Origin of the sequence: Veillonella sp. CHU594 (assembly GCF_003992265.1) — a bacterium.
Classification (GTDB): domain Bacteria; phylum Bacillota; class Negativicutes; order Veillonellales; family Veillonellaceae; genus F0422.
In genome coordinates this window covers 57,672-115,342 of record NZ_RQVB01000008.1, presented here as the reverse complement: position 1 = coordinate 115,342, position 57,671 = coordinate 57,672, and the positions used below count along the sequence as shown (strand labels likewise).

42 protein-coding genes and 1 other RNA gene (2 of these 43 cut by a window edge) are annotated in these 57,671 nt (G+C 40.1%); 36 read left to right on the top strand and 7 right to left on the bottom strand.

Translation table 11 applies throughout. From position 1 onward, the window contains the following. From queF to addA, 3 genes are all read left to right on the top strand, one after another. Positions 1–9 carry the 3' end of a preQ(1) synthase gene (queF, locus tag EO111_RS06480; RefSeq protein WP_127011052.1) on the top strand. It extends 489 nt beyond the left edge of the window, so only the last 9 of its 498 coding nucleotides appear in the window; its start codon lies off the left edge, out of view; its stop codon occupies positions 7–9. Between the two features lie 116 nt (positions 10–125). Next, positions 126–3,515 carry a PD-(D/E)XK nuclease family protein gene (locus EO111_RS06475; protein ID WP_127011051.1) on the top strand — a complete coding sequence of 1,130 codons (3,390 nt, stop codon included), beginning with the start codon at positions 126–128 and terminating at the stop codon, positions 3,513–3,515. Continuing rightward, positions 3,502–7,434 carry a helicase-exonuclease AddAB subunit AddA gene (gene addA, locus EO111_RS06470; RefSeq protein ID WP_127011050.1) on the top strand — a complete coding sequence of 1,311 codons (3,933 nt, stop codon included), beginning with the start codon at positions 3,502–3,504 and terminating at the stop codon, positions 7,432–7,434. The genes EO111_RS06475 and addA overlap by 14 nt, the downstream gene beginning before the upstream one ends. Positions 7,435–7,635: 201 nt before the next feature. On the opposite strand, the gene EO111_RS06465 is transcribed toward addA, so the two are convergent. Then, positions 7,636–9,060 (bottom strand): sodium:alanine symporter family protein, encoded by a 1,425-nt coding sequence (locus EO111_RS06465; RefSeq protein ID WP_009353165.1) that lies wholly within the window; start codon positions 9,058–9,060, stop codon positions 7,636–7,638. A 270-nt stretch (positions 9,061–9,330) separates the two neighbouring features. Here EO111_RS06465 and potE point away from each other — a divergent pair, with 270 nt between their 5' ends. After that, a complete protein-coding gene (gene potE / locus EO111_RS06460; RefSeq protein WP_009353207.1) occupies positions 9,331–10,665 on the top strand; it encodes a putrescine-ornithine antiporter in 1,335 nt (444 codons plus the stop codon). A 201-nt stretch (positions 10,666–10,866) separates the two neighbouring features. Next, positions 10,867–12,600 (top strand): YadA-like family protein, encoded by a 1,734-nt coding sequence (locus tag EO111_RS06455; protein ID WP_127011049.1) that lies wholly within the window; start codon positions 10,867–10,869, stop codon positions 12,598–12,600. Positions 12,601–12,953: 353 nt separating this feature from the next. Here the strand turns inward: EO111_RS06455 and mscL are convergent, their stop codons facing one another. After that, complete coding sequence (gene mscL / locus EO111_RS06450; protein ID WP_009353215.1) at positions 12,954–13,400, bottom strand: large-conductance mechanosensitive channel protein MscL; 447 nt, start codon at positions 13,398–13,400, stop codon at positions 12,954–12,956. A 178-nt stretch (positions 13,401–13,578) separates the two neighbouring features. Further along, positions 13,579–14,334 (bottom strand): DeoR/GlpR family DNA-binding transcription regulator, encoded by a 756-nt coding sequence (locus EO111_RS06445; protein ID WP_009353154.1) that lies wholly within the window; start codon positions 14,332–14,334, stop codon positions 13,579–13,581. Between the two features lie 216 nt (positions 14,335–14,550). On the opposite strand from EO111_RS06445, the gene dapF reads away from it, so the two are divergent. Beyond that, positions 14,551–15,390 (top strand): diaminopimelate epimerase, encoded by an 840-nt coding sequence (gene dapF / locus EO111_RS06440; RefSeq protein WP_062403504.1) that lies wholly within the window; start codon positions 14,551–14,553, stop codon positions 15,388–15,390. Between the two features lie 86 nt (positions 15,391–15,476). On the opposite strand, the gene EO111_RS06435 is transcribed toward dapF, so the two are convergent. Continuing rightward, on the bottom strand, positions 15,477–16,634 hold the full coding sequence (locus tag EO111_RS06435) for an S-layer homology domain-containing protein (protein WP_062403507.1): 1,158 nt from the start codon (positions 16,632–16,634) through the stop codon (positions 15,477–15,479). Positions 16,635–17,158: 524 nt separating this feature from the next. Between EO111_RS06435 and EO111_RS06430 the strand changes: the two genes are divergently transcribed. The 23 genes from EO111_RS06430 (at position 17,159) to EO111_RS06320 (ending at position 45,420) form a co-directional block, all read left to right on the top strand. Further along, the gene (locus EO111_RS06430; protein WP_009353202.1) at positions 17,159–17,896 is read left to right on the top strand and encodes a (Fe-S)-binding protein; all 738 of its coding nucleotides are present in this window, start codon (positions 17,159–17,161) and stop codon (positions 17,894–17,896) included. A gap of 11 nt (positions 17,897–17,907) precedes the next feature. Then, positions 17,908–19,353, top strand: coding sequence for a LutB/LldF family L-lactate oxidation iron-sulfur protein (locus EO111_RS06425; protein ID WP_062403510.1), 1,446 nt, complete (start codon positions 17,908–17,910; stop codon positions 19,351–19,353). A 1-nt stretch (position 19,354) separates the two neighbouring features. Continuing rightward, a complete protein-coding gene (locus EO111_RS06420) occupies positions 19,355–20,065 on the top strand; it encodes a lactate utilization protein C (RefSeq protein ID WP_009353186.1) in 711 nt (236 codons plus the stop codon). A 304-nt stretch (positions 20,066–20,369) separates the two neighbouring features. After that, positions 20,370–21,248, top strand: a complete 879-nt coding sequence (locus tag EO111_RS06415) for a mechanosensitive ion channel family protein (protein ID WP_062403513.1) — start codon at positions 20,370–20,372, stop codon at positions 21,246–21,248. Positions 21,249–21,417: 169 nt separating this feature from the next. Further along, positions 21,418–21,969, top strand: coding sequence for a TIGR01440 family protein (locus EO111_RS06410; RefSeq protein WP_062403516.1), 552 nt, complete (start codon positions 21,418–21,420; stop codon positions 21,967–21,969). 16 nt (positions 21,970–21,985) lie between these two features. Then, positions 21,986–22,447 carry a DUF3290 family protein gene (locus EO111_RS06405; RefSeq protein ID WP_127011048.1) on the top strand — a complete coding sequence of 154 codons (462 nt, stop codon included), beginning with the start codon at positions 21,986–21,988 and terminating at the stop codon, positions 22,445–22,447. Position 22,448: 1 nt separating this feature from the next. Beyond that, positions 22,449–23,093 carry a DUF421 domain-containing protein gene (locus EO111_RS06400; RefSeq protein WP_126940842.1) on the top strand — a complete coding sequence of 215 codons (645 nt, stop codon included), beginning with the start codon at positions 22,449–22,451 and terminating at the stop codon, positions 23,091–23,093. Between the two features lie 272 nt (positions 23,094–23,365). After that, positions 23,366–24,931: a type I restriction-modification system subunit M gene (locus EO111_RS06395; protein ID WP_126940841.1), complete on the top strand. Its 1,566-nt coding sequence runs from the start codon at positions 23,366–23,368 to the stop codon at positions 24,929–24,931. Beyond that, positions 24,924–25,928 carry a RhuM family protein gene (gene rhuM / locus EO111_RS06390; RefSeq protein WP_126940840.1) on the top strand — a complete coding sequence of 335 codons (1,005 nt, stop codon included), beginning with the start codon at positions 24,924–24,926 and terminating at the stop codon, positions 25,926–25,928. Before EO111_RS06395 ends, rhuM begins: the two co-directional genes overlap by 8 nt. After that, complete coding sequence (locus EO111_RS06385; protein ID WP_127011047.1) at positions 25,929–27,818, top strand: restriction endonuclease subunit S; 1,890 nt, start codon at positions 25,929–25,931, stop codon at positions 27,816–27,818. A gap of 12 nt (positions 27,819–27,830) precedes the next feature. Next, a complete protein-coding gene (locus EO111_RS06380; protein ID WP_126940838.1) occupies positions 27,831–30,860 on the top strand; it encodes a type I restriction endonuclease subunit R in 3,030 nt (1,009 codons plus the stop codon). Positions 30,861–31,204: 344 nt separating this feature from the next. After that, positions 31,205–31,345: signal recognition particle sRNA large type (gene ffs / locus EO111_RS06375), an RNA gene on the top strand. Positions 31,346–31,400: 55 nt separating this feature from the next. Further along, positions 31,401–33,695 (top strand): DNA polymerase III subunit gamma/tau, encoded by a 2,295-nt coding sequence (gene dnaX / locus EO111_RS06370; protein ID WP_127011046.1) that lies wholly within the window; start codon positions 31,401–31,403, stop codon positions 33,693–33,695. Positions 33,696–33,710: 15 nt separating this feature from the next. Next, entirely contained in the window at positions 33,711–34,040 is a 330-nt protein-coding gene (locus EO111_RS06365; RefSeq protein ID WP_009353175.1) for a YbaB/EbfC family nucleoid-associated protein, read from the top strand. A 1-nt stretch (position 34,041) separates the two neighbouring features. After that, the gene (recR, locus tag EO111_RS06360; RefSeq protein ID WP_009353178.1) at positions 34,042–34,635 is read left to right on the top strand and encodes a recombination mediator RecR; all 594 of its coding nucleotides are present in this window, start codon (positions 34,042–34,044) and stop codon (positions 34,633–34,635) included. Positions 34,636–34,637: 2 nt separating this feature from the next. Next, positions 34,638–34,868 carry a hypothetical protein gene (locus tag EO111_RS06355; protein ID WP_009353191.1) on the top strand — a complete coding sequence of 77 codons (231 nt, stop codon included), beginning with the start codon at positions 34,638–34,640 and terminating at the stop codon, positions 34,866–34,868. 14 nt (positions 34,869–34,882) lie between these two features. Beyond that, positions 34,883–37,531 (top strand): 3'-5' exonuclease, encoded by a 2,649-nt coding sequence (locus EO111_RS06350; RefSeq protein WP_127011045.1) that lies wholly within the window; start codon positions 34,883–34,885, stop codon positions 37,529–37,531. A gap of 184 nt (positions 37,532–37,715) precedes the next feature. Further along, on the top strand, positions 37,716–39,014 hold the full coding sequence (locus tag EO111_RS06345) for an adenylosuccinate synthase (protein WP_127011044.1): 1,299 nt from the start codon (positions 37,716–37,718) through the stop codon (positions 39,012–39,014). Positions 39,015–39,098: 84 nt separating this feature from the next. After that, positions 39,099–41,285 carry an ornithine decarboxylase gene (gene speC / locus EO111_RS06340; protein ID WP_127011043.1) on the top strand — a complete coding sequence of 729 codons (2,187 nt, stop codon included), beginning with the start codon at positions 39,099–39,101 and terminating at the stop codon, positions 41,283–41,285. A 230-nt stretch (positions 41,286–41,515) separates the two neighbouring features. Beyond that, positions 41,516–42,466 carry a cation diffusion facilitator family transporter gene (locus tag EO111_RS06335; protein ID WP_009353188.1) on the top strand — a complete coding sequence of 317 codons (951 nt, stop codon included), beginning with the start codon at positions 41,516–41,518 and terminating at the stop codon, positions 42,464–42,466. A gap of 54 nt (positions 42,467–42,520) precedes the next feature. Further along, positions 42,521–43,090: a DedA family protein gene (locus tag EO111_RS06330; RefSeq protein WP_371413129.1), complete on the top strand. Its 570-nt coding sequence runs from the start codon at positions 42,521–42,523 to the stop codon at positions 43,088–43,090. Between the two features lie 10 nt (positions 43,091–43,100). After that, entirely contained in the window at positions 43,101–44,702 is a 1,602-nt protein-coding gene (locus tag EO111_RS06325; RefSeq protein ID WP_127011041.1) for a glycosyltransferase family 39 protein, read from the top strand. Positions 44,703–44,712: 10 nt separating this feature from the next. Beyond that, positions 44,713–45,420, top strand: a complete 708-nt coding sequence (locus EO111_RS06320) for a uracil-DNA glycosylase (protein WP_127011040.1) — start codon at positions 44,713–44,715, stop codon at positions 45,418–45,420. 193 nt (positions 45,421–45,613) lie between these two features. On the opposite strand, the gene bioF is transcribed toward EO111_RS06320, so the two are convergent. From bioF to EO111_RS06305, 3 genes are read right to left on the bottom strand one after another with little or no spacing between them, the layout of a single operon-like run. Then, positions 45,614–46,774 (bottom strand): 8-amino-7-oxononanoate synthase, encoded by a 1,161-nt coding sequence (gene bioF / locus EO111_RS06315; protein ID WP_127011039.1) that lies wholly within the window; start codon positions 46,772–46,774, stop codon positions 45,614–45,616. Next, a complete protein-coding gene (locus EO111_RS06310; RefSeq protein ID WP_127011038.1) occupies positions 46,767–47,522 on the bottom strand; it encodes a 6-carboxyhexanoate--CoA ligase in 756 nt (251 codons plus the stop codon). Before EO111_RS06310 ends, bioF begins: the two co-directional genes overlap by 8 nt. 6 nt (positions 47,523–47,528) lie before the next feature. Then, positions 47,529–48,023 carry a hypothetical protein gene (locus EO111_RS06305; protein WP_126940828.1) on the bottom strand — a complete coding sequence of 165 codons (495 nt, stop codon included), beginning with the start codon at positions 48,021–48,023 and terminating at the stop codon, positions 47,529–47,531. 427 nt (positions 48,024–48,450) lie between these two features. Between EO111_RS06305 and EO111_RS06300 the strand changes: the two genes are divergently transcribed. From EO111_RS06300 to EO111_RS06270, 7 genes are all read left to right on the top strand, one after another. Next, a complete protein-coding gene (locus tag EO111_RS06300; RefSeq protein ID WP_126940827.1) occupies positions 48,451–50,370 on the top strand; it encodes a ribonuclease J in 1,920 nt (639 codons plus the stop codon). Positions 50,371–50,475: 105 nt separating this feature from the next. Further along, positions 50,476–51,423, top strand: a complete 948-nt coding sequence (locus EO111_RS06295; RefSeq protein WP_126940826.1) for a YybS family protein — start codon at positions 50,476–50,478, stop codon at positions 51,421–51,423. A 16-nt stretch (positions 51,424–51,439) separates the two neighbouring features. Further along, the gene (locus tag EO111_RS06290; RefSeq protein WP_127011037.1) at positions 51,440–53,464 is read left to right on the top strand and encodes a DHH family phosphoesterase; all 2,025 of its coding nucleotides are present in this window, start codon (positions 51,440–51,442) and stop codon (positions 53,462–53,464) included. After that, positions 53,461–53,907 (top strand): 50S ribosomal protein L9, encoded by a 447-nt coding sequence (gene rplI, locus EO111_RS06285; RefSeq protein ID WP_009353218.1) that lies wholly within the window; start codon positions 53,461–53,463, stop codon positions 53,905–53,907. Before EO111_RS06290 ends, rplI begins: the two co-directional genes overlap by 4 nt. A gap of 65 nt (positions 53,908–53,972) precedes the next feature. Beyond that, positions 53,973–55,325 carry a replicative DNA helicase gene (gene dnaB / locus EO111_RS06280; protein WP_062403557.1) on the top strand — a complete coding sequence of 451 codons (1,353 nt, stop codon included), beginning with the start codon at positions 53,973–53,975 and terminating at the stop codon, positions 55,323–55,325. 18 nt (positions 55,326–55,343) lie between these two features. Continuing rightward, positions 55,344–56,477, top strand: coding sequence for a M48 family metalloprotease (locus EO111_RS06275; protein WP_127011036.1), 1,134 nt, complete (start codon positions 55,344–55,346; stop codon positions 56,475–56,477). Between the two features lie 405 nt (positions 56,478–56,882). Then, positions 56,883–57,671, top strand: the 5' portion of a protein-coding gene (locus EO111_RS06270) for an Ldh family oxidoreductase (protein ID WP_127011035.1). Its footprint extends 333 nt past the window's final position; the window shows 789 of its 1,122 coding nt (coding positions 1–789); it begins with the start codon at positions 56,883–56,885; its stop codon lies beyond the right edge, outside the window.

Genomic DNA, 57,671 nt, shown 5'->3' with positions numbered 1-57,671 from the left:
TATCGTTAATTACATATATACTATTGCCAGGTCAATCGGTTGAGGGACCTGGCAATTTTACTAAGTGCCCTAGACATGATAGGATAGAGATAGATACAACGTGTTGAAAGGAAAAGGAGTTGGACATGCAACCACAGTTATATATTGGCGGAGCGGGTACGGGAAAGACCACGGCTTGTTTCCAAGAGATAGAGCGAATTTTACAAGACCATCCAGACCACCAAATTATCGTCCTTGTGCCAGACCCTGCGACGTATATGATGGAACGCAAGCTAGCAGAGTTTCGTCAGGAAAAAGGGTTCACCACGGTGCGTGTGGTGGGCATGACACGGCTAGCCTATCAAGTGTATCAATCCTTAGGGAAAGTGAAAGAAGAAGGCCTGTCGGAAATTGGCAAAAAACTAGTCCTTCGGGTATTGTTAAAGCAATCCGCTGGAGAATTGGACTTGTTTAAACAAGCGGCGAAGCAACCTCATTTTGGAGATGTTATACAAGGGCTATTGACGGAGTGTAAAGCTTTTGGTGTAACGCCGGAGGATTTGTCAGGTGCTGTGAAACAAGTGGACTCCATGGTGTTGGGCCGTAAATTACAAGAATTATCCTTGTTGTTAGAACGCTATGATACAGCGATGGAAGAGTTAGGCGTCCAAGATTCTATGGAAACATTGATCGACCTATTGCCACAGTCGCCATTGATGAAACAGTGCCATGTCTTTGTGGACGGATTCCATTGGTTTACGCCCTTGCAGTATCGCTTGATTCAACGGTTGTTTTCCCTTAGTGAATCCTGTCATATGACAATCAGTTTGCCATCCTTGGAGGAAGAGGTGCACAGTCGCAAGGGATCTATGTATTTCCGTGTTTGGGAGACCTACCGAGATATGATGACTTGGTATCCAGAGGCAGTAGTGCATGATATGAACACCGTCTATCGAGGGACACCTGTGCTGCAACAATTGAACACACAATTTTTTAAAACACCTATGAAACCGAATACCACCGAAGATTCGTTGACCATGGTAAGTGCCTACAATCGAGAGCGGGAGACCGATGCAGTATGTCGTAAGATATTGGCATATCGTCAAGAAGAGGGGCATCGCTGGAAAGACTGTACAATTATATTGCGGGATATGGAGCTTTATGGTGATGTGCTGGAAAAGGCCTGTATGAACTATGGCATTCCTTTCTTCTCGGATCAACGGAAGATGATGACTAGCCATCCTTTGGCGGAGTTTTTGCAAGGTATCTTCCATGTACATCGCACCTTTTTTGATCATGATGCGGTATTCCGCTTACTGAAAACGGATTTTGCGCCTTTCACACGGGAAGAAGTAGACCGATTAGAAAACTATTGTTTAGAATATGGCATTCAAGGGGCGGCGTGGTTACGAGATGTGTGGACCTATGGTGGCGAGGACGATGAAGAGCGACGAGCTGTGATGCAGGCTTTACATATGCGCGTCCTGGAATATTTGCGTCCAATCTATGATTTCTGTAAACTGTCACATACGGGACAGGAATGGAGTGAGTTCCTATTCCAAACTATGCAAGATTGGCACATTCCAGAGCAATTGAAACATTGGTATGACGAAGCAGAGGACCGTGGGAATGTACAAGAAAGTGCTAGCCATGTACAGCTTTATAAACATGCTATTCAATTGCTAGAGGAATGTGCATCTGTGACGGGCACAGAGGAGTTGAACGCAGAGGAGATGGGTCTTATCATCGAAGAAGGACTCAGTGAAGTGACCTACTCTTTGGTGCCGCCATCGTTGGACCATGTGACGATTACCACCATCGACCGTAGCTATATGACAGATGCGAAGGAAGTCTATGTGCTAGGCCTCAATGAGGGCGTATTTCCTCGTAAAATGGGGGACGAAGGCATTCTGCGTGACCAAGAGCGGACGGCGTTGGCTAAGGTAGGTGTGCAACTAGCGGCGGGTGCCTTAGGGCAAATGTTCAATGAAAATTTCTTATTCTATTTAGCCTGCACTCGTGCTAGCCAAGGACTGCATCTGTCCTATGTCACATCCGATGAAGAAGGGTCTAAAATGGAACCATCTTTGGTAGTGCGCCGTTTACAGCAATATGGGTATGTGGAAACTTTCGAAGAAGCACCACTATCTATGCCAGAGGGACGAGAACAGGATTATCTGTGGCGACCATCCCAGAGTTTAGGCCTCTTTTCTAGTCGCATGAGTGCCCTTATGAAAGGAGATTCTATCTCCTCTACTTGGTGGAGTCTTTATAACTGGGGTATAGAAATGGGCTACAGAGGTGAAGTATTCTTCGCCACACGAGGTATGTTTGATTCTAATACAGTGCCACGCATTGAGCAGTCCATTGTGCGAGGGCTATTGCTACGCAGTGATGCCTTAACGGGGTCCGTCACACGATTAGAACGATACCATCGTTGTCCATACAGTTTCTATGCTCAATATGCGTTACGCTTAGCACCACGGAAGGTGAAATCCTTTGGAGCTCCTGAAATCGGGACCTTCCTTCACGATACGTTGCGCTATTTAGGGGAATATCTATTAGAACAGGGTCGACAATGGCGTGATTTAACAGAGGAAGAACAAGAATCTTTATGCCGTGAAGCGGCCGATGCGGTGATGGGTACAGAAGAGCGAGATGCGTACGAAGCGCAACTGTATACTCGATTAACATCTACCTTATCTGCTACGATAGCACGTCTCGTAGATTGGTCTAAGAAAAGCGAGTTTTCCACTACAGAAATAGAGCAAAGTTTTGGCATGGGCACATCTAACTGGCATCCAGTGCGCATCCCATTGGGCAAAAACTATGGCGAAAGTATCGTACTGCGCGGTCAAATAGACCGTGTCGATGAATATCGAGGACCTCTTGGTCATTATGCGGCAGTGATTGACTATAAATCAGGGGGCACTACGGTGCGAGCTGATGAAATTTACTATGGATTGAAATTACAATTAATGACCTATCTATTGGCATTGGAAAAGAATACACAAGATAGAATTGGCACAGCGGCTGCCCTCTATACCTATGTACGGAATCCGCAAGTGAAATTGTCTGAAGTAGTGAATCACAGACGGGCAGAGGAAGAAAAAGCTACTATCCAAGAGTTGAAAAATAGTGGATACTTTGTAGACGGGGATGTGTTACAATCCTTAGATGTAACGAGGGCTTATCAAAGCAATTCTCCATATGTACCGATTGTTCTGAAAAAGGACGGCACTCCAGATAGTCGCACATCCAAAAGTTTGAAGACGATGGAACAATTTGGCCTTATGAAGGAATACACAAAACAAATTATTTCCAACAGTGGTACACAGATGATGGATGGAGAGTTTCCTATTAGTCCGTACCAAAAGGATAAGCGACGGCCATGTGAATATTGTGAGTTCCAAGCCTTATGTCGCTTTGATGGAACGCGCAATAGATATCGCTATATTAAGACCATGACCGAAGAGGAAGCATTGGAGAAGATGGAAGCATTACAAACAGGAGGGGCTACCTATGAAATGGACTGATGCGCAACAGAGCGCTATTGATGCACCTAGACCAGGGCAGTTACCATCCCAAACTATTTTGGTGTCCGCTGCGGCGGGATCTGGTAAAACGGCAGTCCTCGTAGAGCGTATGATACAACGCCTGAAACGGCGAGAGCTAAGTATTCAAGAACTGATGGTGGTGACTTTCACAAAGGCGGCAGCAGCGGAGATGAAAGCTCGTATCGGCGTGAAACTAGCGGAAGAGTTTCAAGCTACAGGGGATACTTATTTAGAAGAACAATTGAATATGTTGCCGTCCGCACATATTTCCACCTTGCACTCCTTTTGCCAATGGGTTATCCGTAGTTATTTCTATAAACTAGATATAGACCCGTCTTTCACCATCGGCAATGAAGGGGAATTGGCGCTTATGCGCTACGATGTGCTAGATGCGATTTTGCTGCAGGTCTACGAACAGGGGCTATATAACATTTACGATGTGAGCGATATGTTTAGCACGGAACGTTCAGACCAGATCCTGCGGGAGACGGTATTTCAAATATACAACTTTGCCTTGGCTCAAAGTCAGCCTATGCGTTGGTTAGATCAGGTGTGTCATACCTATGAAAGTGCTTTACACCAAACCTTGTTAGAAACTACTTGGGGCACATTATTTTGGAAAGAACAACAACGACAAATTGAGTATCTTCTAGAGCGCTATGAAGAGGCACAGCGATTGGCGACGTTAGGCAATGGGTTTGATAAATGGATGGATAAGGTCAGCGAATTGCAAACGCTATTACAAGCTATGCAAAAAGCAGACACCTGGGATGCTATGCATGTGGGTGTAGTGGGCATTGGGGGATTTAGTTTCCCCGTACTCCGTGCCACGAAGGCTATGAATGAAAGCGATCCAGCTATCCTGAGTGAAATCAAGGCCATTTTGGCAGAAGGAAAAGAGATATTGCAAGCTATGCCGAAAGGTGTCTTTGCTATTACGGAAGCAGATTGGCGAGAGCAAATGGAGTACTTAGTGCCGTTGGTACGAGGTATCATCCAGCTGGTGAAACGATTCCATGAGGATTTTCAGCAGGCAAAACAAGAAGCGGGTATGATCGATTTCTCTGACTTGGAACATCTATGCTTAGCCTTATTAGTAGACCCAGAATTTACAGAAGAACTCAAGCCATCTGAGGTGGCACTGGAGTTACAGGATACATTCAAAGAAGTGATGGTCGATGAATACCAAGACACGAATGGCGTCCAAGAGGCTATCGTGAATTTAGTATCTCGTGGGGACAATCGTTTTTATGTGGGCGATGTGAAACAGTCGATTTATGGATTCCGTATGGCAGATCCGCAGCTATTTATGGAAAAGTACCATCGGTTTGATCACGATGTGAACAGTGTGGAACGGCGTATCGATTTGTCCCAAAATTTCCGTTCCCATGAAGCGATTCTAAATGTAACGAACTTTATATTTTCGCAAATTATGACCGATGAAGGGGCAGGGCTTACCTATGGTGAGGCAGAAGCTCTCCACACAGGTCGCATCGTAGAAGAGGCGCCACCAGAATGGGTAGGTGGTGATGTAGAAGTGCACGTTCTTTGCTGTGATGAAGACAAGGCACAGACAGACCCTGAAGACGGAGAAGACCTAGAGAACGATGAAAAAGAAATGCTCTTTGTGATCCGTAAAATCCAAGAGTTAAAGAACAATGGCGCCATGGTACAAGATAAAGACGGCACCTTCCGGCTCATGGAATGGCGAGACATTGTACTCTTGAAGCGATCTATCTCTGGGTCAGCGAGCCGAATGATCGACCTACTACGGCGAGAGGGCATCCCTGCCTATGCAGAGGAGAAATCCGGCTATTTCAGTGCCATGGAAGTGCAGTTTGTGCTGTCCTTGTTGCAAATCATCGATAATCCAGAGCAGGACTTGCCTATGGCCATCGTTTTGCAATCGCCTCTTATCGGGATGGATGCCAACGATTTAGGGCGTCTTCGTCTGTCCGTAGGGGAGAACAGCTTGTGGAGTGGGTTACGCCCATTTGTAGAAGCATCCCAGAATGCAGGTTGGATTCGCTTTGTGGACTCTATGGATACATGGCGGACCATGTCTCGCCGTCAAGGCATTACGGACTTAATTTGGCACATCTACGATACCTTGCATGTGGTAGAATACGTGAGCGCCATGCCAAATGGTTTGGTGCGCCGTGGCAATGTGCTGGCCTTGTATGAGCGTGCCAAACAATATGAAAATGGCAATTACCGTGGCTTATTCCGATTCTTACGCTTTATTGAAAGCTTACAGGCATCCGGAGAAGATTTGAGCGTTGCCAAAACAGTGAGCGAAGCGGACAACGTGGTGCGCATTATGACCATCCACAAAAGTAAGGGCTTAGAGTTCCCCGTGGTGTTTCTCATGGGCACTCAAAAGGGCTTTAACAAAATGGATTTGAACCGGTCCTTGCTATTGCACAAGGAATATGGAGTGGGTTTGAAAGGGTATTTCCCAGACTTGCGTGTGATGTATAATTCCTTACCTTGGATTTTCGTGCACCAAGCTTTGGAAGAAAATTTGAAAGCTGAAGAGGAGCGTATCCTTTATGTAGCATTAACTCGGCCTAAAGATAAACTGTATATTACAGGTTATATGAAGGGGTCTATCAATGGCTCTACGGATCGACCTGCGACGAAGAAAATGGGTGAATGGGTAGCGCCTGTCTTACAGTGGGGTGAAAGTGCTTTTACGAAAGAGCAGATTCTAGGGTGTAATTCCTATTTAGATTGGATCTTGCGAAGTTTAGCTCGCCACGTAGCAGGGGGTACGCAGTTGCGCCAATTTGCGGAGGTGGAAAGCCCGCAACTCCCAGATATACCGTACAAAGATTGTCCAGTGTCCTTCCACGTTCATGATGGAAATGATTACAGTGTTTCACAGGAAACACCGTCTGTAGAAGTAGATATTCTGGAACAAGTGCGAGCTCAATTACCAGTGGAAGCGCCACCATTGGACCCTGTCGTGATAGATCGGTTGACCTCTGTGTATGCTTATGAAAGTTCTACGGAACGGGCGGGGAAAATTTCTGTATCTGAAATTAAACGGCGCTTTGTGGAGCTGGAAGAATTGGCAAAACAGATGATTGAGCCGGACTATCGAACAGATCCACATAACAGCAATATAGAAGGAGAATCTGGGACACCAGATAGGTCTGAACTACTCATAGTAGACTCTAGTAAGGACTTAGATAGTTCCGTAGAAGATATGTTAATAGGCGATAGTATACCGGATGCATGCACTGATGATACTGAGCTAACTGGCGAGCAGGGCATGGAAAACGGTACTGAGAAAGCCAAAGAAAAGGGTGCAGAGGATATATCAGAAGAAGCCTCTGTAGACCTAGGGCCCTTCGACGTATCCTTATCTTCCATGAATGAGTCCACACCGATTTGCAGTGGCGCTCGTTGGGGTACCCTCATGCATGAGGTGATGCAGTGGTTGCCGTTGCAATCATATACACGACCATCTTTGCGACAAGCCTTGGATTCGCTAGCATTACAAGGATACTTGACTGATGAGGAACGTAAGGCGATTAGTGAAAAACGGATTTGTGATTTCTTTCAGTCTGATCTAGGGCAACGATTGCTAACAGCACAGCGAGTGGAACGAGAGTTGCCATTTAGTATGCTATTTCCGGCGAACCGTGTGTACCCAGAGATGCTAGACGGGGAAGATCTGTTCCTACAAGGTATCATCGATACAGCATTCCTAGAAGAGGGATCTTGGGTGCTAGTTGACTATAAAACAGACCATCTTGATGAAAAGGCTCTAGTAGAGCGCTATCGCATTCAGCTGATGCTGTATAAAGAAGCCTTAGAGCGATTGACACCATACCCTGTGAAAGAGGTATACATCTATTCCTTCCGACTAGAAAGAGCGATTCCAGTATAGTAGATAATTTAAAAAGATAATAACTCAATATATACAACAGAGGAAGGTTGATACCATGGTATCAACCTTCCTCTATGTTTTATATCTAATATAATGCGTTGTAGCGGGAGCCTTTACTGTCCCTTTCAAGAAATATTACAGAATCATATAATATATCGTCGAAACAGAAAAAGGGCCCCGAAGGACCCTTTTCGTAGGAGTTTATTCGTTTTCATGACCTTTGTGCCACCAAGTAATACCTTTTTGAGTTGGTAAAATAGCGCGGTCGAAGATTGGATCTTCAATACCTTTAGATTTTTGATTCATGTAATCTTTGAGTGCAATGGTTACTAATTTGCCTAAACGCAAGATAGAGGTAATATTGCAAAGCACTAAGAATGCCATAAACAAGTCAGCTAAGTTCCAAACAAGATTTAATTCAGCAATACAACCAACATAGACCATGATGATAACAAGAGCACGGAATAGGTTAATAGCGAATTTATTATTTTTTGTCATGTGCGCAATATTCACTTCGCCGTAGAAATAGTTGCCGATAATGGAACTGTAGGCAAACATGAATACAAATAATGCGATGACTGCAGGAGCCCAAGAGCCTAATTGGTGTCCAATACTGTGTTGAACAAGGGCAATACCTGTTAGATCTGTGTGCACATATTCGCCAGATACAAGAACGATGAATGCAGAGGCAGTACATACAAACATGGTATCAACGAATACCCCAAGGGACATGATTAAACCTTGTTTTACAGGGTGGTTTACATCAGCAGAAGCAGATGCATTTGGTACAGAACCTTCGCCGGCCTCGTTGGAGAACAAGCCGCGTTTGATACCTTGCATTACAGCAGCACCGATGAAGCCGCCTGTCGCAGAATCAATAGTAAAAGCCTGTGTAAAGATAGCGGAAATCACAGTTGGTAATACAGAAATATTAGAGATGACAATGTATAAGGCAATTAAGAAATATAAACCAGCCATAAAAGGCACTAAAAATTCAGCTGTTTGAGCGATACGTTTTGCACCACCGAAAATAACAAGAGCAGATAAAGCTGCTACGATAAGACCTGTTGTAGAGGCGTCGATATTCCATGGTTGCACAGCGATAGCAATGGTATTTGCTTGTACAGAGTTGTAGATTAAGCCGTATGTAACGCTGATTAAGATGGCAAATAAAATAGATAAGAACGGACTGTTCAAACCATGGCGAATGTAATAGGATGGACCGCCACGGAAGGAGCCATCAGGTAAGCGCTCTTTGTAGATTTGTCCCAATGTGTTTTCGATGAAGCTAGTAGCTGCGCCAAGTAGCGCGATAAACCACATCCAGAATACAGCCCCTGGACCACCTAAGGCAATAGCGATAGCGATACCAGCGATGTTACCAACACCCACGTGAGAGGCCACGCTAATACAGAATGCTTGGAATGGAGAAATGTGATGGTCACCTTTACTTTTTTCTCCTGCACCAGATTTTAAAATACGGAACATTTCTGGTAGTTGTCGTAATTGTACGAATCGTGTGGTTGCTGTAAACCAAACACCGGCAATGATGAGGAGAGCGATGATGATGTTATTCCAGAGGAATCCGTTTACATCGCCCAAGAGTTGAATGATTTGTTCTTGCATAAGGACATCCTTTCTTTTATATGGACATAGCATATTTTCTATAGTATATCATAGGAAGATAGGGAAATGATAGAAAGTTATAGGAATAGGAGAAAAATTGTAAAAAAATATCTATTCATACGGAGGAAAAGGTGTTACAATGAATCGATAAAAGAATGAAGTCGCTTAACTACATCCGAACCCATTCCGTACGGACTAGTTAGGCTAGCGGTTTTGATGACACGGATACTTGAAATGAACTCAAGTGATGTTTGGAAAGGGGATTGATACATGAAAACCACCGCTAAAAAAATGTCTGTATTCCAACTGACATCCATTGTGGCAGCCAATATGTTGGGTGCTGGAATTATTATGCTACCGTCTCAATTAGCACAGGTAGGCACCATTTCTATCCTATCTTGGATAATCACTGTACTAGGCTCCTTAACCTTAGCCTATATTTTTGCCCAATGTGGCTTATTTACGAAAAAGTCTGGTGGTCTAGGAGGCTATGTAGAATATGCCTTTGGTAGGACAGGACATTTTATGGCCAATTATTCTTATGCAGTATCTCTGGTGATTGCCAATGTAGCCATAGCTATATCTATCGTAGGGTATGGAGCTGTATTGTTTGATGTGCCGCTTTCACCATTAGAAGTAAGTTTAGCAACAATAGGATTGCTCATGGTGGCAGCTCTAGTCAATGTGCGTGGTAACAAGAGCACAGGACGGATTAGCAATATTACGATTTGGGGCACCATGTTGCCGGTCTTATTTATTGGCGTGTTTGGTTGGTTTTGGTTCGATCCAGAGATGTTTGTGTCTGTTTGGAATCCGCAAGAACTACCCGTATTTGATGCGGTCAGTCAGTCCATTTCCCTTACATTGTGGGGGTTTTTAGGCTTTGAATCGGCAGCAGCAAACGCAGATGCTGTGGAAAATCCTAAGAAAAATGTACCGATTGCGACATTTTTTGGCACTTTAGCCGTAGCTGTGGTATATATTGTATCGACAAATATTATGGCAGGGATCATTCCTAACATTGAGTTAGTGAACTCCACTGCTCCATTTGGCCTTGTTTTTGCCTATATGTTTGATGGTACAGCAGGTAAAATCGTAATGGCGCTTATGGCAGTATCCTGCTTTGGGGCCATTATGGGGTGGCAATTTACTTTGAGCCGTGTTTTTAAAAGCTGTGCAGAAGCAGGTTTCTTTCCTAAAGTATTTGCCCGGGTTAATCGCGTAGATTCTCCTGTACGGGGTATTTTTATTTTGTTGGCATTACAAGCTATTTTGGCTTTGATGACCACTGATGAAAGTTTAAATGAACAATTTGCACAACTTGTTAACCTAGCAGTTGTGACAAATGTATTTCCATATATTCTTTGTTGCGTGGCGGTGAACAAGATGCTATCTGTTGAAGGGGCTAGCGTCGGATTACGTCGTCTAATCTATGTGATGAGCGCCGTAGCTATTGCCTATGATAGTTATGCTATTTATGCATGTGGAGCAATTCCTGTACAAGGTGGGGCTTCCGTCATTTTATTTGGCTATGTAGCATACCAGGCAGCATTCCATTGGCGGCCTCGTCTAGTGAAAGCTATTGGTAAAAGCTCTGCTTATTAATAGCAACATACATAGTTTAAAAATGAAGATTTCATGAACTTTGATTTTCTTCATTTTTTCTTCATGAAGATTATTTACAATTGCACATATGATTAATTGTTACAGTATTAAATCTAAAACATTTAATACTGTAATTTTTAATTTAGGAATTATAAACAATTTTATTGATTATTTTATCGTGAAAAAGTAAAGGAAAAGAACATGTTAAAAACAACAGAAAAACAACAAACATTAAAAGCGGCAGTGTTGAGCGCTGTTATGGTTATGAGTGCTATTGGAATGAATGTAGCTGATGCTGCAGTGAATACGCCAGGTACAGGTGATGATAAAGGCATTGCGTATGGTGTTGGTGCCAATGCAAAAGGAATTCAGGCAATTGCTCTTGGTGTAAATGCCCAAAGTACAACTAATAATACAATTGCTATCGGTGAAAATGCCTATGCAGGGGACAAAGAGGGAGATGGTTCTGGTCAATCTGCCATCGCTATTGGTCGTGAAGCAAAAGCGTTAAAAAACCGAGGCGTAGCTATTGGTGATAGCTCTTCTGCAGACTGGTATGGTACAGCATTAGGTTCTCGCTCTGTAGCTGCGGCGAATAGCGTAGCTATCGGCGGTGGTAGCAATGGTTCTCACGCAGAAGCAAGTTTGAAAAACTCTGTAGCTTTAGGTACTTTTGCTAAAACAAAAGAAGGTGTTAACACAACGGAAGCTTCTGTTGAATCCAATGGAACAACATTAAAATTAACTGATTTTGCAGGTACTGTTACTAATGATGCTGGCAATAAAGTAAGTTATGTAGTTTCTGTTGGTGATGAAGGTAAAGAACGTCAAATTCAAAACGTAGCAGCAGGTCAAGTGACAGCTACATCTACAGATGCTGTTAATGGTAGCCAATTACATTCTGTAGCAGCAGCAGTGGCAAATATGGCTGGTTCTGTAAAAGACATCATTGGTGGTGATGCAACAGTAGATGAAACTGGTAAAATTACTGCTACTGATATTGGTGGAACAGGAAAAGCTACTCTTCATGAAGCTATTGAATCTGTAAAAAATACAGCCGATTCCTTGAAAACAGTATTAGGTGGCGAAACTGAAGTAGATAAAGATGGAGCTGTTACTGTTAAAGATCTTGGTGGTACAGGTAAAACAAATGTTAATGATGCCTTAAAAGCTGTAAAAACAGAAGTAAAAGCAGGTACCAATGTGACTGTTGCAGAATCAAAAGGTGCTAATGGTCAACCTGTATACACAGTAGCAGTAAAAGATGATCTTACATTAAATAGTGTAACAATAGGTACTACCAAAGTAGATGGAAGTGGAATCGCTGTTGACGGTAAGCAATTTGTCACAAAAGATGGAATCAATGCAAATAATACAAAGGTTACTAATGTAGCTAATGGAGACGTATCTGCAAATTCTAAAGATGCTATCAATGGTAGCCAGCTACATGAAGTAAAAGAAAGCATTGAATCTACTATTAATAAAAATTTAGAAGATATCAATACTAATATTACAAATGTCAATAACAAAGTTGATAACATTAACCAAAATATGGGTTCCATGGAAAGTCGTTTGAATTCTCGTATGGATAAAGCAGTAGCTGGTTCTGCAGCGTTAGCAGCATTACATCCATTAGAGTTTGATGGTAATGATACATGGAGTATCGCAGCTGGTTATGGTAACTACCATAGCGGTAATGCATTAGCTTTAGGTGCATTCTATCGTCCAAATGAAGATACTATGGTTAGCCTTGGCGGTACTGTAGGAAATGGTGAAAAATTATTTAATGTAGGGGTAAGCTTAAAAGTTGGTCAACGTGGACATATTCCTATGACTAAAGTAGCAATGGCAAAAGAAATTGATACATTAAAAGCTCAATTAGAAGCTCAAGATCAAAAAATTGCTATGCTTATGAATGCTATGGCTGCAAAATAATTAAATACATTTAAATAGTAAAAAAGAAAGTTGATATAAATTTATCGACTTTCTTTTTTTGTGAAAATTAATGTTGTATTTTGTTTTCTGATGAATCATAGAAAACCCTATATTCAAGGCTTTTGTGCCTTTGCGAAATGAATATTTTAAAACTTGATTTTAAATATCTAGTTATGCTATATTTGAAAAGCAATATACATAATAAAAGTATATGCTAGGTTTGTTGTGATCATGCATTATGCATTTCACATAATACTAATTATAGGTAAAGGACTGACACTAGTGTCAGTCCTTTCCTATTAGCATTATGTAACTCTAAAATTCAAAAATCTAAAAGCTAGTATGTATTGAATTTAACATTCTTTGATAGTTAATTCAGCTGTACAATGTGGACAGCGTGTTGCATCGTCAGCAATAGCTTCACGGCAATAGTCACATTTACGGATTTCCACCGGTGCTTCTGCAGGTGTAAATCGTTTAATTTGGCTGATGATAGCGAAAATACAAAAAGCAATGATAAGGAATTCAAAGACTGTATTTAAGAACATACCATAAGCCAAGACAGGGATACCAGCCGCTTTAGCTTCTGCTAAAGTCGCTGGAGCAGTACCAGTAGTTAAAGGGATGAATAGATTAGAAAAGTCCACTCCGCCTAATAATAATCCGATAGGAGGCATAACCACATCGTTTACTAAAGAAGTAACAATTTTACCGAAAGCGGCGCCAATGATAACGCCGACTGCTAAGTCTACTACATTGCCGCGCATGGCAAAGTCTTTAAAATCTTTCAAAAAGCTCATACTAATCTCCATTTCAAAATTCATACAATAAAAAGTATACCATACATTATAATAGAAATATATCGAAAAAGCTAGATGTAATCATGTACATGAAATAGTTGGATACACGACCTTGTATAGATTGTAAAAAAGCTGTCATACCGTTAGACGTTTAGGTCTAGGGATGACAGCTTTTGTATTAACGATGATGATCAACTTCTTGAATGTTTGCATAGTTCCGATATAATTCATTGGGTAATTTAGTAGTAATAATAGACGCCTTATCAATGGTGGCAAAAGTAACAGATGAAATGCGATCAAATTTAGATGGATCTGCTAAGACAAAGGCATTGTGACATTTATGTAATGCTTTTTCTTTCACAGCAGCATCGAGAGGATCTTCTGTGGTAAAGCCAGATTTATAACTTATACCATGAGCACCAAAGAAGCCTTGTGTAAAGTTATAGGAATCTAATTGATTAAGAGCTACACTACCGACAATAGATGATGAAATAGGATTTACAGTGCCACCTAATAAGATGACTTTCATATGCCGCGATGCTAAATGGGTAGCATGATGAATGCCATTAGTCACAAAGGTAGCATTGGTGTGCGGTACATAATGTAACACCATTTCAGTGGTACTACCAGCATCAATGAAGATAAAACCAGAGGAACTGATTAATTCAGAGGCAGCTAAGGCAATAGATTCTTTTGCATCGCGATACATAACGGATTTCGGGATTATATCTATATCCGTTGTGGTATGGTCAATGGTGAGGCTGGCAGCGCCACCGTGGACCTTTTGCAATAAACCTTTACTGTGGAGATAGGCTAAATCTCTGCGTATTGTAGGCGCTGAAGAAGATAAGGCTGTCACCAATTCGTGTACAGTGACCACCCGGTTTTGTTTCAAGCGTCGTAGAATCGCAGAATAACGTTCTTCAGGAAGCATAGTAAAATCACCTCCAATTTATGATTAACCTAATACTGCTTAGGAAAACGTACCTATTATTTTTCCTATATTCATGGTAATATAAATGGCAAATAAATTATAGTAGCCAATGATGGATTTCATCAAAATGTATAAAAGCAAAGGCTATATTTTGCGATAAATTAATAATCCGCTCTGTGCGGACAGGAATTGTATAATACAGATGAGGAGATATATATGAAAATAACAAAAATGCACGGTTTAGGAAATGATTTTATCGTTTTTTTTGATGATGGTACAGTACAATTTGATGTGACGGACATGGCACAACGTCTATGTGATCGTCATACGGGTATCGGAGCAGATGGTCTGGTCATTGTTATGCCTTCTAAGGTGGCAGATGTGCGTATGCGCATTATCAATTCTGATGGCAGTGAAGCTGAAATGTGTGGCAATGGCATTCGCTGTTTTGCGAAGTATGCCTACGACCGCAAGATCATTGATACAGAAGTGTTTACTGTAGAAACGTTGGCTGGTATTATGACGCCAACGATTATTGCTGAAAACGGTGTGGCTAAATTGGTGAAAGTCAACATGGGTAAACCTACATTTTCTGCGAAAGACATTCCTATGGACATAGAATCAGATAAAGTCATAGACTATACTATTGATGTAGACGGCACATCCTATGTGGTGAGTTCTGTACTGTTAGGGGTACCGCATACAGAAGTATTTGTAGAGGATGTAACAGCAGTTCCATTGACAGTATTAGGGCCGAAGATTGAAAAGCATCCACTTTTTCCAAAAGGAACAAATGTGAACTTTATACAAGTGGTGGACGAGAAAACTGTGAAAGTCCGTACTTGGGAGCGCGGTGCAGGGGCTACATTGGCTTGCGGTACAGGTTCTTGCTCTAGCGCTGTTATGGCTCATGAAAAAGGGTTAACTAGTCGATCTGTAGATGTGGAGTTATACCTAGGTGTTTTACATGTAGATTATGACGAAGATGGCACAGTATATATGACAGGACCTGCTACAGAAGTGTTTAGCTTGGAGTTGGAGGATGTCACTTGCTAGATGGGGACTAGCAATACAATGCGCTTCCAACACAAAAGAGGAAAGTTGATCAAGTGGAGTCAACTTTCCTCTTTTTGTATGAGTTATTATGAATTAGTTTTTAGCTGAACTTTCTTTCCAAACTTTTTCATAAATGCTGTCTGTGTCGTAGCATCTAATTTGTCTACGGTTAGAATTAAGCCGTCTACATTCGGTGTTGGTGTTACAGCTAGGATAGTGCCATGGGGCTCCAATTGACGATACAAGTAAGCGGCATCGGTTTGTAAATTGTCAAAGTCACCTAAGTTATAAGTACCAGTAGTAATGATGTGATTATCTAAGAAGTGTTTGTCTTTAATATAGGCGGTTTCTGCAGTGATAGCTTTCACATCGCTAGAAGATGTAAAGGAAATGACTAATTTACCATCACGCCAGAACATAGCGCCACGATGGTGGAAATCGTAATTCTCGCCAAATGTTTTCTTGATCAGAGCGCGTGCCGTTTCTTCCATTTGTTGTTGCTGAATTGTGCGCTGAATAGCAGTAGCTTCTTTAGAGAAAAGTAAACGATATGTAATTTCTGCAGCTTCACCACGAGTGATATATTTTTCTGGATTGAATAAGCCTTTTGTGCTGTAATTGATGAATCCCCATAAAGCTAGTTCACGTACTGATGATTGAGCCCAAGGAGCGATAAATTTCTGATCACTAAAGTGGATGGTATCGAGAGCTGTTGGGTCTTCAGTACGATATCCTTGGTAGTGTAAAAACTTATCAGCAACCACGGCAAATTCTTGGCGAGACATATATTGTTCTGGACGATACGTATTGTCACCATAACCGCTGATAATATTAGCTCTTGCTACACTTTCAATAGCTAGAGAAGACCAACGGTCGGAAGTGATGTCTGAAAATGAACTAGCTAACATAATAGATGGAGTATCTCCAATCATATTGCTAAATAAAGAGGCAGCTTCCTCACGAGATAGTGGGTCATTGGGTTTGAATGTGCCATTACGATATCCACTCATTAAACCTTCTTTTGTCATTTTAGTAATTGATTCATAAGCCCAAAAGTTACTAGGTACATCAGTAAATCGATATTTTTGTACTCGATCAAAGGTAGAAATCGTATTTGGTTGAGAATATGTAAATGTGTTAGGTGTGGTTACCATAGTGCTTGTAGATAGTGAGTTGCTAGTTTGTGCTTGTAATAATACTACAGGCAATACAGTTAGCAATAGTGCAGAATAAATGCGTTTCATGGTGTGCCTCCGAATTAGGAAACTAAAAATGTTTTACTATATGTATCATACCATATTTGAAAGATTCACTCCATGCGAAAAGAGTGATATTTATCAATGAATTTACTATAGAAAAAATTGAATTATAGAGCGATGGTTATCTCTTTCATGAGTTTTGGTTATAGCACTAGTTTTAAGTAGGAATTAGAGACTGAAAAGACATGTGTGTTTTAATAGAAGATTTGATATGTATTAAAATACATAAAAATTATATAATCCTTGATGCTATAAGGATTGATGAGACTAGGGAAAACGTGTGATTTTTGCTACAAATGAGCTGGTTGATAATGACTAGCAAAATGGTATAAAAATGGCTTCTTGCTAATATTGCAAGTCTTTTGTAATTACAGAAAAATTACTATATAATAAAATCATCGGAAAACTATTTAGAACCTACTGTTCTAATAGTACATAGATGGAAAACGATTGTTGCATTTCGCCAATCAAGTGATAGTAGTTTACTTTAAAGTTGAGGATGTGAAAAAATGAAAATTCATTTATTTCAACAATGTTTGATTGATATGTTCTACCCTCATGTAGGCATGGCAGGTGTAAAGGTTCTTGAAAACCTTGGCTGCGAATTAACAGTTCCTAAAAAGCAAGTGTGCTGTGGTCAGATGTTTGTTAACTCTGGTTACAACGAAGCTGCAAAAGGAGCTATTAAAAATACAATTGAACAATTTGAAAATGCTGACTATGTAGTGAGCATGTCTGGCTCTTGTGCGTTCGCGATTCGCGACGAATATCATCATATTTTGAAAGATGAACCAGAATGGTTAGCACGAGCTGAAAGATTGAGCTCTAAAATTTATGAGTTTACACAATTCATCGTAGACGTATTAGGGGTAACTGATGTGGGTGCTCGCTTTAACGACAAAGTGACATACCATAAATCTTGCCACGTAACACGTTTGATGGGAATCAAAGAACAACCTATGAAACTATTAGCAGGCATTCAAGGTTTAGAATACTTACCATTGCATCGTGCAGAACGTTGCTGTGGATTTGGTGGTACTTTCACAGTAAAAAATCCTGAAATTTCCGCTGTTATGACACGAGAAAAAGCATTAAATATTGCTGATTCTGGTGCTAACATTGTAGCAGGTTCCGACATGGCTTGCTTGATGAATATTGAAGGTATGTTAGATCGACTTTACAAAGAAGGCGAAATTGATCGCCATATCCGCGTAATGCATATTGCGGAATTATTGAATAGTCGATAGGAGGAGTCACCATGAGTAATATTGTGTACGATAAACGCCCGTTTAAGACACGCGTTAATGATGTGCTTGCTAATGACTTCAAAGTAAAAGCCATTCAAACAGCACAGGATGTATTCTATGAAAAACGTAAAGCTGTAGTAGATCAAGTAGCAGAATGGGAAGACTTCCGTAATGAATCTGCTGATTTGCGTGACCATGTATTGGCTAATTTGGATTACTATTTAAACCAATTTGCGGAAAATGCTGAAAAAGCTGGTGCTCATGTGCACTTTGCAGCTGATGATAAAGAAGCAACAGCAATTTGTTTGGAAGTACTTCGTGCCAAAGAAGCAAAAATGGTTGTTAAATCCAAAACCATGGTATCTGAAGAAATCGGATTAAACCATGAATTAATTGAAGCAGGCATCGAAGTAAATGAAACTGACTTGGCAGAATTTATTTTGCAAACAGCAGATTTCGATCCTCCATCTCATATCGTAGTACCTGCATTGCACTTTGAACGTAACCGTATTCGTGATACATTTGCGAAAAAATTAGGTTATGAAGGTACTGAAAATCCAGAAGAAATGACTCGTTTCGTACGTCGCTATATTCGCGATCGTTTCTTGCGTGCAGACGTAGGTTTCACTGGTTGTAACTTCGGTGTAGCTGAAACTGGTACTATTACTATCGTATCTAACGAAGGTAATGGTCGTATGGCAAGCTCCATGCCTAAAACGCAAATTGCATTGATGGGTATGGAACGTTTGGTGCCTGACTTCGCATCTTTGGATGTGATGATGGAAATGTTGATTCGTTCCTCTGTAGGCGCTAAAATTTCCAACTACTTCTCCATGATCACAGGTCCTGCTCGTGAAGGGGAAGCAGACGGTCCAGAAGAATTACACATCATCATCATTGATAACCGTCGTTCTGGTATTTTAGGTGGTGATTTTGAAGAAATGTTACGTTGTATCCGTTGTGGTGCATGTATGAACATTTGCCCTGTATATCGTCATATTACAGGTCATGGTTATGGCTCTATCTATCCAGGTCCAATGGGTGCTGTATTAACTCCACTATTGGTTGGTTATGAAGAAGCTGGCGATCTTCCTTACGCGTCCACATTGTGCGGCGAATGTTGGGAGCATTGCCCAGTTAAGATTCCATTGCATGAATTGTTATTGAAACATCGTCAAGTGATTGCTGATAAATTACAAATGCGTCCAGCTATCGAACGCAGTATCTTCCACACAGTGGCAGGTGTATTTGCGAACTCCTTCCTGTTCGATATGGGTACCAAAATGGGTGCTATCGGCATGAAATTAATGAGTAACAATGGCCATATGGCAGATTGGACAAAAGTATTACCAGTAGTTGGTGGCTGGGTGAAAGCAAAAGATATGGGCTTGCTCAAAATGAGTAAATTCCGTGATGAATATGCAAAACACGTAGCACAAAAGGGAAAGGAGAAATAAAATGGATCAAGCAAAAAAACAAGCCTTTTTAGGTCGCCTATCTCGTGCGTTAGGCCGTGACTCAATTCCTACATCTGTAACTCCTTTTGATTTTTCAAAAGGACCTCAAGAGACAATGTATTCTGACCTTAGCCATGAGCAAGTAGTACAGATGTTTAAAACAGAAGCAGAACGCTTAGGTACTAAACTTATCGAAGTGGATGCTTCTCAAGTAGGTCAGGCATTAGTGGACGAAATTGTGGCTCGTGGTGGCGGTAGTGTTGTGTACCCTAAATCTGCAGAAGTAGAAACATATGGTTTAGAAGCTGCATTCCAACAATTAGGGGAAGACCAAGCTACATTCTATCAATGGGATGCTACGAAAGGTCGTGAAGCGAACATCAATGTGGCGAAGGATTCTAATATTGGTATTACATTCCCAATCTTGGGGATTGCAGAAACAGCAACAGTAATCCAACCAAGTACAGAAGAATCTGGTCGTTCCTTGGGCTTATTGCCTTTAACGCATATTTCTGTATTGCGTGAAGATACAATTCATCCACGTATGACACAAACGATGGCAGAATTAGCGAAAATCTATCGTAATGATCCAGCTAAGTTCCCTACAAATGTGGTTCATATTTCTGGTCCATCTAACACAGCGGATATCGAGTTAGTTCGTGTCGTTGGTGTACATGGTCCGATTAATGTAACTTTCATCTTAGTTAAATAAGAGATATAGTTCATAAACAATTAGGATATAGGGTAGTTGATAGGTATATCAACTACCCTATATTTTTTGGTTCGAGAGGTTTTTTGTTACCTGTTGGTGACAGCAAGTGTTTCTATACTAAATATGGAGTTATCCGTGTCATAACAGATATCATATTTGACAAAAGACCTTTTTTTCGTATACTTAAAGATAATATATTTACAAGTTTAGTTTTATAGCTATCATAGAATGTAATTGTATGTGGGTTATCTATTATATACTGTGCGTTAGTTATTGCAACATAGTTATAGGAAAGGAATAATGTATGTTATTAGCAGAAGAAAAAGTTGCCACAGCCACAGCGGTAGGCACTGAAAAGGTAGCAGAGCATGTAGAGGAAAGTATTTCCTTTGTTAATCATGTGCAATCCTTATTACTGGAATATTTACCTAGTATTATTTTAGCCATCATCGTGTTGATTATAGGCCGCTATTTAGCTTTATTTGTAAGACGGTTGTCAGTACAATTGATGAGTCGCACTGGTTATGATCAAACCGTGCGCAGCTTTGCGTCTCAAATTATTTACTACACTATTTTGTCCGTAGTCGTGCTGTCAGCTTTGTCCTTAGTGGGATTTCCGACGAATAACTTCTTGGCAGCTTTTGGTGCCTTCGGTATCGCCATTGGTTTAGCGTTGCAAAATAACATGTCCAACTTAGCTTCGGGATTAATTATTTTGGCGTTCAAACCCTTTAAAGCAGGGGATTGGATTTCTGTGAATGGTGTGGAAGGCTCTGTGAAATCTATCCATTTAATTAACACCGCCATTGCGACGAAAGAAAATCGAATTGTCTTCATCCCGAACTCGGCTATTACATCCAATAACTTGATGAACAGCAACTATGAACTAACACGCTATATTACGTTTGTCTTTGGTATTAACTATAATGCGGATCATCATCGGGCCATTGAGATTATCAAAGAAATTCTTGCGAGCACAGGCAAGGTTCATAATATGGATACCTTAGAAATCGGTATCAAAGAATTTGGCGATAGTTCTGTGAACATTGTTGCCTATCCTTTAATTAACGCCAGTGATTTCAGAGAAGTCTATTATGGTGTTATGTCCGATGTGAAAGATCGTTTTGATGCAGAAGGCATCGATATTCCGTATCCTCAACGTGTGGTACATATGGCTAACTAATAGCCTAAGAGAATCCTATTCCGTACCCGCAAGATATAGGTGGGTACGGAATATCCAAGGGCAATGCGATTCCATGCCTATCATGTATAGTGCATATGGTAAATAATACACTAAGACGATGGCATACTTGTTTACGTCGATTCGTACTCAATGAAGAGGAGGCAATCCTATGAATGAAAATATATATGAGTCTATGAAAGCTGCTGTAGCAGAATTGGCTACGACAGCAAAACTGCAAGAAGGTAAACTACTGGTAGTAGGATGTTCCACTAGCGAAGTGAGAGGTGGTCATATTGGTAAGGATTCCTCTCTCTCTGTGGCATCAGATTTGTTTACAGCGTTGTCTGAAGTACAAGATGAATATGGCTTTGACATAGCAATTCAATGTTGTGAACATCTCAATCGGGCCTTGGTAATGGAACATCATGCCGCAGAGGCTAGAGGCTATGAAGAAGTAAATGCTGTGCCTACGCAACATGCAGGAGGCTCCATGGCAACTACAGCCTATGCAACTTGGTCGGATCCTGTGGTGGTAGAGCATGTAAAGGCTGATGCAGGCATCGACATTGGAGATACTTTTATTGGTATGCATCTAAAACATGTGGCAGTGCCTGTGCGATTAAGCGTAAAAGAAATTGGAGCAGCTCATGTAACAGCAGCTCGTGTGCGGCCTAAATTTGTAGGGGGAGATCGAGCGCAGTATAATGAAGCGTTAAAGTAAGAACTGTGAGGTAATTATGGAATTTTATACCTATGCTTATGTGGTGCAACGAGGAGAGTTTACATCTCTGTTGCAATACATTATGACATCTATTTTATTAGTAGCATTGCTAGTAGTAGGTGTAAAAGTTATGTATAATCGTTTTGATACTAAGTTCCGTGACTTGGGCATTATCATTGTATTGGGGCTTGTATTTTTATTAGGATTGCAAGTTAATGATTACACTCGTGATATTAATAGTGCAGAAGAATCGAGCTATATGGTGCAATTCTTAAATAATTTAAGTGAACGTGCAGATGTACCTAAGGATAAGATTCGCGTTAATACATTGCGCGTGCAAGATCGTATGATAGTCAATATCGAGGAAGCCTATTTTGAGGTGACTTTTACTATGAATAAAGATGGCTATTCTTTGCGACCTGTGGAGATGATCAACAGTAATCCTAAGGTGGTAGATGTGAAGAAGGATGGGCAATAATATGTTAACAGGATATACATTAGTATTTATTAAGCTAGCCCTTGGTATTTTAGCTCTCATTTTACAAATGAACTTGATGGGTAAGGGAAACTTGGCGCCGAACTCGGCTTTAGATCAGGTACAAAACTATGTACTAGGTGGTATTATTGGTGCTGTTATCTACAGTGAAAGCATCGGCATCTTACAATTCTTCCTGGTATTGATTGCTTGGACGATTGTAGTTATGGGCTTACGTTTTCTTAGCGCTCATGTGCGATGGATTAAGACACTTATTGATGGACGACCTAGCATTGTCATTGATCGGGGAAAGATTCGTGTTGGAGAATGTTTGAAACGTGGTCTTCGTGGCAGTGATTTGCAGTTGAAACTTCGGAGCGCAGGGGTTACCCTTGTGAGTGATGTACGCCGTGCTGTGCTAGAGCAAAATGGTCAATTAACGCTGGTCATGAATGGTGATGATATCATTCGCTACCCTGTTATTGTAGATGGCGTAGTAGATCCAGATATTCTAGACCTAGCCGATAAAGACATGGCTTGGTTGGAAGAAGAAGTGCGAGATCAAGGATATTCCATTAGGGATATCTATGTAGGAGAATACTTCAAAGGGCATCTTATATTACACCCTTATATGCAGAATAACTCTTGAAAATTGTAGAAAAGCCACATCATGTATTAAAAACTGACCTACGCTAAAGTTTTTAATACATGATGTGGCTTTTCTTCGTTCCAATGGAACTTAATCAGCTTGTTGTGAACTGAACTACATCATATTTAGCAAGATATAGTATTAAAATATATAAGCTTTAAAAATCTAATTTGTATTGCTGTTACATAGGTGACAAAGATCTCTTAAAAGAAGTACAATAAAAAGGAATATAACTATAATGACAGTATGATGATATAGCGAGGGTCAACAGGATGGAAAGTGCACAAAGAGCAGAATTACATAGAAAAATTTGGGCTATTGCAGATAATGTGCGAGGAGCTGTAGATGGATGGGATTTTAAACAATATGTATTAGGAATTTTATTCTATCGGTTTATTTCTGAAAATATTACGGAATACTTTAATCGAGAAGAACATAATGCCATAGATGGTGATCCCAATTTTGATTATGCAGATATTTCTGATGAAGAAGCTGAGGAATGTTTCCGCCCTGATACGGTTGAAGAAAAAGGATTTTTTATTTTGCCTAGCCAACTCTTTCAGAATGTAGTTAAGCATGCTCGCAGTAATGAAAATTTAAATGTTGACTTAGCAAATATTTTCTCGGCTATAGAAGGAAGTGCGAGAGGATTTAATTCCGAGGATGATATAAAAGGATTATTTGAGGATGTAGACACGAAGAGTAATCGCTTAGGTGCTACCGTAGAAGAACGGAATGAACGACTAGTTAATATTTTAGAAGGAATTGCAGCGATTCAGTTTGGAAATTTTGAAGATAATGACATTGATGCCTTCGGTGATGCCTATGAATATTTAATTTCTAACTATGCTAGTAATGCAGGGAAATCGGGTGGAGAGTTTTTTACTCCCCAAACGGTTTCAAAGTTATTGGCTCGTATTGTGATGGATGGAAAAACAAAAATTAATAAAGTTTATGACCCAACCTGTGGTAGTGGATCTTTGTTGTTGCAGATGAAAAAACAATTTGATGACCATGTGATAGAAGATGGATTTTATGGTCAAGAAATTAATATGACCAATTATAATTTGGCACGTATGAATATGTTTCTTCATAATGTTAATTTTAATAATTTTGACATTAAGCGTGGAGATACTTTGTTAGACCCTATGCACAATTATGACAAGCCATTTGATGCCATTGTGTCAAATCCACCATACTCCATTAAATGGGTGGGGGATGCAAATCCGACACTAATTAATGATGAAAGGTTTGCACCAGCGGGGAAATTGGCACCTAAATCGTATGCAGACTTTGCTTTCATTATGCATGCATTAAGTTATTTGTCTACCAAAGGTCGAGCGGCAATAGTTTGTTTCCCTGGTATTTTCTATCGCAAAGGTGCGGAAAGAATCATCAGGAAATATTTAGTAGATAATAATTTTGTTGATGCAGTGATTCAATTGCCAGATAATCTGTTTTTTGGTACAAGTATTGCTACTTGTGTATTGGTATTAGCAAAAAATAAAACGGAAAATAAGATACTGTTTATTGATGCATCTAAAGAGTTTAAAAAAGAGACAAATAACAATATTTTAGAAGAAGTGAATATAGAACATATTATAGAAGAGTTTAGACATAGGGCTGATGTAGACTATTTCTCACGATATGTGGCGCATGATGAGATTGTAGAGAATGACTATAATTTATCTGTATCGACGTATGTAGAAAAAGAAGATACAAGAGAAAAAATTGATATTCACGTGTTAAATCGAGAAATTGAAGATACAGTGAAGAAGATTGATGCCTTACGTACTTCCATTGATGAGATAGTTAGGGAGCTAGAGAGCAATGAATAAAGATCTGATTATATATAATACAGAAGATGGACAAGCAAAGATTAGTCTTACCCTACAAGATGGAACAGTCTGGTTGAACCAGATGCAAATTGCAGAGTTATTTCAAACTACGAAACAAAATATTAGCAAACATATTAAGGCTATTTTTGCTGATGGAGAACTAGATGAAAAAGTGGTTGTCAACTATCAGTTGACAACCACTAAACATGGGGCTATAGAAGGGAAAACACAACATAAGCCAGTAGCTTTTTATAATCTGGATGTGATTCTAGCCATAGGATATCGGGTGCGTTCTCCTAGAGGAGTTCAATTTCGTCTGTACGCCTCTACTATATTGAAAGAGTACTTAGAAAAAGGCTTTGCCATGGATGATGAACGATTGAAAGAAATGGGTGGAGGACACTATTTTAAAGAATTGTTAGCTCGTGTTCGTGATATTCGTTCTAGTGAAAAAGTATTTTATCGTCAGGTACTAGATTTATTTGCTACCTCTATTGACTATGATAAACGAAGCAAGGAAGCACAAATATTTTTTCGAACAGTACAAAATAAATTACATTATGCGGTACATCAGCATACAGCAGCTGAATTGGTGTATGACCGTGTAGATAGACATCATGACTTTTTAGGACTCACTACATTTAAAGGAGAATTACCTACGAGAGCAGAGGCAAAAGTGGCGAAGAACTACTTGTCAGAAACAGAATTATTAGACTTGAATCAATTAGTGTCTGGTTACTTAGACTTTGCTGAAAGAAAAGCAAGACGAGAAGAAGCGATGACTATGGCAGATTGGATAGCTCACATTGATATGGTCTTAGCATCTACAGGTGAGAAAGTATTGCAGCATGCAGGGCATATTTCCAAGACACAAATGGAGCATAAAGTGGATGTAGAATATAATGCCTATATAGAACATACATTAACTCGAGTAGAAAGAGATTATTTAGAGGAGATTAAGCACATAGAGAATATAGCAAAGAAAGGAGGGAAATAAATGGATCTATTAAGATTATTGGAGAATGAACCAGTGGAGTGGAAGAAACTGGGGGATGTATGTACATTTCATCGGGGAAATACGATTAATAAAAAAGAAACAGTGGAGGGGAATATTCCTGTTATAGGTGGGGGACAGAAACCAGCATATTATCATAATCAAAGTAATAGAGAAAAAAATACAATTGCAGTTGCTGGAAGTGGTGCTTATGCAGGCTTTGTAAGTTATTGGGAAAAGCCGATATTTTTAAGTGATGCTTTTTCTGTTGAGCCGAATGAAACGCTAAATAAAAAATATGTTTATCATTGGTTATTACAACAGCAGCATAAAATCTATCAATTGAAGCAAGGAAGTGGTGTACCACACGTATACGGTAGAGATTTAGGTAAGTTTGAGATTCCCATTCCATCACTAGAAGTTCAAGAAAAAATAGTAAAAACACTTGACAAATTCACAGAATATGTTACTGAACTACAGACTGAACTACAGACTGAACTACAGAAACGTATTGATCAATATACATATTATCGCGATACACTTCTTAGCGAAGAGTATATACAAAAACTCTGTAAAGAGATGGAAGTAGATAGACAATTACAAGTTTTGGCACTTTCTGAGGTTTTTGAGTTTAAGAATGGATTAAATAAAGGTAAAGAGTATTTTGGTAAAGGGATACCGTTTGTTAGCTATATGAATGTATATAAGCTAGATAGATTAACGGCCGAAGATATTGATAATAAAGTGGATGTTACAGAAGATGAAATAAAACGATTTAGTGTTCAGAGAGGGGATGTTTTATTTACAAGAACTTCTGAAGTGAAAGATGAAGTGGGCTACAGCTCTGTTATGCTAGAAGATATGGAAAAGTGTGTATTTAATGGCTTCACAATACGAGGACGGTTAAAGAATGATAATCTATTATTGCCAGAATTTAGTACCCACCTATTTAGAAGTTATTCGGTTAGAAAAGAAATAATAAAAAGAAGTTCATTTACTACTAGAGCATCATTAAGTGGACAGGAGTTAGGAAAAGTTGAAGTAATGATTCCACCGCTTTCACTACAACATAAAATTGCAACCATCCTAGATAAGTTCCAGGCAATGATAGCAGATACTAAAGGTTTATTACCAGCGGAAATAAAACAACGGCAACAACAATATGAATATTATCGTGAAAAACTCTTGACATTCAGTAGTGAATGTGATAGCACGCACGCACGCACGCACGCACGCACGTTGACTATATCTGATGATTATTATCTTGTGTTGCGAGAAGTAGCAAAGATTGTAGATGTAGATATAGAAGATAAGATAATTTTATATACATTAAAGGATGTATCCGCATACTCTGATGAGAGAATATCGTGGAATGATTTGAACGGGACAAATTATGTAGGGGTGGAGAATTTATTAAAAGATAAAGGTGGAAAGGAAGAATCATCTTGTGTTCCCAAAGTAGGAAATTTTGCTAAATTTAATAAAGGCGATATCTTAATAGGAAATATAAGACCATATTTGAGAAAAATATGGCACTCAGATTTAGTAGGTGGAGCAAGTGGAGATGTTCTTATTATCAAAATAAGTGAAAAGAAAATTATAGAGTCGAGATATTTATACCATATTTTAGCAAATGAAGATTTTTTTGAGTATGCGATTCAATTCTCGAAGGGCGCTAAGATGCCTCGTGGTGATAAGAAGAAAATTATGGAGTATAGTTTTTTTGTACCTCCTCTTCACGTGCAACAACGGATTGTCTCTATTCTTGATACTTTCAACACATTAGTCCATGATATGCAAGAGGGGCTACCAAAAGAAATTGAATTACGGCAACAACAATATGAATATTATCGTGAGCGCCTCTTATCGTTTTCAAAGGCGTCACAGAGATAAGGGGGACTAACAATGGACGGTGGAAAAACGTATAACTTGGCTCCAATTATGGAACTTAATCACGGGATTGTACTGGCTAAGTATGAAAAGCTTTCACGGGTCAGTGAAAGTTATCAAACAGAAGGTGCCATGGAATTACAATTAGTGAATGATTTAGAGGCTCAAGGATATACACGTTTGACCTGTAAAACAGACGAAGAGCTAAAAGAGAATCTGAGAGTTCAATTAGAGCACTTAAACGCGGTAACATTCACAAATGAGGAGTGGAAGCGATTACTTCGTGAATTTATTATTCCGGAGAATCAGGGGATTATAGAAAAAACTAGAAAGTTTCAGGAGCGAGAGTCATGGGACTTTCAATTTGATGATGGACATCGTCAAAATATAAAACTTATTGATGCTACAAATATTAATAACAATGTGGTGCAAGTAGGGAATCAGATTCAGGCCACAGAAGGAACTGTACGCAATCGATATGATGTGACAATTTTTGTTAATGGATTACCATTAGTTCATATAGAGTTAAAGAAACGCGGTGTTCCCATAAAAGAAGCTTTTAATCAGATTCACCGATACAGTAATGAAAGTTTTAACGTAAGAAGTTCTTTATTTCAATATGTACAAATTTTTGTCATATCTAATGGGACGAAGACTCGATATTTTGCGAATACCCTAACACCGAGTAAAAATAACTACGAATTTACTTGTGAATGGGCAGATGCTAAAAATAAACCGATTACAGATTTGGAAGATTTTACGCGTACTTTTTTTGATAAGCGAACAATTCTTGAGATTCTTACGAAATATTGTGTATTTGATGCATCGAATACATTATTGATTATGAGACCTTACCAGATTGCCGCAACAGAACGTATTTTGTGGAAGATTCAAGCTGGTTATGAAAATAAAAAGCAAGGGACCATTGAAGCAGGTGGCTTTATTTGGCACACCACAGGATCAGGGAAAACATTAACATCCTATAAAGCAGCTAGGCTGGCAACTCAATTACCATATATTGATAAGGTGTTTTTTGTAGTAGATAGAAAAGACTTGGATTATCAAACGATGGTAGAGTATCAGAAGTTCCAAAAAGATTGCGTAAATGGTAGCAAAGATACGAAAGAGTTAGCTCGTAATATTAGTGAAAATACCAGTCGTATCGTGGTGACAACGATACAAAAGCTAAATCAGTTTATTCAAAAACATAGTAAGCATGATATTTACCAAAAGCATTGTGTATTTATCTATGACGAGTGTCACCGTTCTCAATTTGGTAAAGTACAGAAAGCAATTCGGAGTAAGTTTAAATGTTATTATCAATTTGGGTTCACCGGAACACCTATCTTTGATGAGAACTCTTTGACAGGAGAAACGACAGCAGGAATTTTTGGGGCTCAATTACATAGTTATGTCATTACCGATGCCATTCGTGATGAAAAAGTATTGAAGTTTAAGGTGGATTATAATAATATATCGGCGAACTTTAAAAGTGCAGAAACTGAAACGGATGATGCAGAGTTAGCTAAGTTAGAATCAAAACTATTGTTGCATCCTGAACGAATCCAAGCAGTGACTAAGCATATCTTGAAAGTATTTCCTATGAAAACGCATCGTAATGTACACTTTACAGTGCGGAATAAACAAATGCGCGGATTTAATGCCATGTTTGCCGTACAAAGTGTAGAAGCTGCCAAAATGTATTATGAAGCATTCAAGATATTGCAAAATGATTTGCCTGAAGAAAAAAAGTTGAAAGTAGGCGTTATTTATAGTTTTGCAACTAATGAAAATCAGTCTGCCTATGGAGAAATCAAAGATGAATCATTTGAGGCAACCTCGCTTACAACTTCGGCAAAACAGTTTCTCATATCTGCTATGGATGACTATAATGCTATGTTTAGTAGTAATTTTAAAATCGAAGAGTTTCAAAATTATTACAAAGATCTAGCAAAACGGGTTAAAGATAAAGATATTGATTTGTTGATTGTCGTAGGGATGTTCTTAACGGGGTTTGATGCACCTACATTAAACACATTATTTGTAGATAAAAACTTACGGTATCATGGGTTGATTCAAGCCTTTTCTAGGACGAATCGAATTTTAAATAGTGAGAAAAAATTTGGTAATATCGTGTGCTTTAGAGACTTAGATAAGGCTACGAAAGAAGCTATTCAAGTGTTTGGTGATAAAAATAGTGTGACCACAATTTTAGAACGTAGTTTTGATGACTATATGACTGGATTTATTGACGATGATACAAATGAATCGTATCGTGGCTATGAATCAATTTGTGAAGAATTGTTAGCTAAATTCCCAGACCCTACTGAAATTGAAACTAATGCAGATAAAAAAGAATTTGCCCAATTGTTCGGGGAATTTTTGAAAGCTGAAAATATTTTGCGTAACTTTGATGAGTTTTGTGAGTTAGAACCATTGATTCCACCGCGACTTGTTCAAGATATGAAGAGCGTCTATGTGGATATCAAGGAAGATTTTTCTGAAGGGCGCAAATATAGCGAAGCAGAGGCACAAGTTATTGACTTGTCAGATATAGAGTTTCACATTGATTTGTTAAGGACCGATGAAATTAATCTAGATTATATTTTGCAGTTAATTGCGGAAAAAACGAAGAGTACGGACAACTTGAATGCTGTTGAACAAGAAGTTCGCCGAGCGATTCGTTCCAGTATTGGAACCCGTGCGAAGGAAGATCTTATTGTGAAATTTATGCATAGTACAGATATTTCTACACTTAGTGACCATGAAAGTATTATCGATGCGTTCTATACTTTTGCAAAGGTAGAGAAGGAATTATCCATTGCCAATACGATTGAAGAGTTAGGCATACAGCCACAAGTGATAGAAGAAGCACGACGGTATATTATGACTTCTATTGAAAAGGGACATGCCGAATATGATGGAACTGAGTTGAGTAATATCCTACCGTCTAGATCTCGTAGAAGAGGTGGTCAGCGACAAGAACAGAAACAAAGTGCATGGCAAAAAATACAGCAACTAGTACAAGTGTTTTTGGGGATTTAATTCCATTGTATGTTAGGATAGAATGGTGTATATTTGGGGTAGAAGGAATGAATCTTTCTAAGAGGGTTGTAGAAATTCATCCATAAGCTCAAAAAAGGACGGCTGCCACCGTCCTTTTTTCTATTTTCTACTCTTGTAATACTTCAGAATTGCATATGTCAAAAAATAACAATCAATCCTTGTAGAATAGGGACAAGAAAACTAGTACATATAAAGGGATACTTAAGAGATAATTATCAAATTAACTCTGTTATAATAATAGCATCTAATGTGTAGCACAATTTATGATGGATTAGGTATATACCCTTGAATAGGGATAGAAAAACATGTATAATAATAGGGTAATAGCATTGGAATATGACAGTTCTATGGGGCTTGTGCAAGGAGAGCCTGTGAACCATGTCAGGCCTTGATTGGAGCAGCATTAAGCGGTTACTCTCTTGTGCCACGAGGAAACCTATAGGGCTGTCAGATTCGAGTGCTATGGTAAAGCAGCTAGCTTAGCTGCTTTTTTTCATATCTTAAGGGAAAGGAGGGACTATGAGTTATTTAGCGTTATATAGACGATGGAGACCAAAACAGTTTACAGATGTTGTAGGTCAACATCATGTGTCGGATACATTACAACGAGCTATTCGTGAAGATAAAGTGGCCCATGCCTATTTATTTGCTGGTCCTAGAGGTACGGGCAAAACGAGTATGGCAAAAATATTTGCGCGCGCTATTAACTGTGAACAGGGACCTACAGATACACCTTGTGGTCAGTGTGAATCGTGCCAGCAAATGTTACAAGGACAAGCCTTGGATGTGATCGAAATTGATGCGGCTTCCAATCGAGGTATTGATGAAGTGCGTGCCTTGCGGGAACAGGTGAACTTCTTACCTGTAGTAGGTCATAAAAAAGTATTTATCATTGATGAAGCCCATATGCTTACCAATGAAGCATGGAATGCCTTGTTGAAAACGATCGAGGAACCGCCAAGCCATGTGATGTTCATTTTTGCCACAACAGAATCGGAGAAATTACCGGTTACTATTTTATCTCGTTGTCAGCGGTATACATTCCGCCGTATTACAGCAAAAGATATTACAGCCCATTTATTGCATGTGGCGAAGGAAAGCAATATCTCTCTTGACCCTGCGGCGGCACAAGTGATTGCAGTCCATGCAGATGGTGGGTTACGGGATGCCTTGAGTATTCTGGATCAATGTTCCGGTATGACCTCAGATATGATTACAGCTCCTTTAGTAGAATCTATGATTGGCTTAGTGAGCAAATCTTGGGTGCTAACTATGGTAGATATATTGAAATCCGGTAATGGAGCGGCTTTACTGCAAGCTGTAGATGAAGCGCTACAAATGGGGCGTGATGCTCGTCAAATTGTAACGGCCTTAGTAGAACATCTGCGAGCTATGATTGTGGCGAAAGTATTACCTGAGGCGGAAGAGCTATTAGCTTATGATACGCATAAAGAGCGATTATTGGCGCAGGCCAATGCGTTATCTATGGAGGAGATAGGACGCTATATCAATGTATTACAAACGGTGCAAAATAACGCAAAACAAGTAGATAACCCACGAGTGATTGTAGAAATGGGATTGCTTTCACTCTTGCAATTAGGTGGCGGTACCTACCAAACCTTGGAAGGTCGCATGACGACGATGGAACAATTTGTGAATCGTCAAGAAGATACATTGCTCCAAAAGTTGAATGAGTGGGCGGAACAACGACCTGTAGTTGCCAGCTCTGTGGTAGAACCTGCACTACCTGTGTCGGATATGGATGTATATGATGGAGTCTTGGAGGATATTCCTCATCCAGTAGAGGATGAGGTGTTGTTGCCACCTGTCTCACCAGTGAGAGCTAGAACTGTAAAAGCAACATCCCCGTTACCACCTCCTCGTGTAGCTAAAGTGGCCGATTCTATTGGTAAAAGCTCCTTGCCACCACCATTACCGAAGAAAGCATCTCCATCGGTAAAGCCTAAAACGGCGACATTTGACACGGCGCAAGAGCGAACCGTAGGGCAGGGGATGGTGAGTCCTCATGAATATAGCACGATTTTAGCAAACGTGATAAAATGGTTGAGAGGCAAGAACTATGGATTGCTAAATACGATCTATCAGCAAGGAACCTTGGTGTACTTAGATCAAGAGCAAGCTATCTTGGTGTTTCCTACGCCTATTGCAGGACCTATTCTGGTGCAACCGCAACATGTAGAATGTGGGAAGAAAGCGTTTCAACAAGTGATAGGACGGCCGATTGTGGTGAAAGCCATCGATAAGAAGGACCCTAAACTGCAGGTATACTTAGAGGCAGCAAAATCCTTTGGAGGGACTTTACAGCAAAGCGGACAGTCGCAGGTACAACCAACGGTACCGACTCCTGTGGTGAAAGGTACTAAAGAAACTGAAGGGATAGGACAACCAATTGTTGCGGCGCAAGGAACGATACCGGTGACAGCTGATGAGGAGATGCCAACTGTATCTGTAGAAACATCGAGGCCTGACAGTGGGAAACCCACTTATGTAGGGACAAACACCACTTCAAAGGTAGGTGCTGGTAGTGATCCGACCAATGTAGAGGGTATTATTGATGACTTTCTCACAGTCTATGAGAATCCAGAGGAAGTATTAAACCCCTACTATCAGGAAATGGGGAAAGGCATGCTTTCAGAAGAAGACATAGACGAGATACGGACATTGCCGAAATGGTCTTCAGCCGAGGCCAGTGATGAAGAAAAACAAGAAACTCTACTCTATGATGCTTTACAACACATGGAGGCTAGCGGGTATGATATTTATGTGAAAGAAGTAGACGATTTGTCTAAGTAATGAAGGAGGTTCACTATGTTTGGTGGCGGTAATATGCAAGGTATGTTGAAAAAAGTTCAAAAAATGCAAAAAGATATGGAAAAAGCACAAGAAGAAATTAAAAACACCGTGGTAGAAGCATCTATCGGTGGTGGTGCTGTATCTGTAACAATGAATGGAGAACAAGAAGTATTGTCCATTAAAATTGCTCCTGCTGCAGTAGATCCAGAAGATGTGGAAGCATTAGAAGATTTAATTTTAGCAGCTGTGAATGAAGCGAACCGTAAAGCAAAAGAAGTGGCAGAGAAAAAATTAGGGGCTGTCACAGGAAACTTGAAACTTCCTGGAATGCCAGGTATGTTCTAATATGACAAATCCTTTAGAACGATTAGTAGAAGAGTTGCGTCGCCTACCAGGTGTGGGGGCTAAATCGGCTAGACGATTAGCATACCATCTCATTGAGGCAGATGCAGAAGATGTACAACGCTTGGTAGAAACCATCCTTGCAGCGAAAGAAGCGACTCATAGATGTTCCCAATGCTTTAATTTATCAGCTCAAGATCCTTGTGAGTTTTGTGCTAGCTCTAAACGGGACAGATCGATGATTTGTGTGGTGGAAACATCCCGTGATGTCATCGCCATCGAACGCAGTGGTGACTATAAAGGGCTATACCATGTGTTGGAAGGGGCTTTGTCCCCTATTGATGGGGTAGGCGTAGAAGACATCCGCTTGAAAGAGCTCATGTTGCGCCTTCAAGATAATACAGTGCAAGAGGTTATCATCGCCACAGATCCTGATGTAGAAGGGGAAGCAACGGCTCTATATATTGCTCGATTATTGCAACCTACGGGGATTAAGGTCACTCGTATTGCCCGTGGTATTCCTGTAGGCGGGGATATTGAATACGCTGATGAGGTGACCTTGAGCGGTGCTGTATTACATCGTCAAGAAATGAGGTAATGATGGATTACGTATTACAAGCTGTAGTAGCTATTGTTGTAGCTTGGATGATTATTAAGGTAGCATGGTTTACCATCAAACGGGTAGCAACCAATGTCTTTTTAGGTATGATTACCTATGCAGTGATTACAGAAGTATTCCATATTCCCTTGGATATGAATATTATGTTGTGGGCACTAACAGCCGTGTTAGGGCCTATACCAGTGCTAGGATTAGCGTACTTTCATTGGTGAAATAAGGAGCAACTATGCAATCAAATACTGTGGTACTTAATGACATTCAACAACAAGTTGTACAGGAATTAGATAGAAATATTGTATTGCTAGCTTCTGCAGGAACGGGAAAAACAAATACATTGTCCTATCGGGTGGCACATATCTTGGAAACGGGACGTGCCACTGGGGATCAAATTTTGTGTTTAACATTTACGAATAAAGCGTGTCGTGAAATGAAAGAACGCATGATTGCGATTGTAGGGCAAGAGGCACAAGCTGTGAAAGTATCTACATTTCACAGCTTTTGTTATACTATTTTGCAAGAAGAAGCAAAATTACAAGAAGATTTGTTTAAAGAATTTCTCATCTTTGACGAAGAAGATGTAGAGGAATTATTGAGTGAATATTTGCCGAATCTTGTGAAGGCCTATAGCGAAGAGCAAGGTCTTATGGCACCTAAAATACATGCAAATACGATTCGTGAAGTTATCAGTGCGGTGAAAGAACATCGTTCTAAGTATCAATATTATTCCTCTAGTATAGAAGATGATTATGCACGGACAATCAAGCGTATGAAAAGGGAAGAGTCTGTTTGGTATAGCATCATGTCAGAAGATACTGCCGAATTTTTAGAAGAAAAAGGGCTACAAGTATTGATGGAATACGAATGGCGATTACGTTCATTGAATGGGCTAGATTTTGCTGATTTAATTACTCGTGTTCACCAAATCTTTCAGCGCCCCGAAGTGGCTAATCGTTGGCGCCAGCGCTATTCCTATATTGCAGTAGATGAAATGCAAGACACTAGTGAATTAGAATATGAAGTGATGAATACCATGTGGAAGGGTAACCATATTTTGCTCTGTGGGGATTACTTTCAAACCATTTATGAATGGCGTGGGTCTAATCCGATTACATTAATCGATCGGTATCGCAGAGAGTATAACCCCATAGAATTGGTGTTTGATACAAACTATCGGTCTAATCAGATGCTGTTTAAGGGAGCCTTTTCCATGCTGAAAGATATGTTCCCTCAGCAGGTGCGAGAGTTGTATCAAAAAGAACCGAAAGCGATAGCCACACAGCAAGGTGAGCCTATTTCGATATATGCGGCTACAGATGCTCAGGATGAGGCTGGGTATATATTTCAATCTATTCAACAGCTGAGAACTGGCGAAGAGATGCCCCCTGTAGGAATTTTGGTGCGCACCAATAAACAAGCCGTACGATTAAGTGAACAATTTAAACGATGTAATCGACAATTGCCAGAAAAGATGCAACTAAAATTTATTTTGGCAGATGAATTAAAATTTTTCCGACGTTTAGAAATTAAGGATGTATTGGCATTTTTTAAATGCTTAGTGAATCCTTGGGATTTGATGAGTACAAAACGGATCATTCGAACCTTTGTCAAAGGGGTTGGTGATAAGCGTATGGAGGAATTAGAAAGCACAGCAGTGAGAAAAACTGGGTTGCGGATCACCGATTTTATGAGCACAAATATCTTTACACGAGAGCCTTATGAGCAATTAGAAAAAGGGCTAGTGACTAAAGATATCATTGTATTTGATGTGGAAACGACAGGTGTAAATATACTGGAAGATCGCATTGTGCAGATGGCAGCTATCCGCATCGATGAAGAAGGCAATATCATTGATACCTTCGAACGATTTATCAATCCCGGCGTGCCTGTAGGGGATTCAGAATTAGTCCATGGCTTTAGTGATGCGCACTTACAAAAGGTTGGTGGTGATGCACGAACTGTACTGGAAGCATTCAGACAGTTTGCTGATGGGTCCATGATTGTCGGTCATAATGTGCAGTACGATATGAGCATATTAGAGCAAGAGTGTAGCCGACATGGTGTAGCTATGCCAAGGGTACAAGCCATCTATGATACCTTAGATATATACCGTAGGTTCTATCCAAATTTGCCGAACCATAAACTAGAATTTTTAAGTGGATACTTTCCCATTGATCATCAGTCTACTCATAATGCCATGGACGATATTATAGCGACGGGTAAATTATTGGTCTATGCAATGAAAGAAAATATCCTTCCTACGAAAGCACAGCGTATGGCATTTATAAATAAATATAGAGATACATTTGCCAATATTGCTGCCTCTATGGATACTTTACGAAGTAAGTGGACTACGAGTAAACCTACAGAAATTCTTGCCTATATTATGAATGATATGGGCCTAGTGGAACACTATCAGAAGAAAGTAAAAGAAGATCCCACTGGGGAACGTAGATTAACTAGTATTCGCGAACTATACCGCATCATGAAAGAGTTAGAAGCGGAACATCCACACTATGTAGGCCGTGATGGTGTGAAAGAGATATTAGAAATGTCTGCTCTTCACTCGGGAGAGGGCATGTTCCGACGAAAAGGAGACAGTCGTATCCCCATCATTACGGTCCATCAAGCCAAAGGCAGTGAATTTGAGAATGTCTTTATTGCTAGTGCACATGATGGGGGACTTCCGTTCTACTTTGCCGTTAAAGATGGTAAATTAGAAGAAGAAAAACGTATTTTCTATGTGGCGTTAACCCGTGCTAAGAAACACTTGACCATTACCTATGCAAAGGTTAATGCAAATGGGTATTGGCAACAACCAAGTCGATTCTTATCGTCCATTCCAGAAGAATTTATAAAGCGGTTGGGCTCATCATAAAGATATGGGAATTTGTAGGGAATAACTACCCCAATGTTTTCAATCTATGCTATAATAAAGTGTAAATAGTGTACGTTAGGCGCCTATTTACGAAGGTAATACTAATAATGGAAGAACTTTTAGAGCGATGACTTAATGTAGTCATTACGATAGAAAGTTCTATGATGTAATGGAGGCAATTCATATGGGAACCAATGTAGCAACAAGTATGGTAATTGGCACACAATGGGGCGATGAAGGTAAAGGTAAAATCGTTGATTATTTATCTGAACGCGCTGATGTGGTAGTACGTAGCCAAGGTGGTAATAATGCAGGTCATACAGTAGTCGTAGATGGTAAATCTTTCGCATTGCGTTTATTGCCTAGCGGTATTCTTTACGATGATAAAATGAATATCATTGGTACTGGTGTCGTTGTGGACCCTAAGGTATTGTTGGAAGAAATTGTAAACCTTGAAAAAGAAGGTAAAAGTGCAAAATCCTTATATATTTCTGACCGTGCTCACGTGATTTTACCGTATCATAATCGTTTAGATGAAGCGGAAGAATCTGTGAAAGGCGATGCTAAAATCGGTACTACAAAAAATGGTATCGGTCCATGCTATGCAGATAAAGTCAATCGTATTGGCATTCGCATTTGCGATTTAATGGATCCAGTTGTATTTGAGAAGAAACTTAACTTCAACGTAGAATTGAAAAATAAAATGTTAACAGCCGTATATGGTTTTGAGCCAGTTAACTTTGAAGAAATTTTAAAAGATTACTTAGGCTATGCAGAACAATTACGTCCATTTGTAAAAGATACAAACTTTGCCGTGATTGATGCTATCAAATCTGGTAAAAAAGTATTGTTTGAAGGGGCCCAAGCAACGATGCTTGACCTTGATCATGGTACATATCCATTCGTAACTAGCTCTCATCCAGTAGCAGGCGGTGCGTCTGTGGGCGCTGGTGTAGGCCCTAACTACTTAAAAAATATCTTTGGTGTAGTAAAAGCATACTCTACTCGTGTTGGTGAAGGGCCATTCCCATCTGAACTATTAGATGAAACTGGTGAATACCTTCGTAAAACAGGCCATGAGTTCGGTACTGTTACAGGTCGTTCCCGTCGTTGTGGTTGGTTAGATTTATCCGTTGTGACTTATGGTGCAGCATTGAATAGCTTGGATTATTTGGCAATCACTCGCCTTGATATCTTAGATGGTTTGGATGAAGTGAAAATTTGTGTAGGTTATACTCGCAATGGTGAGCCTGTACAAGGATTCCCTGCTAGCTTAGATGTATTAGCAGAATGTGAACCAGTATACGAAACATTCCCAGGTTGGAAAACAGATATTTCCGGTATCCGCAAGTATGAAGAATTACCAGAAGCAGCACGTCGTTATGTCGAACGCATTGCAGAAGTAACTGGCGTACAAGTAGGTATCGTTTCTGTAGGTCCTGGTCGTGATCAAACGATTGACTTAGTGAATGTATTTGCGTAATCGCAATGAACCATGTAGAGACCCGTTTTGGGTCTCTATTTTATTTATGGCAGATTGATGTGTATTTGAAAGTAAGGAGATTCCATGATTAAACGATTATCCCTAGCGCTCTCTCAGGATGTGGCAGAACTCCTGAAAGAGTACATAACATATCCTACGGTGGATGTGGAGACGGCAGACTTTACAGAGGTATCTGCCATTGTGGTCAGTGATGCTCATGTGAAAGACATGGTTCACCATCCACAGGTACAAGCCTTTTCCATTCCGCTTTTTGTGATTACAAAAGATGGAGATCGCCTCATTAAAGCTAGTGATGATTTGCCGAATATGAAAATATATACAGCGCATAGACTCGATGAATCCATACTAGCAGAGGATGTTGAGACTGCGGCCATACGCTATGAATATGCTGTGTTGCCACCATTCTTTAGAACCTTAGCTATGTACTCTACTAATGGCAATCTTCAATTTGATTGTCCCGGACATCAAGGGGGTGACTTCTTTAAAAGACATCCCGCAGGGCGTGCTTTTTACAATTTTTATGGCCCCAATGTATTTACCAGTGATTTATGCAATGCAGATGTGAAGTTAGGCGATTTGCTCATTCATGAAGGACCTGCTTGTGATGCACAACAGCATGCAGCGGATGTATTCAATGCGGACAAAACATATTTTGTATTGAATGGTACCTCTTCCGCCAATAAAATGGTTCTCAATGCCTTGTTAGCACCAGGAGATGTGGTGCTCTATGATAGAAATAACCATAAGTCCATTTCTCATGGTGCTTTAGTGCAAGCGGGGGCGATACCAGTGTACTTGGAAACGGCACGAAATCCATTTGGATCCATCGGTGGGATTCTAGATCATTGCTTTGAAGAAAACTATATCCGTCAGTTAGTGGCGCAAAGAGATCCAGAGAAAGCAAAGGAAGAACGGCCTATTCGGTTGGCAGTGATTCAGCTAGGTACCTATGATGGTACTATTTATAATGCACGACAAGTGGTAGATCAGATTGGACATCTTTGTGATTATATTTTATTTGATTCTGCTTGGGTAGGATACGAACAATTTATTCCTATGATGAAAGATTGCAGTCCTTTATTATTAGAATTAGGGCCAAATGATCCGGGTATTCTCGTGACGCAATCAGTACATAAGCATCAAGCTGGCTTTTCTCAAGCCTCTCAGGTACATAAGAAAGACAGACACATCAAAGGACAAGCGCGGTATGTAAATCATAAACGGATGAACAATGCCTTTATGATGCATGCCTCTACATCTCCCTTTTATCCCTTGTTTGCATCCTTAGATGTGAATGCTAAAATGCATGAAGGATTAGGTGGTCAATATCTGTGGAAAGAGTGTGTAAAAGTGGCTATCGAAGCTCGTAAATCAGTGCTAACACGATGTCAATATATACGACCACTAGTGCCACCTATGGTGCATGGTCAATGTTGGGAAGCTGGTGATACGGAACGCATGGCAGAGGACCTATCCTACTTCCGGTTTGAACCGAATGGAAAATGGCACTCCTTCCAAGACTATGGAGAGAACCAATACTTCATTGACCCTTGTAAGTTTCAATTGATTACACCTGGTATTGATGTAGAAACAGGAGACTATGAATCTTTTGGTATACCGGCTACGATTTTGGCGCATTACTTGCGAGATCGCCATATCATCCCAGAGAAATGCGATTTAAATACCATATTATTCTTAATGACGCCAGCGGAAACGAAGGAAAAGATGGATCAATTAGTATCTCATTTAGTGGAGTTTGAAAGGCTCATCGATAGAGATGCTCCGTTGGAAGAAGTATTGCCCTATGTGTATCATCAACACTGGAAGGCCTATGATGGATATACAATTCATCAACTTTGCCAAGAAATGCATAATTTTTATAAAGATCGTAATGTGAGTGATTTACAACGGAAATTATTTTTACAAGAGTGTTTTCCTGATTATGTAAAATCACCGCAAGAAGCGAACTTTGATTTTGTTCGAGGCCATGGCGAGTTAGTGCCTGTGTCTGAGGTAGTGGGGCGTATGGCGTTAGAAGGAGCCTTGCCATATCCACCAGGAGTGCTCTGTGTACAGCCAGGTGAGCGCTGGTCAGAGACGGCACGAGATTATTTCTTAGCCTTAGAAGAAGGGATTAATCGATTGCCTGGCTTTGCCCCAGAAATTCAAGGGGTGTACTTGCAAGAGCAAGAGGATGGCACTAAAAAAGCCTTTGCCTATGTTTTACAAAAGTCCTATGAATCGCGATAGTATAGAGGATTCTATATATAAATTTGTACTCACAATGAATAGAAATGGTGTATCGTACTTGTATGATACACCGTTTTTATATATACTTGTATATGAATGCATAAAACTATTTCATAGCGTGTAGACCGTACAGAATGCCTATAGGCTATAAAGTAGTTATAGATACAAATATTCTTACATAGGTATAGGAAACTTGAGCGAAAAGCTCGCTAGATTAAATAGGAGTGTATATGTTAATACAAGATAAACATGCAGTAGAGCAACGGTTGTTAATTCAATCGGCCATACTCATGTCATTTGTGGCTATAGGGGGCACTATGATGGGGGTCTTTAGCGGATCTAGTGCCATCTTGTTAGATGGGGTCGTGTCCTTTATTGCTGTGATTATTAAAGTGATGATGATCATCACATCCCGATTAGTATCAAATGAAACAAGCAAACGCTTTCAGTTTGGCTATTGGCAGTTTGAACCCTTAGTGTTGATTGCAGAAGGTAGTTTTACCTTGTTGATCGTAAGCTATGCCTTTTTATCAGGACTGACGGATTTATTGGGTGGCGGTCGTGCTGTTCATGTGGGACCTGCTATCATCTATGCTACAATTTTTACCATTGCTGATACGTGCTATTATTTCTATGTGCACCAAATCAATAAAAAATTACAATCTAATTTGGTAAAATTCGATAATATTAGCTGGTCCATCGATGCTATGTTAGAAGCTGGGATTTTAGTTAGCTTTTTAGTGGCTTTTGGGCTAGAACATTTTGGCTATGCAGAATGGGCGGTCTACGTGGATCCTATTGTGCTCATTATTTTATCGTTACAAATGATGCCGTCTGCTTTAAAAATTATCATTCCATCGGTGAAACAAATTATGGGTGTAGCGCCTTTGAAATTACATAATCGAATCCAATTTATTATGGATTCTTTCATGGAAAAGTATAAATTTAAAGATTATGTCACTAGTGTACAAGCCTATGGGAATGTAAAAATGATTGAAATTGATATTTTAATTCCTAAGAATTTCCCAAAACAAACCATTGTAGAATTAGATGAAATTCGCAATGAAATTGACCTTGCCATTGGTGGTGACCCTGCAGAGAAATGGGTGACGATCACATTTACAGCTACGAAAAAGTGGATGGCAAAAGATTATTTATTAGATGAAGAAGATGAAGATTGAGATTAATAACTATCTTCCGATGAGGAGACAACAGTGGATTATGTATTGACCATCATGGAGACATATGGGTATGCAGCCATGTTTATTTGCATGGTGCTAGAAAATGCGAACATTCCGATTCCTAGTGAAATTATTTTAGGGTTCGCAGGGTATTTAGTATTTCAAGGCGTATTTGATTTGAATACAGCTATTATTGTAGGTGTTGTAGCGGGTATTGTGGGTTCTGTATTATCCTATTGGCTAGGGGAATATGGTGGCAGACCTGTATTGATGAAATATGGGAAATATATCTTATTTAGTGAAGATAAATTTGGTGCTGCAGAAAAATTGTTCAATCGCTATGGTGGTGCCGCTGTGTTTATTGGCCGTTTATTACCGGGGGTGCGTACATTTATTTCCTTCCCTGCAGGAGTGGCTAAATATCCGATGACCCCCTTTGTGATTTGGACTACTTTGGGCACAATCCCTTGGACTATCTTGCTAGTTTGGCTAGGTATGAAATTAGGAGAACATTGGAAAGACTTAATTGAGTATAATCATGAACTATTAATTGCTATGATTGTAGTCTTTGTAATAGTAGCTGTAGTATATGGTTTGAAATATTGGAAACGTCGTAAACAATAGGGAGATGCTTATGAAATTACATCGTGTAACCTATGTAGTATTTCTCTTTTTCTTAGGAGTTTATGTACTAGGGAACCATCTATTACCAGTGTCGGATCCAGTAGAGTCGAATTACGCTTTAACCGCAAAAGAGATGGTCCTTTCCGGAGATTGGTTGTCCCCACAAATTTATGGGCACTATTGGTTTGATAAACCAATTATGATTTATTGGCTATTGAGTTTGTCCTATTCTGTATTCGGCATGACAGATTTTGCAGCTCGTTTTCCATCAGGTCTTTTTGGGGCTTTATCAGTGGCTATGGTTTACCAAGGGGTGCGCACCCTAACAGGGCAACGATTAGGCGCTTTGTTATCAGCATTCATATTAGGCACATCTCTCATCGTATGGACCATTGCCCATGGTATCATCACAGATATGGTGTTGTTATTTGCCACGGTAGGTACCTTTTATTACGCCTATCGTGGACTACTAGTTAAGAATCCATGGTATATGGCAGTAGCCTATGGCTTTGCGGGGATTGCAGTATTGACGAAAGGCCCTGTAGGGCTGGTATTACCGGGATTGTTGTTCCTGATTTATGCAGGGGTTAAACGATCTTGGTCTATGGTGAAAGTTTTATTTCCATGGCAAGGTATCCTCATACTGTTAGCTATAGTCTTGCCTTGGTATGGATATATGTACCATACTCATGGCATGGAATTTATCAATGGGTTTTTAGGACTTCATAATATAACGAGAGCGACCCAATCTGAACATCCCGAGGTAAATCATTGGTGGTATTATCTACCTATTTTCCTAGGGGGCTCTCTCCCTTGGACGGGGGCTATTCTATATGGTATGTATCGGGGTTGGAAAACAAGAACTGATGCCTATCTATATACCATGATTATGGGATGGGGAACGATTGTATTTTATACGGCTATGGCTACAAAATATCCGACTTATGCCTTTATTTCGGTGATTCCTTTCAGCTTGTTAGGAGCTTTTGGGATTATTTCTTTGAAAGATGCCAGTCACCGTGCTTGGTGGTGGGTATTGGGACCGACTTTAGTATTATGGTGGGCTCTTGGGATTGGAACATTCTTTGCACCTTGGGGCTTTTGGTGGATTCTTCGAGCTGTTGTCGTAGGTCTTACCTTATTCCTAGGTGGGTGTTATTGGTATCGGAAACGATTGATGATGCCTTTCACAGTGGGGATGGGTACCTTGGTAGTACTAGGTATTGTGCTTATGGAAGGGTTGGTACCATTCTTGGGCTTGCGTTCTTCTGTGACCTATCATGAACAGATACGCAGCTTTCATGGACCTGTGTATTATTATGGGGAATATGCGGCGTCAGTGCCGTATTATTTAGATGTGACACCCGTGCGAGTAGAGCCTAGTCCAGAACGATTGGCGAAGTATAATGTACAGCGCAGTGCGAAGTGGAACGGTAAGAATGTGATGCCTCAAATTGAGGAACAAGAGTTATTTAAACGCTTGCAATCTGGGGAACGGATGCTCATAATTACCAATAAAAATTATGGTAAAGAATTAGAGGAATCTTCAGTAGGTCAATATTTAGAACGTGATGAAAGTAGTTCTAAGGTAGTACTATTGCATTCCAAATAGTGAGGTATCTATGTCAGTAGAACGATTGATGCGACAATTAAAAGGATTTTCTAGTCCCTATGTGTATAATCCTTGGAATGATTTTGATGAACGCTATGATACTAATCAGAGAGCGAGCTCCATTCGGAGAAAACAGTTACAAGCCTATTTGGAGCAGCGATTAGAGCGTGCTAAAATTCTCATCATAGCAGAAGCGGTGGGCTATCAAGGAGGGCGATTTACAGGGATTGCCATGACCTGTGAAAGAATGCTCTTAGGGCATCACCCTACAGTAACCCCATCTATGGTGTTTACTGGATTGGAGCCGAAACGAACTAGTAATCCAAAGAGCGAGTATATTATAAAACCGACACAAAAAGAAAAGGGCTTTAATGAGCCTACTGATTCTGTGGTGTGGAATGCCATGTTAGAAGCTAATATAGACCCTTATGAAGTGGTGTTGTGGAACATTTTTCCATTTCATCCCTTTAAAGGAATAGATGGCTTGACGAACCGGACTCCTACAAAGCAAGAATTAGACTTAGGGTGGACCTATACGAAACAGCTCTTAGATTTGTTCCCTAGGGCACAGATCCTTGGAGTGGGTCAAAAAGCGAGTCTTACCTTGGCGGAGTATGGGGTAGAAGTACAAGCTACCTTGCGCCATCCAGCCAATGGAGGAGCGGGGCTGTATAAGCAGCAGTTTCGGGAATTTCTTGAGGAAAAGCTGAAAGCTTAATAGGTAATACAAAAAGATGAAAAGCCGCAGCGCTTCTGAAAACTGCCCTACGCGAAAGTTTTCAGTAAGCACTACGGCTTTTCTTGCGGTGGATTAAAAAATAGAGGAAGGTTGATATTGCTCAACTTTCCTCTATTTTATTTGGAACTTATTTTTTTGTAGCTCCCTTTATGGAAATTCAGGAGGAGCTTTGTTATAAGGTCTTTTGTATTGGTAGTCTTTGTAATACTTGGATGACCTTGTCTAATTCTTCTTCTGTGTGTGCAGCGGTGACGGTTAAGCGCAATCGTCCAGTGTTGACAGGGACTGTGGGAGGGCGAATGCCACTGAGGATGATGCCTTCTCGTTCACATAGGCGACTGGCTTCTAATGTATCTTCGTTAGAGCCGATGATGATAGGAAATATCGGTGTATCATCGCTGCTAGGGATTCCTAGTGATTGCAAGGCGTTGTGCATATATTCTGTATTGCTTCGCAGTTTTTGATATACACTAGGTTCCTCTGCTAATACTTCTAGGGCGCCGATGCTAGCCCCAATGTCAGCAGGGGACAAAGCGGTGGCAAAGATGAAGGGACGACTGTGGTTAATGATATAGTCGATGATGGTTTGGCTACCGCAGACGTATCCTCCGATGGACCCTAAGGCTTTACTCATAGTGCCAGTGGTGATGATACGTGGGTTTTCACAGTGAAAGTGATGTGCTGTACCACGGCCTTCACCAATGACGCCAGTAGCATGAGCATCGTCTACAATAAGTAGGGCATTGTAGCGTTCTGCAAGTTCAAATAGTTCAGGTAAGGGAGCTATATCCCCATCCATGCTGAACACTCCATCAGTAATGATAAAACGCATACCATAGTGCTTAGATTGGCTTAATAAGGATTCTAGGACTGCCACATCCTTGTGAGGGTAAACTTGTACTTTAGCGCCGCTGAGACGACATCCGTCGATGAGGCTAGCGTGATTCAATTCATCACTAAAAATAATATCTCCTTTATGAACTAGGGCAGAGATTGTTCCTAGATTTGCCATAAACCCAGCTGTGAAAGTGAGTGCCTTTTCACAGTCTTTCCACTGTGCGAGACGGTGCTCTAGTTCTTGAAATAAAGGGAAAGAACCAGAGGTAAGGCGAGCGCCACCAGAACCAGTGCCATATTGTTGGATGGCCTGTAAGGCTCGATCTTTCACGTGGGGATGATGGGTTAAGCCTAGGTAATTATTTGATGCCATCATTAGATAGGTGGAACCTTCATACATAACATGAGTAGCATCGATAGGAGTATAGGTGCGAGGAGAACGAAATTGTGATTCCTCTTGGCGCTTGACTAAGGCTTCGGAGTATCGATTAAACATGGTGAATCCCTTTCGTTGTGACCCACGTAGGAGTGGATGTAAAATACTGTATTACTTCTTCTATCGGTGCATCGTCAGTGATAAAGAAGGCGCGACCACCAATAGGACTACCATAGACTTTCATAGGGCTTAACCGATGGTAGGTAGTGCCATAGGACACATAGCCCGTCGTATACTCTGGATCATCGGACCAACATAGTTCACCTAGTACGTAAGGCGATGCGAGGACCTTGCTTGCTAGGATGAGAGCCTCCCTAGAATGGATGGAAGAACAGCCATAATATTGCAAATGGTGGTGTATGTCTGCATCTGATTCGGCATCCATACGGGACACGCGTACTGTTTGGGGGTATACCTCACCAGTAGTAGCATTGACGAGCCAAGCACCACTTATAGTTTCTGTGTTTTGGCTGAGTTTGATAAAAGCCTTTTGAATCGCCTGTTCATGGATCTGTGCTTGTTGTAATAGTTGGGTAGCTACCCGATGAGAGTCCTCGATTGTTTCTGATTCTGTAGTAGCCACCATGAGAGCAGGGACTTTCACGATGGAGTCATCAGGAATCTCATCAATTTGTAAATTGATAAAATCTGGACGACCTTTGCTGTGTTGTAATGCTCGTTGTAAAAATTCTTCTGAAATGCGTGATAAGGATTCTAAAGAGACGAGACGTTCCGCTCCAGAAATATGAGAACCTCCTTGTTCATGAGGGCCTCCCTTAGCAGCGCGCATACGAATGCTGTAAACCATAAGTGACTAACCTTGATGCGCTTTCAATGTAGTAGCCAAGCGTGGTAGACGTCGCAAGATACTATAGAAGATAGGGCTTACAATGACTGTGAAAATCATGCCAGGTACTGCCATCATAAGCATAGGAATGACCATTTTGCCAAAGGATAAACCAATGGTGATACGGGCAATAGCAGACGCAATAGGACCAGAGATAAGAATAGACCACATGCGATTTTTACCAATCCATAAGATGAGTCCTACGATGAGGCGGAATTGCATGGCAATGGCAACATTTAGCAAGTTTTGTGTGCCCAATACAAGACCAATCAAACTAGAAAGACAGCCGCAGATGATGTACTTGCGGAATCCGAAGGCAGCGCAAATTGCTACCGCTAAAGGAGCAGATAGTTGGAACTCTACACCGGAAATTAAGTTGGGAATTTTGATGCCTCCTAGAATTGTCATCATCGCCGTTAAGATAGCGATCTCTGCAATTGTGTGAATACTTACATTTTTCATTTTGTGACCTCCTATTGTAAACTTTCAAAAACCTTACTTCGTTTACATTATAAAACGCAATTGCATATAGTGCAATATTCAATTGCAAATTTTATGGATTAGGGAGAGGCGCCTTAGTTGCTTAGGGTGGATTTTCTATAGTATAATAAAGGTAATTATTTTGATCGGCTTATGAACCTTATGGGTTCCCAAATGTTTCACAGTAGAAGTATGTATAGAGGGTATATGCTTTGCTGTGTAGAAGAATGTGACATAGATAGTGAGAAAGGTTTCTCACAGTGTTTTGCTGTATGAATACGAACAGAAATAGATACTTATTTGTGCTTACATGCCGATACATGCTTAACCATCTGAGGGTGGGATTATATAGTCTTGGACTATGGTAGTATGTATAGACAGTACGACTATAGTCCTGTAGGAGGAAATTTTGAATATACAAGAAGAAAGAACAAATATAGCTGCACCGGTAGGTGAAGCTACGCAACAACGACCACGTTCTACAACACGTACACGCCGCACGACGGGTCAAAATCGTCGTACCACTGTGAAAGCTGAGGGGGAACGTACCAGTCGTCCGCGTCCACAAGGCGATAATGGCGAGCGCCGTCAATCTAATCGTGGTCCGCGTAAACCACAACGTGCCAATACAACTGTGGAAAAACATGAACAAATAAATCGTTCCCATGTGCGAAAAGATAAATTGCAAATCATTCCATTAGGTGGTCTAGGTGAGATCGGTAAAAATATGACCATTTTCCAATATGGCGATGATATTGTCGTGTTAGATGCGGGTTTAGCATTCCCAGAAAATGACATGTTAGGGGTAGATATTGTAATCCCTGATATGAGTTATTTAATCGAGCATAAAGATAAAGTACGTGCCGTGGTGATTACTCATGGTCATGAAGACCACATTGGGTCCTTGGCGTATTTATTAAAAGAAGTGAACGTACCTGTGTATGCTACGAACTTAGTATGTGGCTTGATTGAAGGTAAGTTAAAAGAACATCATGTAAAAGCTAAAAAATTACAAGTTGTAAAAGCTGGTGATGAATTTAAAATTGGCTGCTTCAAAGTGGGCTTTATCCAAACAAATCACTCTATTCCAGATGCATGTGCCATCTTTTTAGAAACTCCAGTAGGTACTGTGGTACATACGGGGGACTTCAAAGTGGATCAAACTCCTGTAGATGGGAAATTGATGGACGTTCACAAATTTGCAGAACTTGGTAACAAAGGCGTATTGGCGCTTATGTCTGACTCCACTAATGTGGAAAAGCCAGGGTTCACTCCATCTGAAAGTTCTGTAGGACCAGCGATTATGCGTGCTGTCGCAGAAGCTACGGGTCGTGTTATTTTAGCTACTTTTGCATCTAATGTGTCCCGATTGCAACAAGCTATTGATGCAGCGGTAGCTACAAAACGTAAAGTAGTGGTATTAGGTCGTTCCATGGTAAATGTTACAGAAATCGCTCAAGAGCGTGGTTACTTAACAGTGCCAGAAGGAACTATCATCGGTGATGATGAAATGAATCGCTATCGTGCTGATGAAATTATGATCTTAACAACGGGGTCTCAAGGGGAACCAATGGCAGGTCTATCTCGTATGTCTACAAACAATCACCGTACCGTAGAGATTACGCCAAATGATACTGTTATCATCTCCGCTACACCAATTCCAGGTAACGAAGCGGCCGTAGGACGTACCATCGATAACTTATTGCGCCAAGGTGCTCATGTAGTATACGGCAAGGATCGTGGTATTCACGTATCTGGTCATGGTAGCCAAGAAGATTTAAAAACTATGTTGAATTTGGTGAGACCTAAATTCTTTATCCCAGTTCATGGTGAATACCGCATGTTGAAAAAACATGGTGAACTGGCTGTGTCCATGGGAATTGTAAAACCTAGCAATGTCTTGGTAGGTGATAATGGACAAATTTTTGAGTTTACTACTCGTACAGGTCGTTTAGCAGGTCGTGTGCCAGCTGGTAAAGTCTTTGTGGATGGATTAGGTGTAGGCGATGTAGGTAACATCGTTATCCGTGATCGTCAGCAATTAGCGCAAGAAGGTATGGTTGTGGTTGTTATGGCAATGGACCGTGCTTCTGGTACGATTGTAGCGGGACCAGATATGTTATCTCGTGGCTTTGTGTATGTTCGTGATGCAGAAGAATTATTAAGTGAAGCACAACGTCGTGTAGATGCAGCAGTAGAGAAGTGTGAAATGGATCATATCAAAGATTGGACAACGATCAAAACTGTGGTGCGTGACACATTAGGAAAATTCTTCTATGAAAAAACACGTCGTCGCCCAATGATTCTACCAATCATTCAAGACGTATAGAGAATATGATATAATAGGCATATGACGAAAGTCATATGTCTATTTATTGTATTGGCATAGAACTATGTTGCACCTTTGGGGCGAGACATAGTATGGGGTTAGTATATGAATCAAACAAGTACAAAGTCCGTCGTAGAGTCTGGTATCTTAACGGCATTGATGATTGTCTTTGCCATGATAGGTCTCAGTGTACCTATGCTTGGATTTTTTGGATCTATTTTTGTGCCTATGACGATTGCCATTGTAGGTGTACGTCATGGTTTTCGTTGGAGCCTATTATCTGTTGTATCAGCGATTATAGCCATTGCCTTTTTATTAGGACCTTTGACGGCCATAGTAGAAGGGGGAGTCTTTGGTGTGATTGGTATTTTAATCGGTTATGGATTAAGCAAGCACTGGTCGATTTCTAAATTGTTGATGATTCCTGCTGTGGTATTAATGCTAGCAGTAGTAGTTCAGTTTTGGGCATCTGCTTTGGTGATGCAGGTAAGTCCTACAGAGATGTGGTCATCTTTGGAAGAACAAATTACAGTATCCATGCAAGATATGTATGTGCAGCAGGGGCTTTCAGAGGAACAAGTGACAACGGCGATGACCGCCTTACAAGATCAAATTGAAATCATGAAAAAAGTATTGATTGCAGGTTTATTTTGCTCTGGTGTGGCTATTTCTTATATTATTAATCGTCTTACGTATATTGTGCTCAGTCGTATCGGTACTTACCATATTCCTGAAATGCCTACTATCAAAGGTTGGCGTGTACCAGATTGGGCATTACATATTTTTTTAGTGGGTGTCATTTCTTATTTTGTGAAACAATATATTCCGCTCCTTGAATATGTAGGCTATAATTTGATGTACTTAGGTGGTATAATGCTATTTATACGAGGTATATCTTGTGCTTGGCGTATTAGTAAAAGTTATCATCCACCGAAGTTTGTACCGTGGATTGTACTAGGTTTATTTATTATGATGTCACAGTCTGCCGCTATATTAGGGGCTCTAGATGTGTTCTTGCACCTAGAGGAACGATGGGGCAGACGAAGTGAGTGAAATTAGAGGAGGTAGTATGGATATACAAACTGAATACAGTTCTATTGAAATTACTGCTGCCGTTCTCATTCTTATCTTATTAGGTATTATTTTCTATTTGAATTGGCAACTAGCCATGTTGGCTTGTATAGTGGTAATCGCTGCGTATTTGTACGTGGGACGTACCATTCGAAGAGGACGACATTTTAGAAAAGCTCAATTTGACTGTATGGCAAAAGGGATTACACAGGCATCGACCTTTGCATTACAAAATTTACCCGTAGGGATTGTTATCATTGATGAACACAATGTGATCTGCTGGAGTAATAGCGTATTTAGAGATTGGTTACCTAGTGATTCCGATAAAACAATAAAATTAAGTGGATTTATTCCTACTTTGCGGATTGATAAATATTGGGGCAAGTCGGGATTCTTTCACGAAGAAATTGATGGTAAATATTACCGTGTATTATATAAAACGTTGGTAGCTCCGAAGTCTAATTATTCCGATGTTAATAGCGATGAACTAGAATCGTATATGGCATTTTATTTTGATGACATAACAGACATCGAAGTGGAGAAACAAAAAGCGATTTCTATGTTACCAGCTCTTGGCTTTATTGCTATGGATAATATTGAAGATTTGCGTTCTGGTTTGAGCGATATTGAATATACACAATTGTGGTCCGATATGAACCGATTGATTGTGACGGAAATCGATCAACATGATGGTTTTATTCGCAATGCTACAGAAGATACGTATACCTTTAGTATTAGTAAGGCCGCTATGTTGCACATGATGGAATCGAAATTTAGTTTATTAGATAAGATTCGTGCTTTAACTACATCGAAACATATACCTCCCACCATCAGTATGGGTATTGCTTTGACAGAAGATACTGTGAAAGTACAAGGAGAAAAGGCAAAAGCAGCTTTGGAGATTGCTTTAGGACGTGGTGGCGACCAAGTTTGCGTATACCATGGTGAAGAAGTCAAGTTTTTTGGTGGAAAATCATCAGGAAATGAAAAGAATACTCGTGTCCGTGCTAGGGTGGTATCTCATGCATTGCATGAAATTATGTTGGATTCTGATCGTGTGCTTGTGATGGGTCATGATCGGGAAGATTATGATAGTATTGGTGCTTCTGTAGGCGTAGCAGCGATGGCAAGAGCCCTTAAGAAACCCGTGCATATTGCCTTGAGTTCACATCCTACAGCAGTTCGTAAATTAGTGGAAGTATTGGTAGAACATCCAGATTTTCAAGGTCTAATTATTGATGAAGAAGAAGCAGCTCAGTTTGTAACAGATAATACAGTTGTGATTGTGACAGATGTGCATCGTTCTGAGATGGTGGCAGCTCCATCAGCTTTGAAAAAGGCAAATCGTCGTGTTGTCATCGACCATCATAGAAGGGGTTCAGACTTTATTGAGTCTCCATTATTGACCTATTTGGAACCATCTACATCATCTACTAGTGAACTGGTAACAGAGTTAATTCAATATTTCCCAGAACATGTAGAGATTAAGCATATTGAAGCTAGTGGTTTATATGCAGGTATTGTAGTAGATACAAAAAACTTTGTGGTCCAAACAGGGGCACGTACCTTTGAAGCAGCCTCTTTCTTGCGCCGATCAGGTGCAGATGTATCCTTAGTACGTCATTTATTTATGGATAGCTTTGAAGGTATGCGTATACGTTCTGCTATGCTAGCTTCTGCAGAAGAAATAGAAAATATGGCTTTTACAGAGGCACCACAAGATGCGAAGAATGCAACAGTGATAGCAGCTCAAACAGGTGACAAATTAATCACGCTAGAGGGTATTGAAGCTAGTTTTGTATTTTATGTATTGCCAGATGGTGGCATTGGAGTCAGTGCTAGGTCACAAGGCAAGTTAAATGTACAGTTAATTATGGAATCTGTCGGTGGCGGAGGTCATCGTACCGTGGCGGGCGCTCAGATTTACAATATGTCTATGAAAGAGGCACGCCAATGGGTGACTGAAGTAGCCGTATCCCATATGACAGAATTACAAAGAGAAACGAAGGAGGACTTACCATGAAAGTAATTTTATTAGAAGATGTTAAAAAAGTTGGTAAACGTGGCGAAATCATAGAAGTTTCTGAAGCTTATGGTCGCAATGTGCTTATTAAAAAAGGTGTTGGACTTGAAGGAACTCCTCAAAATTTGAACAATGCGAAACAAAAATTGGGGGCTCAAGCTCATAAAAAACAAGTGGACTCTGATGAAGCTACAGTATTGGCTAGCCAATTGTCGAAAGTATCTATTACAATCCCTGTAAAAATGGGAGATGGTGGCCGTGTGTTCGGTTCTGTAACAGGTAAAGATATTTCTGATGCATTGCAAGCGCAAGTAAAAGTTGATGTAGATAAAAAGAAAATTGACTTAAAAGAGCCAATCAAAACATTGGGTACTCATGAAGTGTTAATTCGAGTGCATCCAGAAATTACAGCTAAGATTACTGTAGAAGTAGTTGCAGGTTAATAGAAAGAGGGGCTAGGCCCCTCTTTTTTGCATAAAATATGTAATTGTATATAGGGAGGGTATGTATGTCAGGACGGATACCACCGCATAGTATAGAAGCAGAACGAGCCGTACTAGGAGCTATTTTGCTCAATAAAGATGCCTTTGATGCAGTTAGCTCTATTGTAAAAGCAGAAGATTTTTACAGTGATAATCATCGAGTAATTTATGAAGCGATTGCTAGTATTGTAGGAAAGAATCAGAGAGCAGACTATGTTTTATTATCTGAAGAATTAAAAAAATCCCAAAAGTTAGAGGCTGTAGGAGGCATTTTATACCTTACAAATCTTACAACAGATATTGTAGATGTATACAATGTAGAAGATCATGCGAAAATTGTGAGAGATAAAGCTCATTTGCGTAAACTTATTCATGTAGCGAATGCAGTGGAATCTATGGCCTATCGTGAAGAAGAAGAGACAGAAGATATCGTTAATCGAGCAGAACAAATGGTATTAGATGTAAGCGGTACAACCAAAGGAGAGTCATCGTTTAGTTCTATGCGAGATGTGGTGTATGAAACGATTGATCGCATCAATGAGTTACAACGGCATAAGGGGATACTGACTGGCGTATCTACGGGATTTAAAGACTTAGATAACTTAACTAGTGGCTTGCAAAAATCGGATTTAATATTAGTCGCAGCCCGTCCTTCTATGGGGAAAACGGCATTCACATTGAACATTGCTCAAAATGTAGCTATGAAATCGAAAAAAAATGTAGCTTTTTTCTCTCTAGAAATGTCTAAGACACAGCTTGTAGCCCGTGTGCTAGCAGCCGTGGCAGGCATTAACTCTGGACGAATCCGGAATGGTCAATTGAGTCAAGAAGACTGGGGAAAAGCGATTAGTGCTTTGAATGATTTAGCAGAAGCTCCCTTATATATTGATGATACTTCAGGTTTGACGCCACAGTTAATGAAGAAAAAGTTGCGCCGTTTAATTCAAGAGCATGGTGAACTAGGCCTTGTGGTGGTGGACTATATTCAGCTCATGGAAAATGGCGGTAAAAAAATAGCGGATAATCGCCAACAAGAAGTATCTGCCATTTCTCGACAATTAAAAATTATGGCACGAGAATTTAATGTGCCATTGATTGCCTTGTCGCAGTTAAGTCGTGGTGTGGAAAGCCGAGCCGATAAAACGCCGATGTTAAGTGATTTGCGTGAATCTGGCTCTCTAGAACAAGATGCGGATATCGTTGCTTTCTTGAATCGTGAAAACTATCAAGATACAGAAGATACTAGTGATGGTGTAGAAACACAAGTTATCATCCGTAAGCATCGTAATGGTGAGTTAGGGATTGTAAAACTATGGTTTGAAGGGGCATATACACGGTTTAGAGATCTGGCGTATCGTGAAGATGACCCTGGTATATAGAAGTAGGAGGGAGAGCTAATGAAAGAGACTTGGAAACGTATGCTGTGTGCAGCAGTGTTGACTATGGGTATTACATCTACAGGAATACTCACAGTAGAAGCTCATGGATTGTGGGAGGCTCTTGGTAAAAGTGTATTAGGAGGCATTTCTGTGCATCAACATTTGAGTGACCTAGACAATACAGAAAAAGGGCAACAAGAAATGTTGGAAAAAACAAAAGACCGTACAGGCGTCTATGATAATTACGCCTATCAAATGCGGGCGAAGCGTATTGTGGATGAACTTTCAAAATCACCTCATGTGAAACGCAGTTATGTGGTGTACGTTAACCCAGATGAAGATTTCAATGCATTTATGACCTTTGGTCGAGTTATGTCTATTAACAAAGGCACTATGGATTTACTAGATGATGATGCTTTAGCGGCAGTAATTGGTCACGAGTTAAGCCACGGTGAGCATAAAGATTTAGTAAATGGAGCCAAAAAAAGTAGTATTTTATCTACCGTTATTGGAGCGGCTACCTTTAATTCAGGAGATTTAGGCCAAATTGCGGCTGGACTTACGGGAAAATATTTAGATAGCCAAGTATTTACGATGTCCCAAGAAAAAAATGCTGATGAATTAGGATTCATGATATTGTCGGATTCCTCCTTCAATGTAGGTGGGGCAGCTCTTGCCATGGAAGTGATTAAAAATAAATACGGCGATACGTATCGTGAGGGATTTGGTAAAATTTTAAATCCTAATGATCATCCCAAAACATCGCAACGAGTATTGGATAATTTACAACGCTTATATGCATACTCTGGAAATCATGTAAAAGTAGAACAACAAACCGTAATGATCAATGGAAAACCTGTGTATGAAGGTACTCCAAAAGGTAATTATACGGCACCTATGCGAGCTTATTTAGTAGCTGGTAAACTAGCTAGATTATATCACGATAATACTATTGGTGGTGCTCGTGTAGATGGCTCTACAGTGGCTATTGGTTCTACTAATATTGTGACTATGCCAACCTATGAGGCAGCCTTTGAAATAGCAAAACAAATGAATGCAGCTATTAGTGATGAGTCTGGTGTAGTAGCAGATAATAATAAGAAAGACAAAAAGGACAAAAAAGACAAAAAAGATAAAAAGGATAAGAAATAAAGAGTACATAAAACTAACCGTTATAGTAGACTATACAATGGGTCATTATTATCGATAGATATCGATAGAGAAAAACGATAAATCTAGATTTTCTTTTATGGAATTCGATATAGATATGAATATATATGAACTTATGAGGAAGAACATAAGTGAAGCATAACTAAAAGTAATGATTGCTTTAACCTTATAAAATAGCTGTTTTTAGGTTATTTTTTAAAGGAATTAATTAAATTGTCTCTTAACTATGCATATATGATAAGAGTAAAACGCCTATAACAAGGGGATTTCTATTCCATGTGGTGTACATGTGTGCTATAATTTACGTATCAAGAGTAGTGACAATCTGTTGAGGAGTACTACAAGATGTCACAATTTATTTTATGGTTAGGGAAAGAGGTTTTAAAGATGGGAAATTTTGTTTACATCCAAGAAGAAAAACTTAACGCATTCTGTCAAGACGCATTTGAAGGATTTGGCTTCAGCCCTGAAGAAGCTAGCATCATTAAAGACGTATTGATGATGTCCGACATGTACGGTATTCAATCCCATGGTATGCAACGTGTAGTTCGTTATCATAAAGGTATTGAAAAAGGTCTTATCGATATTAAAGCAAAACCAGAAGTAGTATTCGAAACTCCAGTATCTGCAGTTATCGAAGGCCATGACGCAATGGGTCAATTAGTTGGTCATTTCGCTATGGAATTAGCAATTAAAAAAGCTAAAGAATCCGGTATCGGTATCGTATCTGCTCGTAACTCTAACCACTATGGTATCGCTGGTTACTATGCTGATCTTGCTTTAAAAGAAGGCTTAATTGGTTTCTCTTGCACTAACTCCGAAGCAATCATGGTTCCTACATTTGCTCGTAAAGCAATGCTTGGTTCCAACCCAATCGCTTTCACAATGCCAGCTGAACCATACAACTTCTTCTTCGACGCATCTACTACAGTAGTAACTCGTGGTAAATTAGAAATGTACAACAAATTGGGTAAAGAATTACCTAACGGTTGGGCATTAAATAAAGACGGTAAAGCATCTCAAGATGCTGGCGAAGTATTGGGCAACATCTCCGACCACGTTGGTGGCGGTATCATGCCTTTAGGTGGCAATACTGAACAATTAGGTTCCCATAAAGGTTATGGTTACGGTATGCTTTGCGAAATCTTCGCATCTATCTTCTCTCAAGGTGGTACA

Coding starts and splice junctions, on each gene's coding strand:
- speC (WP_127011043.1), top strand. CDS start 39,099: ATGATTAAACGATTATCCCTAGCGCTCTCTCAGGATGTGGCAGAACTC.
- EO111_RS06415 (WP_062403513.1), top strand. CDS start 20,370: ATGTTATTAGCAGAAGAAAAAGTTGCCACAGCCACAGCGGTAGGCACT.
- EO111_RS06350 (WP_127011045.1), top strand. CDS start 34,883: ATGCAATCAAATACTGTGGTACTTAATGACATTCAACAACAAGTTGTA.
- EO111_RS06365 (WP_009353175.1), top strand. CDS start 33,711: ATGTTTGGTGGCGGTAATATGCAAGGTATGTTGAAAAAAGTTCAAAAA.
- EO111_RS06445 (WP_009353154.1), bottom strand. CDS start 14,334: ATGCTTCCTGAAGAACGTTATTCTGCGATTCTACGACGCTTGAAACAA.
- EO111_RS06455 (WP_127011049.1), top strand. CDS start 10,867: ATGTTAAAAACAACAGAAAAACAACAAACATTAAAAGCGGCAGTGTTG.
- EO111_RS06295 (WP_126940826.1), top strand. CDS start 50,476: ATGAATCAAACAAGTACAAAGTCCGTCGTAGAGTCTGGTATCTTAACG.
- rhuM (WP_126940840.1), top strand. CDS start 24,924: ATGAATAAAGATCTGATTATATATAATACAGAAGATGGACAAGCAAAG.
- EO111_RS06320 (WP_127011040.1), top strand. CDS start 44,713: ATGTCAGTAGAACGATTGATGCGACAATTAAAAGGATTTTCTAGTCCC.
- addA (WP_127011050.1), top strand. CDS start 3,502: ATGAAATGGACTGATGCGCAACAGAGCGCTATTGATGCACCTAGACCA.
- mscL (WP_009353215.1), bottom strand. CDS start 13,400: ATGAGCTTTTTGAAAGATTTTAAAGACTTTGCCATGCGCGGCAATGTA.
- EO111_RS06380 (WP_126940838.1), top strand. CDS start 27,831: ATGGACGGTGGAAAAACGTATAACTTGGCTCCAATTATGGAACTTAAT.
- EO111_RS06425 (WP_062403510.1), top strand. CDS start 17,908: ATGAGTAATATTGTGTACGATAAACGCCCGTTTAAGACACGCGTTAAT.
- EO111_RS06430 (WP_009353202.1), top strand. CDS start 17,159: ATGAAAATTCATTTATTTCAACAATGTTTGATTGATATGTTCTACCCT.
- EO111_RS06345 (WP_127011044.1), top strand. CDS start 37,716: ATGGGAACCAATGTAGCAACAAGTATGGTAATTGGCACACAATGGGGC.
- EO111_RS06305 (WP_126940828.1), bottom strand. CDS start 48,023: ATGAAAAATGTAAGTATTCACACAATTGCAGAGATCGCTATCTTAACG.
- bioF (WP_127011039.1), bottom strand. CDS start 46,774: ATGTTTAATCGATACTCCGAAGCCTTAGTCAAGCGCCAAGAGGAATCA.
- EO111_RS06420 (WP_009353186.1), top strand. CDS start 19,355: ATGGATCAAGCAAAAAAACAAGCCTTTTTAGGTCGCCTATCTCGTGCG.
- EO111_RS06465 (WP_009353165.1), bottom strand. CDS start 9,060: ATGCAAGAACAAATCATTCAACTCTTGGGCGATGTAAACGGATTCCTC.
- EO111_RS06410 (WP_062403516.1), top strand. CDS start 21,418: ATGAATGAAAATATATATGAGTCTATGAAAGCTGCTGTAGCAGAATTG.
- EO111_RS06405 (WP_127011048.1), top strand. CDS start 21,986: ATGGAATTTTATACCTATGCTTATGTGGTGCAACGAGGAGAGTTTACA.
- EO111_RS06385 (WP_127011047.1), top strand. CDS start 25,929: ATGGATCTATTAAGATTATTGGAGAATGAACCAGTGGAGTGGAAGAAA.
- dnaB (WP_062403557.1), top strand. CDS start 53,973: ATGTCAGGACGGATACCACCGCATAGTATAGAAGCAGAACGAGCCGTA.
- EO111_RS06335 (WP_009353188.1), top strand. CDS start 41,516: ATGTTAATACAAGATAAACATGCAGTAGAGCAACGGTTGTTAATTCAA.
- potE (WP_009353207.1), top strand. CDS start 9,331: ATGAAAACCACCGCTAAAAAAATGTCTGTATTCCAACTGACATCCATT.
- EO111_RS06400 (WP_126940842.1), top strand. CDS start 22,449: ATGTTAACAGGATATACATTAGTATTTATTAAGCTAGCCCTTGGTATT.
- EO111_RS06475 (WP_127011051.1), top strand. CDS start 126: ATGCAACCACAGTTATATATTGGCGGAGCGGGTACGGGAAAGACCACG.
- EO111_RS06325 (WP_127011041.1), top strand. CDS start 43,101: ATGAAATTACATCGTGTAACCTATGTAGTATTTCTCTTTTTCTTAGGA.
- recR (WP_009353178.1), top strand. CDS start 34,042: ATGACAAATCCTTTAGAACGATTAGTAGAAGAGTTGCGTCGCCTACCA.
- EO111_RS06310 (WP_127011038.1), bottom strand. CDS start 47,522: ATGGTTTACAGCATTCGTATGCGCGCTGCTAAGGGAGGCCCTCATGAA.
- dapF (WP_062403504.1), top strand. CDS start 14,551: ATGAAAATAACAAAAATGCACGGTTTAGGAAATGATTTTATCGTTTTT.
- EO111_RS06275 (WP_127011036.1), top strand. CDS start 55,344: ATGAAAGAGACTTGGAAACGTATGCTGTGTGCAGCAGTGTTGACTATG.
- EO111_RS06355 (WP_009353191.1), top strand. CDS start 34,638: ATGGATTACGTATTACAAGCTGTAGTAGCTATTGTTGTAGCTTGGATG.
- dnaX (WP_127011046.1), top strand. CDS start 31,401: ATGAGTTATTTAGCGTTATATAGACGATGGAGACCAAAACAGTTTACA.
- EO111_RS06435 (WP_062403507.1), bottom strand. CDS start 16,634: ATGAAACGCATTTATTCTGCACTATTGCTAACTGTATTGCCTGTAGTA.
- EO111_RS06395 (WP_126940841.1), top strand. CDS start 23,366: ATGGAAAGTGCACAAAGAGCAGAATTACATAGAAAAATTTGGGCTATT.
- rplI (WP_009353218.1), top strand. CDS start 53,461: ATGAAAGTAATTTTATTAGAAGATGTTAAAAAAGTTGGTAAACGTGGC.
- EO111_RS06330 (WP_371413129.1), top strand. CDS start 42,521: ATGGAGACATATGGGTATGCAGCCATGTTTATTTGCATGGTGCTAGAA.
- EO111_RS06290 (WP_127011037.1), top strand. CDS start 51,440: ATGGATATACAAACTGAATACAGTTCTATTGAAATTACTGCTGCCGTT.